This window comes from Algihabitans albus, assembly GCF_003572205.1.
Lineage (GTDB): Bacteria > Pseudomonadota > Alphaproteobacteria > Kiloniellales > DSM-21159 > Algihabitans > Algihabitans albus.
This window is the reverse complement of record NZ_QXNY01000002.1, coordinates 620,991-675,985: the sequence shown is the minus strand read 5'-3', so window position 1 is coordinate 675,985 and position 54,995 is coordinate 620,991. Positions and strand designations below refer to the sequence as shown.

Here is a 54,995-nt window from a genome sequence, read left to right as displayed (position 1 = left end):
GCCGTGCCAGATACCGCTCCAGGTTTGATTGGCCCAAGATAGAGCGAACTTTATATCCACTTTCGCCGAGACCATCGTTTCGACAGGGCGCTCGAGAAGGCGGCGGCCCGCAAACCAATAGTGCCAGTAGCAGAAGCCTTCCACGCCGAAGCGGCGCGCCAGCTCCGCCTGACCGTGGTGGGTCTCCGACAGTCTTAGGTCATAGAATCCCAGGTCCCCCGGCAGATACGGCTGTTTGTGCCCGGGAAACAGGGATTTGGCTTTTGCGACGTTGGTCCATTCCGTAAAGCCTTTCCCCCACCATTCGTCGTTCTCAGTAATTGGATGGAATTGGGGAAGGTGAAATGCAATTATTCGTGCACGATTATTCGTCATAAATCTATTCGCCCGGGTGAAATTCGGAACCGGAAGTAAACTCTATGCTGAAGATGAGAGCGGCACGGATAACAGCCCAGAATTTATTGTAGCGGCTGATAATGTTGCGGAAAACCCCTGAGGCGGTCGATCGGGCCGTCGGCGGCTCAGCGCCGTTGATGCCTTTCGGCCAGTCGGCGTAGACTTTCCATAACAGTCCCGTGACGGCGGCGATGGTTGCCTTGACGTCGTCCAGATAAGGGACCGCTATGGGAGGAGATCGCCATGTGCCGGATCTTTGCCGGACAGCCCCAGTCAAACTACGCACCCGAACGCCGGTCCGTCCGCCTTGGCGGCTACTGCACGAGCATTCAACTCGAGCAGGTCTTTTGGCGGATTCTCGAGGAGATCGCGGCGAGTGAAGGCGTGAGCCTCGCGAAGTTCATCAGCGTGCTGCATGACGAGGTGATCGAAACCCATGGCGAGGCGCGCAACTTTACCTCGATGCTGCGGTGCTGCTGCCTGATCTACCTCGATCGGACAGGGGCTGACGCGGGGCTGCGCTTCGCCGTCCCCAGTGGCTTGGCCGCGCTCTCGGCTGCCGAGTAGCGGCCTTCTGGGGATTTGCCCTGTGGTAAGCCGTTACCACCCGACTGCCCGGTCCTTCGCCTAGGCTTGCGATGATCGATTTTGCGTTTGGGGCGACCCCTCGTGCAGTCCGACAACAAGGGAAACCGGCTGGTCGCAAGGCTGCATCGACGGCTGGGGAGGACTGAGGTGGCGAAAGTCATTCACACCATGATCCGCGTTCTCGACGAAGACCGCTCGGTGAATTTCTACGGCAAGGCTTTCGGCCTCGAGATCGCCGACAGGTTTCCGTTCGAGAGTTTCACCCTGGTCTACCTGCGCAATCCGGAAGCTGATTTCGAGGTCGAGCTGACCGTCAATCACGCTCAGAGCAAACCCTACAGCCACGGCGACGGCTACGGTCATCTGGCCGTAGCGGTGGACGATCTGGAGGCCGAGTACGACCGCATCGCGACGTTGGGCCTCGAGCCCGGCGACATCAAGGAATTCCATCGGGAGGGAACTTTGATGGCTAAGTTCTTTTTCTTGCAAGACCCGGATGGATACAAGATCGAAGTTCTACAAAAACACGGCCGCTATAAATAGACGGCCAATAAAAATGCGAGATCTCGTCCGCAACACAGCGGCGGTCAAGCGAGGTCTCCAGGATGGGAGGATCCTAGAATGCGCGTGGTCGATAGACGAACGCAGTTCTCGCGGCGGGGGTTTCTGACCGCGGGCGGTGCGGCGACGGCTGGACTGGTCGCCTTGTCCGTGTCATCCGGCGTGATCGCGAGTCCGACGGGTGCCTGGGCCGTCTCGGTCACCCATCTGAAGCCCGAGACCATGCAAACGCTGATCCAGATGGCGCGCGATATCTATCCGCACGACCGTCTGGCCGATCTCTACTACGCCGCCGCGGTTTCGGGGTACGACGATCAGGCTGGTGAGGAGTCTTCGGTCAAGGCGATGATCGAAGAGGGTGTGGCCGACCTTGACGGCTTGGCCGAAGCCAGCCACGGCCGCCGCTACGCCGAGGTCGGCTGGGAGGCCGAGCGCGTCGCGCTCCTGCGGCGGATCGAACAGGATCCACTGTTTCAGACGCTCCGTTCGGGGCTGGTGGTCGGGCTCTACAACAATTCCGAGGTCTGGCCGAAGTTCGGGTACGAGGGCGCGTCCGCCGAGCAGGGCGGCTACCTCGACCGCGGCTTCGACGACATCGACTGGGTCTAGCGTTCGCGCTGCAGGAGGAAAGGCAGATGTCTGCGCCTTACGATTTGAACGACGACGGTGTCGTCGTGGTTGTCGGCTCCGGAGCCGGCGGAGGAACGCTCGCCACGGAACTGGCTTTGAAGGGGATCGACACCGTCGTGCTGGAGGCCGGCGGACGGCACGAGATCGAGGATTTCTCGAACGACGAATGGGGTATGTTCGGCCAAGTCTCCTGGCTCGACATGCGCACGACATCGGGCAACTGGCGGGTCGCGCGCGACTTCCCGAATCTTCCGGCCTGGATCGTCAAGGCGGTCGGCGGTTCGACGGTCCACTGGGCGGGCGCCTCGCTGCGTCTGCAGGAGCACGAGTTCAAGGATCGCAGCGTCTACGGCGAAATCCCCGGCGCCAATCTGCTCGACTGGCCGATCACCTTGGCGGATCTGGAACCCTACTACGACAGGGCCGAAGACCGCATGGGCGTGACCCGGACCCACGACATTCCGGGATTGCCCGGCAACAACAACTTCAAGGTCATGAAAGCCGGCGCGGACAAGCTCGGGTACAAACAGTGCAGTACCGGCCGGATGGCGATCAATTCGCAGCCGCGCCACGACCGTGCCGCCTGCCAGCAGATCGGCTTTTGCTTCCAGGGCTGCAAGTCGGGCGCCAAGTGGTCGACGCTTTACGCGGAGATCCCGAAGGGTGAGGCCACCGGCAAGCTGGAGGTCCGGGCCGGGGCACAGGTCCTGCGCATCGAGCACGACGCGCAGGGGAAGGCGACCGGCGTCGTCTACGCCGATGCGGAGGGCAACCGGCATCTCCAAGAGGCGCGGGCCGTCTGTATCGCGGGGAACTCCATCGAGTCTCCGCGGCTGTTGCTCAACTCTGCCTCGTCCCTTTTCCCTGACGGCCTCGCGAACTCCTCCGGACAGGTCGGCAAGAACTACATGCGGCATATGACCGGCAGCGTCTACGCGGTCTTCGACCGGCCGGTGAACATGTATCGCGGCACGACCATGGCCGGGATCATCCAGGACGAGTCCGGTCACGATCCTTCGCGCGGTTTCGCCGGTGGTTACGAGATGGAGACTCTGTCGCTGGGTCTGCCCTTCATGGCGGCTTTCCTGGATCCGGGGGCCTGGGGCCGGAGCTTTACATCGGCGTTGGATGGCTACGACCGCATGGCGGGCATGTGGCTGGTTGGCGAGGACATGCCGCAGGAGAGCAACGCCGTCACCCTTCATCCGACGGAGACGGATACCTACGGGCTGCCGGTGCCGAACGTCCACTTCGACGATCATCCGAACGACCTGGCGATGCGCGATCATGCCTACCGGCAGGGCAGCGCGGTCTACGAGGCCGTGGGGGCGGTTCGAACCTTCCCGACACCCCCCTATCCCTCCACCCACAATCTCGGAACCAATCGCATGAGCGAGCGGCCGCGGGACGGCGTGGTCGACAAATGGGGACAGACCCACGACGTCGCGAATCTCTTCGTGTCGGACGGCAGTCAGTTCACCACCGGTGGGGCCGAGAACCCGACCTTGACCATTGTGGCGTTGGCCTTGCGTCAGGCCGACCACATCGCTGGGCGGATGCAAAGAGGCGAACTGTGATCCACGGTCTCCGGCGTCCTATCGAAAAGGGCCTCCCTCCGGAGGCCCTTTTTCCGGTGAGGGTCTGCGGCGCTGCGGGACCGTCAGAAGAGAGCTTCGGCTATTTCCCGTTGTCCGGGAAAGCTCTGCTCGCTAGGATCGATTGATATAAGAAACCGAAAAGAAAAATTCCGGATCTAAAGGGAGGATCATAAATGAAACGTTTGCTTCTATGCAGTATAGTGACCCTGGCATTTGTCGCGACCGCACCGGCCTCGGCGCAATCTAATCTGGAAAGACTGGGGCAGTTCAGAACGACCGGTGTGACCGAGTTCGAAGTGGTCGAGCAAGGCGGGCAGAACGCTGAAGCGATCCGCCGGATCCTCGAGCGGATCAATCTTCCCTCGGGCTTCAAGATCGATCTCTATGCCGTCGTTCCCGACGCACGCCACATCGCCGTCGGCCCGCAGGGCGTGGTCACTTTCGTCGGCACGCGCAAGACGGACGTCTGGGCCGTGACCGACCGCAACAAGGACCGGGTCGCCGACGAGGTGAAGCGCTTCGCGCCTTCCTTGGACCTGATGATTCCCAACGGACCCTGTTTTTCGCGGGATGGCTTCCTCTTCATCGCCGAACAGAACCGCGTTCTGATGTATCCGGCCGCCGAGTTCTTCTACGAGAGCCCAGACGTGGTCGCGGTGCCGATCGTGCCGCAAGGCGAATTGATTCCGGTTGAGGAAGAGAGCTTCAATCACACCGCGCGGGTCTGCCGCATCGGCCCGGACGACAAGCTTTACATCTCGCTGGGCCAGCCCTTCAACGTCTCGCCGGCGGAGAAGATGGATCTCTACGACCGAACCGGCATCGGCGGGATCATCCGTATGGACCGCGACGGCACCAACCGAGAGGTCTTCAGCTACGGCGTGCGGAATTCCGTCGGTATGGACTTCAATCCCGCCAACGGAGAGCTCTGGTTCACCGACAACCAGGTCGACGGCATGGGCGACCTGATTCCGCCGGGAGAGTTGAACCGTCAGACCGAGATGGGACAGCACTTCGGCTTCCCCTGGTACGGCGGCGGCAGTACCCGCACAAACGAGTACAAGGGCAGCGAGCCGCCAGCGGATCTGGTCTTTCCGGTCGTTGAAATGGATGCTCATGCCGCCGACCTCGGTATGACCTTCTATACCGGCCGGCAATTTCCTCAGATGTACCGCGGAGGCGTCTTCGTGGCGCAGCACGGCTCATGGAACCGGACCGAGCCGATCGGCGCGCGGGTGATGTTCACCTCCGTGAATGACGACGGGACCGTTGGCGAAACCAAGGTCTTCGCCGATGGCTGGCTCGACGAGGAGACGGGAGAGTATCTCGGCCGCCCGGTCGACGTCGCCCAGCTGCAGGACGGTTCGATCCTCGTCTCCGACGATCTCGTCGGCGCCATCTACCGCATCTCCTACGAGCGGTAGCGCTCGCTTCGGCGTTTCACTTCGTATCCCGGCGCAGGCGCCAACTGCGCCGGGGTTTTCGTTCATGCTCTGTCTTGGATGAAGATGACCCGATGCCTGTCCCGTTTTCTTATGTCTCTCGACTTCTCGGCTTCGCCTTGTGTCTGATGGCCGCCGGCCTTGCGGCCACGCCGGGCCTGGCCGGCGATGCCGGCGCCGGGCGCGAGAAGGCCGCCACCTGCCGGACCTGTCACGGGATCGATGGCGTGGCCCGTCTGCCGAATGCTCCGCACATCGCCGGCGAGAGCGAGCTCTATCTCATTGCTCAGCTTCGAGCCTTCCGCTCCGGAGAGCGCAGAAGCGAGATCATGGCGGTGATCGCGCAGTCACTCAGCGATGACGACATTGCCGACCTGGCCGCTTGGTACTCCAGCATCGAGTTCAGCGTCACTCTGCCCGACTAGGTGGGATCGCTTTCTGATCTGAAGGATGGGATCAGCCGAAGAATCTCTTCGTCCCCCTTCACGGTCCCCGTGGGTTGCCAGCCGAGCTTGCGATAGAAGCCGGAGGCGCGCAGTGTCGGATCCCGATTGGCGAACAGCCAGACCTCCGCATGCCCTTCCGAGAACAGCCAGTCCGTGACTCTTGCCAGCAGCGTCCTGCCGAGGCCCCGGCCTTCGTAGTCGGGATGGATCGCGACAACCTGCACCTCGCCGTTCGAGGCGTCTCCCATCGAGAAGCCGGCCACTCTCGGACCGTCTTGCGCCAGCCAGCCGCGCACGTGGGAGCGCATGCCTTCCGCCAGGCCCTCAAGCGTAATGCCGTAGTCCTCCGCGAGTTCCTGCAAGGTGACCCGATTTTCCCTCGTCGCAAGCCTGACCTCGAAAACCGCCTCGAGATCGGATGGCGTCATTTCGCGGAGCTCTAGCAAGTTCCCGCTCCATCTCTCGTTTTCACAAGCTTGCCGCCGCCTTGGCCAAGACCTCCACGCCCAGCACCAAGTCGGCGCGCTCGGTGTCTTCCTCGAAACTATGGCTGATGCCGCGCTTGGAGGGTACGAAGAGCATGGCCATGGGCATCCGGTAGGAGGCATTCGCGGCGTCGTGCAGCGCGCCCGAAGGCATGCGGCGCCAGGCGCCGGGGGCCACCGCCTCGGCGGCCTCCGCCAACGTTTCGACCAGGGCCGGGTCGCAGTGGGTCGGTGCGATGGTGGCGTAGCCCGAGCGCTCCAGTTCCAGCCCGATGGACGAGGCGATCTCCGACGCGGTTTCGCGTACGATCTCCGTCATGCGGTCCAGCCGCGTGGTATCTGCGTCCCGCCACTGCACGGTGCAATCCACCTGTCCTGGGACGATGGAGGGCGCGTTCGGATGCACCGCGACGTGACCGACGGTCCAGACGGTGGCCGGCGTCACGATTTCGGCAAAGCGCGCGTTGAGGTCGTTCACGTAGCGCACGAGACCCTGGACCGGATCGCGGCGCAGGTGCATCGGCGTGGTCCCGGCGTGGTTCTGCTGGCCGGTGAAGCGCAGGCGTTCGCTGCGGATGCCGACGATGTTCTCGACCACGCCGATCCGCTCGCCGGCGGTATCCAGGACCGGTCCCTGCTCGATGTGAATCTCCAGGAAGGAGCGAAAGCGTTCCGGCGCCACATCCGCCGGGGCGGGTAGTCCCTCAGGCTGACGGCAGGCCTCGGCCAGGCTGATGCCTTCGTCGTCGGTCAGGCGCTGGGCTTGCGCCAGTGTCAGCTGCCCGGCCCAGACGCTGCTTCCGGTTAGGGTCGTGAAGCGTCCTTCCTCGTCCTGAAAGGAGACGACGGCGATTCGCGGTCCATCGGCTTCCAGGCTGGCCCGCGCCACCTCCAAACCCGCGATCACGCCGTAGGCGCCGTCGAGCCAGCCGCCCTCCGGTTGGCTGTCGGAATGCGAACCGATCAGGATGCAGGCGTCGTCGCCCGGCGGCAGACCGAAGAGATTGCCGACCGGATCGACGGCGACCTCGAGCCCCGCTTCGGCGATACGCTCGGCCAGCCAGCGCCGCGCGTCCAGTTCCGCCTCGGAGTAGGCGGGTCGTACCACGCCGGTTCCGCAGCGTCCGAAGGTCCGTAGTTTATCGAGGTCGGCGAGCAGGCGCTCGGAATCGATGCGAATTGTCGTCATGGATCTTTCCTTCTTCATGCAAGGGTCCGGTCATGCATCTTTTCTCCGCTTCCCGTCCAGCGCATCCGTCGCTCCAATTGTCGGGCGGCGGCCAGGACGGAGAGGACCAGCAGAAGATAGAGCGTGCCGACGATCGCCCAGATCTCGAACACGCGGAAGGTCTGGGCAATAACGACCTGGCCGGCAAAGGTCAGTTCCGCGACCGAAACGGCCGAGAGGAAGGCCGACTCCTTCGCGACCGTGGCCAGAAGGTTGACGCCCGCCGGCAAGGCGAAGGGCAGGAGCTGGGGCAGGATGACAAGCCGAAACTGCAGGACCGGCCGCAGCCCCAGGGCGCGGGCCGCGTCGCTCTGACCCGACGGCACGGAATGCAGCGCGCCGCGCAAAATCTCGGCCATGTAGGCGGCGGTGTAGATCGCCACCGATAGCGTCCCGACTGCCATGGGGTCCAGGCGCAGCCGCAGCACGCCGAACAGGGCGAAAAGCAGCATGGCCTGAATCAGAAACGGCGTGTTGCGGATCAATTCGACATAGCAGCGCGCCGGCCACCGCAGGAGCTGGGACTTCGCGACCAGCGGTACCACCAGAAGAGCGCCGCCAAGGGTTCCGAGCAGGAAGCCGAGACCGACGATCAGCAGCGTGCCGAGCAGGCCGGCCAGTATCTCGTCGCCATAGTCGGTTATCAGTTCGATCATCGGCCGGCGATCAGCTTCGCCAGGCGCTGTTCGAGCCACCGCGCGAAGAGGGAGATCGATCCGATCAGGAGGAAGTAGAGCAGGGCGGCCGCAAGCAGGGGTATCAGCGGGTCGAAGGTCTGCATCGTGACCTGCTGCGAGCGCCGCGTCAGGTCGACCACGGTGATGAGAGACAGGACGGGCGACGCCTTGATCAGGAAGCCTACCTCGCCGGCCAGGGCCGGCAGCGCGATTGGCAGAAGCTGCGGGACCAGAACGAGGCGCCAGGTCTTGACCCGGCCGAGGCCGAGCGCCCAGGCCGCTTCCGTTTGACCGGACGGCAGGCGTGCGATCGCGCCGCGCAGCACTTCCGAGAGAAAAGCGGCGCCGTTCATGCCGAGCGCGAGCACGCCGATCCAGAAGGCGGAGATCCGCCCAAGGCCTAGGAGCGCGGGAAGTCCGAAATACAGTAGGAAGATGAGGATGACGATCGGCAAGCCCCGCATGAAGGAGACGTAGCCGATTGCGGTCCAGGACAGCCAACGGAGACCCGACCGGCGAGCCATGAGAACCAAGACGGAGACGATGACGGCGAAAAGCGTGGCCAGGGCGCAGATGGCCATCGTGATGACGAGACCGTCCAGCAAAAGCGGGACGGTCTCGACGATCTCCACGGCCGCGTTCATCGACGTCGCGAGGTTGGCTGCCTACTGCAGCTGGATCGCGCCTTCGGGCAGATAGCCGGTCTCGGGGCTCTCCGAGGTGACGCCGACCCATTTCTTCTGCATCTCATGGAGCTGTCCGCTCTCCACCAAGCGGGTGATGGTCTGGTCGAGCGCGGCGAGCAGTCCAGTGTCTTCCGGACGGACCACCCAGGTCAAATAGACCGGATCGCCGTAGCTCATGGCAACGCGGAAGGTGTCCGGCGAGGCATTCATGAATTCCCCCGCCGTGGTCGTGCCGATCACGATGGCGTCGATCTGGCCGGACCGCAGAGCGAAGGCCGTGTCGGGAAAGGTCTGGTAGAGACGTAGGTCTTCGAACCCGCTGCCGCCCTCCGCCTTCAGCCGTTCGTCCATGTCGCGCGCGACGGCTTCGGTCGAACTGCCGAGCTGAGAGCCGACCAGCAAGCCTTCCAGATCGGCCAGCTCCTCGACTCTCTGATCGTCGGCCAGGGTCACGACCGCGTTCTCGATGGTCGCGAAGGGCCGCGAGAAGGCGTAGCTCTTCGCGCGTTCCGGGTTCGGTGCTACGGACGTCGCGACCAGGTCGTACTGGCCGGCGGCCAATCCGGCCAGAATTCCCTGGAAGGGCAGATCGAGCTGCTCGACTTCGACCCCGAGATCCTGCGCGAATTCCGCGAGAAGGTCGGAGCCGAACCCGACGATCTCGCCGTCTTCGACATACTCGAAGGGTTTGAATGCGGCTTCGGTGGCGACCGTCATCTTGCCGCTCGCCTTGATGCGGTCCAGGGTCTCGCCGGCGAGCGCCGGCGAGACCATGAGCGCTCCGCAGATCGCAAGTGTCAGAAGCTTTCGGTTCATTCTGTCCCCCTTGTCGTACCCTGCCGTCCGGTCGTCCATGACCCGGCGTTTTTTGATCCCAGTCTTGACGCTATTGCCTTGACGCTACTGCCGGGTTGGTTGCGGAAGAAGGAGCAAGGTTGTTAGCTTACTTGCTTAGACGTGCAAGTGAGTGAATTGGGTGGCGGCTTTTGCGCTTTCGAACTATGACCTGCGCCACCTGCGTATCTTCCTGGCGGTGGTCGAACATGGTGGCGTTTCGGCTGCGGCCTACCGCCTGGGCGCAAGCCTCTCGACGGTCAGCCGCGATCTCTCCGCCTTGGAAAAGCGCATCGGCATTCAGCTCTGCCGGCGCGGACGCTCCGGCTTCTCCTTGACGCCGCAGGGCGAGGACGTGCACAGGGCGGCGATCCGCCTGTTCTCGGAGCTTCAGTCTTTCGAACAGACGATCCAGAGTACCCGCCAGACGCTTGGCGGCGGCTTCAATCTCGGCGTCATCGACAACGTGGTCACCAATCCTGACGCGGGCGTCGTCGCTGCGCTTGCGCAGATGCACCGGGTTTTCCCGGACATGCTGATCAACGTGAGCGTTCACACCGATCCGATGATCGACGTCCAGGTGCGCGAACGCCGCATCGACGTCGGCGTGACCGGGCAGCCGGAGTGGCTTGCGCCGCTGGAGTACAAGCCGGCCTTCTTCGAACAGCATCGCCTCTACATGAGCCGCCAGTCGCCCTACCTGAAGGCGACACGTGCCGCCCTGGCATCGTCGCAGTCCGGCAAGGAGGCGTCCGTTCCCTACATCTCCCGCGACTATCGCACGGACGTCTTCCAGGAGTTCGAGCGGCGCTACGACTTGCAGGTGGCCGGACGCGGCAGCAACTTGGAATCCATCCTGGCGGCCGTTCTGGCGGGGGTCGGTTGCGCTCTTCTGCCGGTCCACTTCGTCAAGTCGGCGGAGACGGACGGCTTGGTCGAGATTCCGACACCGCACACGCCGCTACGGGTTCAGTTCTACTTCGTCTACCGGCGCGACGCGACCAATCGCCGGGCTATCGTCGCGCTGCTCGACCGCTTCGGCGGTTGAATGAGAGTCTAACGGCTTCTCTTTCCGGTTCCTGCAAACGCGCTTGCGTCCTTCAGTCTGTTGCCTCTCGGGCCACCGGCTAGACTGCGCCGAAACATCGATGCGGAGGAACCCGATGACAGAAGCGATGGCGCGGCCGCCGGTGGCGGCCCAGCAGGCGATCTATGTGGAGTCCGAGTGGGCGGCGTTGCGGGAGTGCGTCTACGGCTCGCCGGACGCTTGGGTTCTGCCGGTCTTTCTGAGCGACGTGAAACTGCGCGCCCAGGGACCCTTCGCGGAGTTTTGGACGAAGAACCAGGGCCGCGATGTCAAGGAGGCGGACCCGGAGCTTTTCGCGGAATTCAGCGGACAGGTACGCGGTGCGATCGATTTGCTGGAGCGCCTCGGTGTACGGGTTCATGTCGCCGGCGAGATCAGCCCGGCCAACCGCAAGTTTCCCCGTGGCGAGGAACACGGCGTCGCGACCCCCTGGATGCGCGACCCCTTCGTCACCATCGGGAACAACGTGATCGAGCTGGCACCGCGCAGTCTGTTCCATCGCCGTCAGCGCTTCGCGATCCGTGAGATCCTCGCGCAGACCATGGAGCGCGGCGCACGCTACTTCGCCCAGCCCGACGGCGGCGCCGACGACTCCAACGAAGGGCCTGGCTGGGGCTACCTGGAAGGCGGTGACGTCTTCGTGCTCGGCCGACAGATCCTGGTCGGCCACTCAGGCGGTTGCAGCAATCCGGAGGGTGCGCGTTGGCTGCAGCATGCGCTCGGACCCGACTACGAGGTGCGGACAGTCGATATCGACCCGATGTTCCCGCATCTGGACTGCGTGCTGATGACGCCCCGGGAGGGCGTGGCCGTGGCCAGCCTGGAGGCGCTTCCCAAGGGGCTGCCTGACTTCATGAAGGACTGGGATGTGGTCGAGGTGCCGAAGGCGATGGCCAAGGCGCATATGGCCTGCAACAACCTCGTTCTCGACGACCGAACCGTGGTCGTCCCCTCGGAGGATGCGCTCGATCCGATCGCGCAAGCGCTCGCGCAGCGACGCTTCGAGGTTATTCGAAGTCCCTATCGGGTTCCCTGCATGGCCGGCGGCTCGTTCCGCTGCGCCCACCAACCCCTTGTGCGGGTGTGAGGGGGTAGGGCCGGGCGTCTTCGGATCAGGTCTTGACCGTCGAGAAGCCGCGATAGGCGAAGTCCGCGTCTTTGCCGGCGTCGGCCTCGGCGAGTGCCAGGATCTGCGCGTGGTTCGGCGACTTGTGGCAGGCCGGGTCGGTGTTGGCGGCTTCGCCGGTGAGCGCCAGCGCCTGGCAGCGGCAGCCACCCCAGTCGATTTCGCGCCGTTCGCAGGACTGGCAAGGCTCAGGCATCCAGTCGGTGCCGCGGTAGGCATTGAAGGCGGCGCCCCCGTACCAGATGTCGGCCAAAGGTAGGTCCCGCACGTTGTCGAAGGCGAGGCCGGGCAGGGTTTCGGCCGCGTGGCAGGGCAGCACTTTGCCGCTGGGTGTGACGTTGAGGGATCGGCGCCCCCAGCCGCCCATGCAGGGTTTGGGCAGGCGGGCGTAGTAGTCCGGCACCACGGCGTCGATCACCAGGCGGCCCTTGTGTTCGGCGCGGGCGCGCTCGAGCGTTTCCATGGCCGCCTCGACCTGGGTGCGCCGCGGCATGAGGGCGGCCCGGTTCCGCAGGGCCCAGCCGTAATACTGGGCGTGGGCGATTTCCAGCCGGTGGGCGCCAAGCGTCAGCGCGAGCTCGAGCAGCTTGTCGAGCTCGTCGATGTTGTGGCGGTGGATCACGCAGTTGAGGGTCAGCGGAAGTCCGAGATCGCGGACGTGGCCGGCCAGTTCCAGCTTATGCGCAAAGGCGCCCTTCAAGCCGGCGATTTTGTCGTTGCCGGCCGCTTCGGGCGCTTGCACGGAGAGCTGGACGTGGTCCAGGCCGCAGTCGGCCAGCGTCTCCAGCCGCGCGCGCGCCAGGTTGATGCCGGCGGTGATCAGGTTGCTGTAGAGCCCGACCTCGGCGCAGTGGGTAACGATCTGCTCCAGGTCGCGCCGTGCGGTCGGCTCGCCGCCGGACAGATGCACCTGCAGCACGCCGAGGGCGGCGGCTTCGCTGAAGACCCGCTTCCAGGTCGCGGTATCCAGCTCTCCCGAGCGCCGCTCCAGTTCGACGGGATTGGAGCAATAGGGACAATGCAGCGGGCAGCGGTGGGTCAACTCCGCCAGCAGACCCAGCGGCGCGGGGATTTCGGGTTCGGAGACCTTGGACGCGGGCGCGTCTACTTCTGACTCCCTTGCGGAGATATCGGCTTCGATCTGGTTCATTTCAGTATCACCATGCCGCGGTTCGCGAGATCGGTCAGGAAGGTTTGAACGTCCGTCTCCACCGCTGCCGCCTCTGCTCCGAAGCTGCGTGCCAGGTCTTCGACGATGGCGGCAAGATCGTTTTCGCCGTCGCAGCGCCGCAGGATCTCCAACGAAATCGCGTCGAGCTTGAACAAGCGTTCGGGTCCCATCAGCAGCCACTGTTCGCGTGCTTCGTCGTAGCGAAGACGGACACCCCGGGGCAGGCTGGGAACGCTGGTTGCGGTCGGGCCGGTCTGCGCAGGGCCGGTCGGGGGCGTGGCGCTTGGGTTTCCCGTCATTCTTCCTCCGGCCGGAAGGCGCCGGGCGGTGCGATCCCGGGCTCGACATAGGCGTGATGCAGCGCGTCGAGTTGTGCCCAGAGCACATTGCACTTGAAGGTCAGCGCGCGCAGCGCGTCCTGCTGTTGGTCCGGACGGCGTGCGTTGTCCAGCACGTAGGCCAGGGCGAAGTCGGAATCGCGCGTCGCCTGCTCGGGCCGTTTGTCGAAGTAGGCGAGGATTTCGGGCGTGATGTAGTCGTAGTTCTCCAGCATGCCGCGTACCCGCGCCCCGATGGCGACCGGCGAGAAGAGCTCGGTCAAGGAGGAAGCGATGGCCTCCAGAACACTCTTCTCACGGACGAAATGCAGATAGGCCTCGACCGCGAACTTGGTGGCCGGCAGCACGCCCTCGGTCGAGGTGACGTAGTCGCGGTCCAGGCCCAGCCCGTCGGTTAACGCCAGCCAGCGGCGAAGTCCGCCGTCCGCGTCCGACATTCCGTCGTGGTCGATGATGCGCTGGCGCCACTCGCGCCGTAGCGCCGCCTCGTCCATGCGCGACACGATGGCCGCATCCTTCAGCGGAATCATTCTCTGGTAGTAGTAGCGGTTGAGGGCCCAGGCCTGAACCTGACCCTTGGTTAGCTTGCCGCCGTTGAGCCGGTGATGAAAGGGATGGAGGTGGTGATAGCGCTCATCGCCGATCCTGCGCAGGGCCGCTTCCAGTTGCTCCCTGCTCAAGAGGCTGCTCACAGCGCGATCTCCATGCCGTCGTAGGTGATATCCCAGCCCGCGGCTTCCGCCTCCCGCCGCTCCGGTGAGTCCCGCACCAGTACCGGATTGGTGTTGTTGATATGGATGAAGGCGCGGCGTTTCAGATCGACGTCGCGGAAGGCGGCGATGCTCCCATCGGATCCCGACATCGAAATGTGGCCCATGCGGTGACCGGTTTTCTGGCCGACGCCGGCGCGCCGCATTTCGTCGTCCTGCCAGAGCGTGCCATCGAAGAGCAGCAGGTCCGCGCCCGCGATACGTGCCTTCAGGGGCGCCGGCACATGGGCACAGCCCGGAATGTAGAAGAGCTTCGGGCCGTCCGGGACAGAGATCTTCACGCCGACCGTCGTCTCGCTTTCGGCGCCGATCTCCGGTTCGCCCTTTTCCATGTAGAGCGGAACCTTGCCGGGGACCGGAAAGATCTCGGCGACCACCTCGCCGACCAGGGGGATGGTTTCGCCCAAGGCGACAGGCTGACGCGGCACCAGATCGCGGTCGAGAGCGTCGAAGATCCGATTGTCGTTCAACACCTCTAGTATCCCCGGTGTCGCCAGGAGCCGGAACGCCTGTCGTTCGCGCAGCGTCAGAAGCCCGGCGACATGATCGATATCGCCGTTGGTCAAAAGGATGCTGGCGAGCGGCGTATGCCGCGGTGGCTGTTTCGGCTGTAGGGCCGGTGTACTGATGATCTGCTGCCGAATGTCCGGCGAGCAGTTCAGCAAGGCCCAGTTCTCACCGTCCGAAGACACGGCGATCGAGGACTGACTGCGCTCCTCGACACGCGTATCGCCATCCCAAAACAACGCGCTGACGGCACCCCTGCAATTCCACTGCGGGTAACCGCCGCCGGCCGCCGATCCGAGAACGATAACGCGAAGGCGACTCATGCCGGGAGCCGCCCGAGGCTATCGTGACACCCGACTTAGAACTCGGCCGGGAAGTAGCCGTTGATCTCCATGCCGATGCAGATCTCTTCGATGCGGGGTGCATTCCACGTCATATCTATCCTCCCGAAGTGTTTTACTGGTTGGCCCATGAAAGGCTTATACGCCTAACAATACTATCTGGGTGGGCCGAAGCCAAGCGCAACGCTATCGCGATCTTCGGCTCCTACTGTTCCGCCACGACGCGTGTGTCATGCGCACGTTGAATGACGTACTGCTGGATCGCGGCGGAGTCCGGGGCGCTCAGCAAGTGGCTGAAGCCGGGCATGCCGCGACCGGCCAGCGCGCCGTCCAGCACCACTTGGTCCCAGACGGCGTGACTGGCCTCGGGGATCTTGCGCAGGTCGGGCAGTACGCCGCCCGACATGGCGGCGTCGCCGTGGCACATGAAGCAGCGCGCCAGGTAGAGCTGCCGGCCCTCGGCGATCTGCGCTTCGCTGCCGGTCACCGGCGGCGGCTCGGGCCAATCCTCGGCGGCAATCTCGGGCTCCGGCAGTTGCGCGGTGCCGCCGATCCTGAAGGTCAGCACGCGACTGACCGGCCGTTGTTCGCCCGGCGCGATCAGGCCGAAGACGGTGCCCCAGCCGACCGTGACGGTGACGTACTGCTCGCCATCGACCTCGTAGGTCACGGGGCCCGAAACGACCCCCGTCTGCGCCTGCATCGACCAGAGTTCTTCGCCGGTCGCCGCATGGTAGGCCGCGAAGCTGCCGCCGGGCGTGCCCTGGAACACCAGGTCCCCGGCCGTCGCCAGCACGCCGCCGTTCCAGGGGCCCGGATGCTCGATCCGGAAGACTTCTTCGTTCGCGACGGGGTCCCAGGCCAGCAGCCGGCCCTTGAGCAGCGGGATCACCTCGCTGGCCGCCTGGGGGTCTTCGGGGATCGAGCCGTGGGCGAAGTTCACCCCCAGGTTCCATTCGCCGAGTTTGAACTCGAATCCCGGATCGCGGCCGTAGACGAAGGGCATCTCCTGTGCCGGCAGGTAGACTAGGCCTGTGCGCGGGCTGTAGGCCATGGGGTGCCAGTTGTGCCCGCCGAAGGGCGAGGGGACGATGAACTGCGGCTGGTCCGGATCTGGATAGCGGGCCTGCTCGGTCTCCACCGGGCGGCCTGTCTCCGGGTCGATGTGGGTCGCCCAGTTCACCGGTACGAAGTTGTTGGCCGAGATGAACGCGCCGGTCTCTCGGTCGATCACGTAGAAGAAGCCGTTCTTCGGCGCCTGCACCAGCGTCTTGCGCTCTTCGCCGTCGATCTCCAGGTCGAGCAGCATGATGTGCTGCGTCGCGGTGTAGTCCCAGGTATCGCCTGGCGTGGTCTGGTAGTGCCAGACGTACTCGCCGGTATCGGGCCGCAGGGCGACGATGGAGGACAGGAAGTAGTTGTCGCCGCCCTCGGGGCTGCGGATGTCGCGATTCCAAGGCGAGCCGTTGCCGACGCCGATGTAGAGCAGGTTCAGTTCGGCGTCGTAGGCCATGGAATCCCAGACGGTGCCGCCGCCGCCGTAGCTCCACCACTCTCCCGTCCAGGTTTCGGCGGCCATCTCCATGGTCGCATTCTCGAAACCGTCGGCCGGGTTGCCCGGCACGGTGTGGAAGCGCCAGGCCATCTCACCCGTCACGGCGTCGTAGGCGGAGACATAGCCCCGCACGCCCAGCTCGGCCCCGCCGTTGCCGATGATCACCTTGCCGTCGATGACCCGCGGCGCGCCCGTGATTGTGTAAGGCTTGCGACGGTCGATGGTGTTGACGTCCCAGACCACGGCCCCGCTCTCGGCGTCGAGCGCGATCAGCCGTCCGTCGATGGTGCCGACGTAAACCTTCTCGTCCCAGGCGGCGACGCCGCGGTTGACCACGTCGCAGCAGGCGCGTTTGCCCCACTCCTTGGGAACCTCGGGGTCGAAGCGCCAGAGTTCATTGCCGGTCTTGGCGTCGAGAGCGTAGACGATGGACCAGGCCGAGGTGGTGTACATACGCCCGTCGATCACCAGCGGCGTGGCCTCGATCCCCCGGCGTTCCGGTTTGTCGACATACCAGGCCAGGCCGAGCTCTCCGACGGTCTCGACGTTGATCTGATCGAGTGGGCTGAAGCGCTGCTCCGAATAGGTCCTGCCGTGGGTCAACCAGTTTCCCGGCTCCTGGTCGGCCGCCAGGATCCGCGCACCGTCGACCGGAGTCACCTCGGCGGCCTCGCTGCTCGGCGCGCCGAGAAAGAGCGCCGAAATCACGCCGACCGCCAGCAGGTTACGCCTCTGTCCGAATGGCACCGCCGGCTGTCCCGCGACGGCAAAGGTTGCTCTCGCCATGACTCTCCTCCCAGGTCTGGATCGGCCGTCCGCGACCGGCGGCTTGCTGCCGCTCCTGCTCCGTTTTTCCGGAGCTAAGAGGAGTAGATTTACATCTGCGGTCGAAAAGCGCCAGCCGGCTGTCGCCTTTCCGTCTTCTTCAGCCGCCGGGTGGTCCGCCGCGCTTCTGCCAGCGCGCCGGATCGTAGCTCCAGAAGGCGGCCGCCAGCGTCGCGAGGCCGGTAACGAGCACCACGGCCAAGGCCAGGCCGTCGATTTGCAGATGCAGCGCGAAGCGCAGCAGCTCGACCGCAAAGGTGAAGGGGTTGAGGGCGCAGAGCAGGGCGATGACGTTGCTGGAGGCGCGCATGGTTTCGATGGGATAGAGCGCCGAGGAGAGGAAGAAGGCGGGGAAGATGACGAAGTTCATGATCCCCGCGAAGTTCTCCAGTTGACGAACCAGGGACGAGAGCAGCAGCCCGAGCGCGCCCAGCAACACACCGGTCGCGATGAGAGCCGGGATCAGGGCCAGATAGCCCGACAGCGGAAAGCGGATGCCGAAGAGGGCGGCGATCAGCAGGAAGGCATAGACCTGCACCATGGAGACCGCGACGCCCGCCAGGATCTTGCCGGTCAGCAGGAAGGGACGGGGCAACGGCGTGGTCAGCAGCACGCGCATGGAGCCCATCTCGCGGTCGTAGACCATCGAGAGGGAGGACTGCATGCCGTTGAAGAGCTGCACCATGCCGATCAGGCCGGGCACGATGTAGAGCTCGTAGGGCACGATCTCGCCATAGGGGGCCAGAACCGGCAGGTCGATGGCGGCGCGGAATCCGGCGCCGAAGATCAGGAGCCAGAGCAGCGGGCGCACCAAGGCCGCGAAGAAACGGCCGCGTTGTTGCACGAAGCGCAGCAGCTCGCGCAGCAGCAGGGCGCGCAGGGCGCGCAGGGCGTGCGCCACCGTCATGCCATCTCCCCCCGTCACGCGGCTTTTTCGCCGTCGGTCAGCCTGTCGAAGGCGGCCTCCAGTTCGGTCTGTCCGGTGTTCGCCAGAATTTCCTCCAAGATGCCGGTCGCGCGGACCTCACCCTCATGCAGCACCACCAGCCGGTCGCCCGGCCAGACCTCGTCCACCAGGTGGGTGGCCCAGAGGACCGCCGTGCCCTCTTCGCGGGCGCGCGCATGCAGGTCGGCGACCAGGGCTCTGCGGGTCGGGATGTCCAGGCCCACGGTCGGTTCGTCGAGGACCAGGATCGGTGGGGCATCCAGGCAGGCGCGGGCGATCTCCACCCGCCGCCGATGCCCGCCGTTGAGCAGCCGGACCGCATCGTCGCGGCGTTCCCAGAGCGCGAAGCGCTCGAGTTCCCGGCGCAGTCCGTCTTTCGCCTGCGCGCCGGACAGCCCGCGCAATCCGGCGAAGTAGGCTAGGTTCTGCGCGACCGAGAGATCCAGGTCGAGGGTCGGTTGCTGGAAGACGATCCCGAGCTTGCCCAGCACCTGCGCACCGTCCCGGTCCCGGCTGCGCCCGAAGATCCGCAACTGCCCGGCCTGAGGCGCCAGCAGCCCGGTGATCAGCCCGAACAGCGTGGTCTTGCCGGCGCCGTTGGGGCCGAGCAGCACCGTAACCTCGCCCTTTGGAACCTCGAAACTGACATCGGTCAGAACATGTCGCGACCCGTAGGAAAACCCCAAGCCCTCCATTGAGAGCGGTGCTCTCGCATCTTCGTCACGATCCATGATCGCAGCTTTCCAGTGTGGTCGAGCCGCCGTCAACCGGATCCTGTCGGTATCTCGCCCTCCAACGCCTGCCGAGAGCGAGGCGGTTGCGGACTCTCATGCCGCCTCGATCTGCTTCAGGCGGCGCCCGAGATGTTCGGTCGCGAGCTCGATGAAGGCCCGCACCGCCGGTCGCATCAGGCGCCGAGAGGTGAAGACGGCGTGAACCGGAGTGCGGACCGCGAGCCATGGTGCAACAAGGCGCTCGAGACGTCCTTGTTTCAGATCGCTTTCCACGCTCATGCGGGGCAGTACGACGGTCAGGTCGCTTGCCAAGGCGGCATTGCGCAGGATGTCCGGATTGAGACAGACCAACTGGGGGAGGACCGACAGCCTGTGCTGCTTTCCCTCCGGCGTGACAAGCGTCAGTTCGGGTCGGCGCGTGTCGTCGCTTCTCAGCAGTCCGAAGGCTGCGCCCTCGAGGCTTTTGAGCGTCGGCGTCTCGCCGGTTTGGCCGTCGGCGGAGATGCTGCGTGCAGCCCGGTAGAGAGCGGCTTCCACATGGCCGATCACGCGGGCGACCAAGTCGCCATGGCCGGGATGACCGACGCGGATGGCGACGTCGAAGTTCTCCTCGATCAGATCGACCTGCCGGTTCTCCAAGTCGAGCGTGAGGTCGCAACGGGGATTCGCCCGCAGGAACTCCGCGACGATGGGGCCCAGTAGCGTTTGGCCGAGGATGACCGGCGCCGACACGCGAACCCGCCCGACCGGCGTGTCCCGCAAGGCGTCGAGCGAAACCGCGATGGCGTCGGCCTCCGCGATCATGCGTTCCGCATGGGCGACCGTGACGGTCCCCGCCGCGGTCACGCTCACGCTGCGCGTTGTGCGCTCGAACAACCGCAGGCCGGCCTGCTCCTCGATGCGCGCCACGCGTCGGCTCAGCGTTGCGGGTGGCAGGTTCAGGCTTCGCGCCGCTTCGGCAAAGCTCAGACGATTCCTGAGTTCGACCAGAATGCGGGCATCCAGCAGGTCGCCGATGATCATTCCATTTTCGTCAAGAGTTCAAACCGTTTCTACCTACTAATCCATTGAACGATCCAACACAACTTGCCGAAACGTCTGCTGCTCCGCAACAGGGGCAGCCGCCGGGCAGGACCTGCGTCCGGCCCGATCCGTACGGCTTCCACAAAGACTGGGCATTCACCAAGACTGGAGTAGGCTATGGCGTTACCGCAATCCGACCTCACCCCGGACAACTGCGTGTTCCTGATGATCGACCATCAGGCGGGGCTGATGCAGTTTCTTCCGTCGATCGAGCCCCTACAGCTCAAAAACAACATCCTCGGTCACGCCAAGACCGCGAAGGCCTTTGGAATCCCGGTCATCATGGGGACGAGCTGGCCGCAGGGCCCGAACGGACCGACCATGCCGGAGCTTAAGGCGATTTTTCCCGGGGTCGAGGTGATCGACCGGCCTTTCGTCAATTTCTGGAAGGACGACGCTTCCCGCGCCGCGGTGGAGGCGACGGGCCGCAAGAAGCTCGTGATCTCCGGTCTCGCCACCGAGGTCTGCGCTGCCTTCCCGGCGATCTCGGCCCTGCGCGAGGGCTACGAGGTCTACGTGGTGATCGACGCTTGCGCCGACTTCAACCCTTTGATCACCGAGGTAACGACCCAGCGTCTCGCGGCGGCCGGCGCGATCGTGACCACCTGGGTCGCGGTGCTGGCCGAACTTGCCTCCAACACACAGGAGAACGGGCCGCACATAGGGCGGCTGCTCAGCGAACATGTCGGCCAATACTATGCGGCCATGAACAACTTCCTCGGTGTCGCGGCGAATGCCGACGAGGTTCGCAACGGCGTGGGTCTCACGGGTCATCCTCCGATTCCCATGACTGGGCTCTGATTCAACCCGTTGCGCGGTCCGCCGCTTCTCTCGGAGGCGGCGGATTGCGTCCTGGGCGAAGGTCGGCGAGACCCGGGCGATCTCTAGACCGCGCCCACCGGCGGTCTTCGCCGGCGCAGGCCCGACAGGGCGTTGCCGACCAGTGCCCCCAGCACGATGCCGCCGCCGGCGAGGGTCAGGGTGGTTGGGACTTCCGAGAAGACCCACCAGACCCACAGCGGCCCGAGAATGACTTCCGACATCGAGAGCAGGGCGCTCTCCGCCGCGCCCAGGTATCGGGCACCGACGATGTAGGCCACCAGTCCACAGCCCATCTGAACCACGCCGAGGCCGATGCAGAGCAGAAGGTCGTGGGTCGAAAGAGTCAGGCCTTGGCCCGTTGCCAGAGCCGCCGGCCCCGACCATAGCAAGGCGAAGAGGCCCGCATAGACGGTGGTCGGAAGCATATCGACGCCGGGCTTCCGGCGCAGCGTCACGGTGAAGAGGGCGAAGGCCAGGGCCGCGCCGAGGGCCAGTAGATCGCCGAGCGGATCGCCCTGGGCCAGCCCGTCTCCCACCATCACCGCAACGCCCAGCATGGCGGCGACCATGGCCGCCCAGGTCGCCTTGCGCACGGACTCGCGCAGCAGGACCCAACCGAGAAAGGCGGCCAGCAGTGGCGCAGCCGAGAGCAGGAAGAGGGTGTTGGCAACGGTGGTGCGCGTCATCGAGGTGACGAAGCAGACGAAGGCGAAGGAGAGGAAGAAGCCGGCCAGGACCGATGTCCAGCCCGCCGCCGCGAAGATCGACGGCAGACGCCGCCCGTCGCGGATCACCAGCACCAGGGCGAGGAAGATGACGAGGGTCAGCGAGCGGTAGAAGACGACCTGCCAGTCGCCGGCGGCCTCCATGGCCCGCAGGAACAGACCGGCCAGCGACCAGAAGACCCCGGCAAGCAGAACCAGCAGGCGGCCCTGCAGCGCCTTGTCGTGCCCCGGCGGATCGGCGGCGAGCGAGGTCACAACCCTACAGATCCTTACAGAGCCGAAGGGCGTCGAGGAGAGCGGCATGGACGTTGCGGCTGGCGACCGCGTCGCCGACTCGCAGTAGCAGGAAGCCCGCTTCGGGATTGCGCAGGGGCAGGGCGGGACGGCCCTCGCGCGACGCGCGCAGATCCGTTTCGCCCTGGTTGCGGGAGAGAGGCTTGAGCGCGAAGTAGAGCTCGTCGAGCGGTTTGACCCCATGCTCGACCACCACCTGGTCGAGCGTCATCTCCGTCGTCTTACGCGCGTACTCGTCCCACAGCTCTGCCGAGAGCCGGTTTCCGGCTGACCGGATCGCGCGGAGCCGGCGATTGAGCTGGATCGTGACATCATGCTCGCCGAAGGCCTTGAAGTAGGCCGGGTAGTTGGTGCCGCCGACTTCCGGCGCAACGCTTCGCTCCGGCGTGACGTAGTGCACTTTGGACCCGGCGCGGGCCGCGAACTCGGCGGCGGAGATGCCGGCATGGCTGCCGCCGTCGTCGAATACCAGCACCTCCTGTCCCGGTGGTACCTGGCCGCTCAAGAGGTCCCAGGTGGTCACGGCGCGTTCTTCGCCCGCGCGCAGGAAACCGGTATCGGGCAGGCCGCCGGTCGCGATCACGACGATCTCCGGAGCCTCGGCCAGAATCGTTTCGGCTTCCTGATAGCTTCCGGTGCGCAGCTCGGCACCGGCCAGCTCCGCCTCCGAGGCGAGCCAGTCGACGATTCCAAGCAGATCCCGGCGGCGCGGCAGTTGCGCGGCGATGCGCAGTTGGCCGCCCAGTTTTTCCGCCGCCTCGAACAGAGTCACCTGGTGGCCGCGCAGCGCGAGAACGCGGGCCGCTTCCAGGCCGCCTGGACCGCCGCCGACCACGAGCGCGCGCTGGCCTGGACGCCGGGCTGGCGTCACGACATGAGGCAGTTCACCCTCGCGGCCTGTGGCCGGGTTGTGAAGACAAAGCGCGTCGGCGCCTTCGTAGATGCGGTCGATGCAGTAGCCGACACCGACGCAGGGCCGGATGCGCTCCTCCTCGCCGGCCCGGATCTTCGCCACGATGTGCGGGTCTGCTAGGTGGGCGCGGGTCATGCCGACGAGATCGAGAGCGCCGGTCTCCACCGAATGGCGGGCGGTTGCGACGTCGTTGATCCGTGCGGCGTGCAGGATCGGCAGACCGATGTCCCGTTTCAGCGCCGCCACGGTGCCGAGATGCGGCGCCGAGGGCGTTCCCATGCCGGGGATCACGTGGCTGAGGCCTTCATCGGTGTCGATGTGTCCCTTGATCACGCTGATGAAGTCGATCAGCCCGCTGGCGGCGAGGCGCCGGGCGATCTCGAAGCCTTCAGCGGCCTCCAGACCTCCTTCCGCGTCTTCGTCCACCGCCATGCGGATGCCGACGATGAAATCGGGTCCGACCGCCGCGCGGATAGCTTCCAGCACCTGCAAGCAAACCGCAGACGCTTGTCCAGGGTACCGTTCCAGTCGTCCTCGCGGCGATTGGTCAGCGGCGACCAGAAGGCGTCGAACAGGTGGCCGTAGGCTTCGATCTCGATACCGTCCAAGCCGCCCTCGCGGCAGGCCGTCGCGCCCAGGGCGTAGTCTGCGATGACTCGCGCGATGTCCCAATCTTCCATCGCCTTAGGAAAGCTGCGGTGTGCCGGTTCGCGGATCGCCGAAGGCGCCACCAGCGGCAACCAGTCGCCCGCGTAGTTGGAACTACGCCGTCCCAGGTGCGTGATCTGGCAAAGCACTGCCGTATCGTAGGCGTGACAGGCCTCGGTCAGGTGGCGGAACAGCGGTACGATCTTCGGATCGTGAAGCTTCAGGTTGCCGAAGGCCGGCGGCGAATCGGCGGCGACGACGGCCGATCCTCCGATCATGGTCATGGCGATGCCGCCCTTGGCCTTCTCGACATGATAGAGCCTGTAGCGCTCGGTCGGCAGACCGTCTTCGGCGTAGTTCGGCTCGTGACTGGTGGAGACGAGTCGATTGCGCAGCGTCAGGTGACGCAGTTGGAACGGCTGGAGGAGGGGGTCGAGCTTTCTGTCGCTGCGCATGGGACGGCATTTCACACGCTGCGCAAGCGCGCGTCCATGCCCTCGGCAGTCCGGCAGGCGCAGGGCCGCCCTTCCGAGCGTGCAGCCCTCCTGCCGTTCCGCCCGATGTACAAGCTGCCGGGCTGAGGGAAGGGATGATCCAACGTGTGGGAGAGACTGACCGCAACTCTGACGAGTCTGAACGCCCTGGAGCTGACGGTTCTGTTGGGTGCGACGCTGGTGGCCGGTTTGGTGCGCGGTTTCAGCGGGTTCGGCTCCGCGATGATCCTGGTGCCGTCCTACAGCCTGGTCTTCGGTCCCGCGGTGGCGATTCCGATCATGTCTCTGGTCGATGTAGCAGGCACACTGGGTTTGCTGCCCAGGGCGGTGCGCAGCTGCAATTGGCGGGAGGTAGCCCCTCTGACGTTGGGGGCTTCGCTGCTGCTGCCGCTCGGGGTCTACCTGCTGATCGTGGTCGATCAGGAGCTGCTACGCTGGATCATCTCGCTAACGATCCTGCTGCTGGTCCTCGTGATGGCCAGTGGATGGCGCTACACAGTCGCGCCGACGGCGTGGTTTTCCGTCGGGGTCGGCGGGGCGGCGGGTCTGATGGGTGGCTCGATCGGGATCGCCGGCCCACCCGTGATTCTTTTTTGGTTGGGCGGACAGGCGAAGGCCGTCACGGTGCGTGCCAACATCATCGTCTTTCTGGCCTTGGTAACGATCGTCGCTTGGATCAGCTTTTTTGTCGGTGGGCTTTTCACGAGCCAGGTTCTGACGATGTCCGTGCTGCTGGCTCCGATCTACGCCGTCGCAATCTGGGCCGGCGCACGCGGCTTCCGCTTTGCCGACGAGCGTTGGTTCCGGCGCCTGGCGTTCGGCATTGTCGCGGTGATCGCGCTTCTGAGTTTACTCGGTTGAGGCTGGCCGAAGTCTTTCCTGCCGAGGCCTTGGTGCCGCGGTTGAACTTAGGCTAGAAGACAGGCGCCATGACCGAGGTGCGTTTTTACCATCTGACCCGTCGACCGCTCCTGCAAGCCTTACCACGACTGCTGGAACTAACGGTCGGGCGTGGCAAACGGGCGCTGGTCCGCAGCGGCGATTCTGAAAAGGTGGAACCGCTGGCGGAGCACCTCTGGAGCTACGACGAGAAGGGCTTTCTGCCGCACGGCACCTCGGTCGACGGTCAGGCGGAAAAGCAGCCGATCTGGATCACCGCGACCGAAGAGAACCCCAATGCCTCCGACTACCTCTTTCTGATCCACGGTGCCGACTGGTCGGATATCGCGGCCTTCGAGCGCTGCATGTTGCTGTTCGACGGCCATGATGGCGCCGCCGTTCAAGCCGCGCGCGGGCAGTGGAAGGTCTTTCGAGAGGGCGGCCATAGCCTGAGCTACTGGCAGCAGGACGATGACGGCCGTTGGATCGACAAGGCCTCCCAGACTTAGCTCATCGAGCCCTGCGAGACCTTTGAATATCGCGGCTTTAGGCGACCAAGGGAATCATGCGGACCTTGGCGTTGGGGTGGTCGTGAACCAGGCGGTACACCTCGGCATCTTCCACCGTTAGCTTGTGAAAATCGCCGTCGTCGACCGAATAGACGAACTTCGGCTTCGGACCGTAGACGCGCACTTCCTCGGCCTGGTGAAGTGGAGTAACGCCCAGGCGTTCGAAGTGGTCCTTGTCGCTGAAAGCGCCGTGTCCGAAGACGTAAACTGAGTAGGTCATGGGTTTACCCTCCTTGGGCATTTTTTGGACGGCGTCTCAGCAACCGTACGAGTGAGATTATTAATTTTTAACTTTTCCTCGGATATCGGTACTGATCGAAACCCGGTCTGTTGTTGACGCGTCGAATGGGTGCGCGCCCTTCCCTCGAGTTGATATATGCGCACTCTGTGCGCTTTGGACAAGCCGATCATGTGTAATTTCGTGTAAACTACCGTAACGGATGGAGCGCACCTGTTGCGCTTTCTGCTTCGCTTGGCTGCCTTGTGTCGCCACGCGACGCAGCCTAAGCTTCGGCTGTGGCGACGATCTGGCACCGGCGGCCCGCAGGCGAAACCGACGCAATGAAAGTTCCGCGCAAGAAGGACGATGCCGGTTTGGAGATGACCGCCGAGGCGTTCAGGCGTTGGCGCAAGACGCTTGGCATGACGCAGAAGGATGCCGCCGAAGCGCTCGGGCTGAAGCGTCGTGTCGTTCAGTACTACGAGAAAGGCGAGCGGAAGGGGAAGGCCGTCGAGATTCCTCTGACCGTTCGGCTTGCCTGCTACGCCCTCAGCACCGAGGTTCTGGATTATGCCGGACCGGACGAGGAGGGCTTTGCGGTGACCCGCGTCGTCCGGCCAAAGACCAAACGTAAGACCGCCAAACAGAATGCCGCTGCCAAACCCGGAGACGACGCCAAGCCGGCCACCCGGGAGCCGGCTAATTAGGGAGCGCGACCCTAGCCGTAGCCGGGCAGGTCCTCGAGCCGGTGTCGGGAGCGGGCGAAGAGGCCGGACCCGCGGCCGCAGACCTTGCCGGTCTCGTCCAGCACGACACCCTCGGCGATCAGTTGCGTGCGGGTTTCGCTGACCAGCTTGGCCTCGCCGGCCATGCGGCTTCCGACGATCGGACGGGTGAAGTAAAGGGTGAAACTCGCCGTCAGCAGGAAGGCGTCGGCAACGGCGGACTGGGCGGCGAAGAAGCAGCTGTCGTCCAGGACCTTGAAATAGTGGGTGCCATGCACGGCGTGAGCGGCGTGATGGAAGCTTTCCTGGATTGGGATCTCCAGCCGTGCGGCGCCGCTCGAGATGGCCATCTCCCCGGAATAGTAGCCGTTGAAGGGGGCTGCGGCGTACATCCGCTCGAGTTTACGATGATGCTCGTCCGTCATCCGGTGGCGTTCAACTCCCTTTCTCGTGCCGTCTTCGCGGATGGCGCGCCGGCGGTGTTCCTGTATCTGGCGGTCCTTCGGGTCTTTCGGTAGGCGCCGGATGACGGAGGCTTCTCTGTCGTGCGTCCGCGCTATCCCGCCGCTTCCAGGTCGCCTTGAGCTTCCAGCCAGCGTTCCTCGGTCTCGGCGATGGCCGCCTTTACCTCCGCATGCTTGGTCTGGAGCCTCGTAAGCCGGTCGGCCGGACCGTCGTAGAGGGAGGGATCGGCCAACTCCTGTTCCAGAAGGTCGAGAGCCGCCTGCAGTTTCTCCAGCCGGGCCTCCGCTTGGCGGGCCGTCTTCTTGAGATCGGCGACCGCGGTCCGTTGGGCGGCAGCTTGACGGCGGCGGTCGCGGGCGTCCGGTTGGCCGCTCGCCCCGGACTGGCTGCGCGCTTCCGCCTTCGCCTGTCGGCGTTCGGCACGGCGCTGGTCGAGCAGCAGCTGGCGGTAGTCCGCCATGTCGCCCTCGAAGGGCCGGACCGTACCCTCCTGGACCAGCCAGAGCCGGTCGGCAACCAGCTCCACCAGGTGAGGGTCGTGGCTGACCAGAATCACGCCGCCTTCGAAGTCGCCCAGCGCTTGCACCAGGGCCTCTCGGGCGTCGACGTCCAGGTGGTTGGTCGGCTCGTCGAGAATCAGCAGGTGAGGTTGTTCGCGGCTGACCAGTGCGAAGAGCAGCCGTGCCTTTTCACCGCCCGACAGCTTGGCGGCCTGGGTATCCGCCTTGTCGGCCGAGAAGCCGAAACGGCCCAGATGACTGCGCAGCTTTTCTTCGGTCGCCATCGGCATCAGCTGCCTCAGGTTGGTGAGTGCGGTTCCGGTCAGGTCCAGTGCCTCCGCCTGGTCCTGGGCGAAGTAGCCGACCCGCAGCTTCGGCGAACGGGCGAGGCGTCCGGCCAAGGGTTTCAGCCGGCCGGCGAGCAGGCGGGCGAGGGTGGACTTACCGTTGCCATTGGCGCCCAGCAGGGCCACCCGGTCCTCCATGTCGATGCGGAGATTGAGGCCCTGCAGCACGGGCGTTTCACAGTAGCCGACGGAGGCGCCCTCAAACGACAGGATCGGCGGGCTGAGCGGTTCCGGTCGGGGGAAGTCGAGCCTGACTGTCTGGTTCTCGACGACGGAGACGATCGGCTGGAGCTTCTCCAGCATCTTCAGCCGCGACTGGGCCTGCCGCGCCTTCGTGGCTTTGGCGCGGAAGCGGTCGACGAAGGCCTGGATGTGACGGCGCTGCGCCTGGATCTTGGTATTGGTCGCGGCCTCGCGTTCCAGGCGCTCGCGCCGGGTTCGCTCGAAGCGGTCGTAGTTGCCCTGATAGAGGCTGAGACGTTCGGCCTCCACATGCAGGATGCGATCCACCGTTCGATTGAGCAGGCCGCGGTCGTGGCTCACCAACAGCAGCGTGCCGGGATAGGACTTCAGATAGGTTTCAAGCCAGATCGCCGCCTCCAGATCGAGATGGTTGGTCGGCTCGTCCAGCAGCAGCAGATCGGGTTCCGCGAACAAGAGGGCGGCCAGAGCCACGCGCATGCGCCAGCCGCCTGAGAATTCCGCGCAAGGCCGTCGCTGCGCCGCCTCGTCAAAACCGAGCCCGGCCAGGACGCGCGCCGCGCGCGCTGGCGCCGCCTCGGCGCGAATGACGGCCAGCCGCTCATGGACTTCGGCGAGGCGCGCCGGATCGCTGACCGTCTCGGCTTCGGTCAGCAGCGCCGTGCGCTCGCTGTCCGCCGCCAACACCGTGTCGATCAGAGAGCGCGCTCCGCCCGGCGCTTCCTGTGCCACGGTCCCGACCCGCACCCGGCCCATCAGGCGGACTTCGCCGCCATCGGGATGCAGGTCGCCGGCGATCAGCTTCAGAAGCGTGGTCTTGCCGGCGCCGTTGCGTCCGACCATGCCGACGCGCCAGCCGCGCTCGAGAGCGACGGTGGCGCGCTCGAAGATCGTTCGGCCGCCGTGGCGGAAGGTCATGTCGTTGACGTGCAGCATGGCGGCCGAGGAGATAGCATGAGGTTCGCCGAACGGGCTATCCGCTTAACTCCGATCATCTGGCCTCTGGGCATGAGAGCTTCGCTATCGCGTCGCCTCGACCGGCAGCGGTTGCCCCGGCCGGCTAAGGCCGCTATAGGTCCGCCCGACTTTCGGCGGCGCCGGCTTCACCTGAGGCGGCGCCGCTTCCGCAAACGCTACGAACGGAGATCCGATCAACCATGGCGATCGAGCGTACCTTTTCGATCATCAAGCCCGACGCGACCAAGCGCAACATCACCGGCAAGGTCCTCGACCGCTTGGAATCCGCCGGCCTGCGCGTCGTCGCTCAGAAGCGGCTGCAGCTCACCAAGGCCGAGGCCGAGGGCTTCTACGCCGTACATCGCGACAAGCCCTTCTTCGGAGACCTGGTGGCCTTCATGACCTCCGGGCCTGTCGTGGTGCAGGTGCTCGAGGGCGAGAATGCCGTCGCTAAGAACCGTGAGGTCATGGGCGCGACCAACCCGGCCAACGCGGAGCCTGGCACGATCCGGGCGGATTTCGCGGAATCCATCGAGGCGAACTCGGTCCATGGTTCGGATGGCGCCGACACGGCGGCTGAAGAGATCGCCTACTTCTTCGCCCAGACTGAAATTACGGGTTAGCCCTCGGGGGTGTCGGGCGGTGGTTCAAGCGCCGCTTAGACCCGCTGATCCAGATCCAACTAAAAACGGCGGGCCGCCTCTTGGGCGCCCGCCGTTTGCTTTCGCTGTGTTCGTGACGCCTTTTGGCCCGGGCGCCTTTCGGTCCAGCCGACCCGGCTTAGCCGACGAGGGCGAAGCCGACCACCAAAGCGACGATGACGACGATGAGGGCGGTGCCCCGCACACTGTTCTTGACGAAGCCATTGTAGATCTTCTGGTGCTCGGTCAGCAGCTCTTGCTCGAGTGTCTCGTCGTTCGCCATGGGATCCTCTTTTGCTTCGGTCACGTCCTGCACCGCGTAACGGTTGTGGGGCTCCCAGGCTGCCTGCCTGCAGCCCCCTCCGTCGACTGTCTACGCGAACTGATCCCTTCGCTCAAGCGCCTGAAGCTTCCGGTGTCGGGTTGATCAGGAGGCGTCCAGGGCCGCACGCACTTTCCACCCGTGCCGTCTCGCCACTCACCTCGATCCGACCGGTCGCGTAGAGCGCGAGGCAGGTCGGGTAGAGCCTGTGCTCCGCCTCCAGCACCCTGGCCGCCAGGCTCTCCGGGTCGTCGTCGGGCAGAACCGGGACGGCGGCCTGACCGAGGATCGGACCCTGGTCCACCGTCTCCCGGACCAGGTGCACGCTGCAGCCGTGGAGTTTGACGCCGGCTGCGAGCGCGCGACCGTGGGTATCGAGACCGGGAAAGGCCGGCAGCAATGAGGGATGGATGTTGAGCAGCCGGTCGTGCCAGTGCGTCACGAACCAGGGCGTCACGACCCGCATGAAACCGGCCTGGCAGACCAGCTCCACCTGAGCTGCCTCCAGGGCTTCGGTCATGGCTTTTTCGAAAGCTTCGCGGTCGGGAAAGGTGCGATGGTCGACGACGGCGGTTGCGACGCCAACGGCCGACGCGCGCTCCAGGCCTTGAACCTTGGCCGTGTTCGAGAGCACCAGGACGATCTCGAAGGGACAGTCCGGCTGCGCGGCGGCATCGAGCAGGGCCTGCAGGTTGCTGCCGCGCCCGGAAATCAGAACTCCGACCCGCTTGCGTGTCACGCCGGCGCGCCCTCGAGCAGCACCGCTTCGCCCCGTCTCGGCACGATTTCCCCCAGGCGGTAGACGGTTTCGCCCGCCGTCTCCAGCAGGCTCGTCAATTCGTCGGCCCGCTGCGGAGCGACGACCAGCACGAACCCGATGCCGCAGTTGAAGGTTCGGAGCAGGTCCGCCTGGGCCAATCCGCCCGCCTCGACCAGCCAGCTAAAGAGCGGTGATTCCGGCCAACGACCGCGGTCCAGGCGATAGGCCAGATCGTCCGGGACGACCCGTGGCAGGTTCTCGATCAGTCCGCCGCCCGTGATATGGGCCATGGCATGCACGTCGCCCGACCGGATCGCGGTCAGCGCCGACTTCACGTAGATCCGGGTCGGAGTCAGCAGCGCCTGGCCGAGGGTTGCGTCCGGCGTTGCGGCCGCGAAGGGGGCGGGTTCGGCGTAGTCGAGCCCGGCTGTCTCGACCACCTTGCGGACAAGGGAGAAGCCGTTGGCATGCAGGCCACTGGAGGCCAGTCCCAGCACGGCGTCGCCCGCTTGCACCCGGGTTCCGTCCAGCAGCGCGTTCCGTTCCACGGCGCCGACGGCGAAGCCGGCCAGGTCGTAGTCGCCCTCGGCATAGAGACTTGGCATTTCCGCAGTTTCGCCGCCGATCAACGCACAGCCGGCCTGCCGGCAGCCATCGGCGATACCGGCAACGACGTCGCGGCCGATCTCCGGCTGCAGCCGTCCGACGGCGTAGTAGTCCAGGAAGAACAGCGGTTCGGCGCCCTGGACCACCAGATCGTTGACGCACATGGCGACCAAGTCGATACCGACTCCGCTGTGAAGACCGGCGGCCAGCGCGACTTTCAGCTTCGTGCCGACGCCGTCGGTCGCGGAGACCAGAAGCGGATCGTCGTAGCCGCAGGCCTTCAGGTCGAAGACGGCGCCGAAGCCGCCCAGACCGCCGAGAACGCCGGGCCGTGCCGTCGACTTGGCAAGCGGCTTGATCGCCTCGACCAGGGTGTTGCCGGCGTCGATGTCCACGCCTGCGTCCTTGTAGGTCAGTCCGGCCATGATCTGCGGGTTCCGAAGCTCCAGAAAGGGGATGCACTGCCACCGGCAGCGTTTGTCATCCCGCGGCGCCTCCAGTATGACTGGAGGGGTAGCTACCGTCCGACGCGGGCGGCGCGAGCATAGCGAATCCAAGGGGCGTTTCAATGCGGATCACCGGGCCCGTGACGGCTCTCTTCCTGCTGCTCGGAGTGGCTCTGGCGCCCTCTGTCGCGCTGGCGCAGAGCAATTCGCAAGTCTTCACTGTGCGAGGTGTCGAGGTCGACGTGACGGCCGACGGCATCACGGCCGCGCGTCGGCAGGCTCTTGCGCAGGGGCAGGTCCGGGCGATGCGCGACCTGTTGGAGCGTTTGATCCTGCCGGAGGACTATGGCTCGATCCCGCCGCTCTCGGCTGCCGAAGTGCAGGACTACGTGCTCGATTTCGGCGTCGCCGACGAGCGCACCTCGGCCGTACGCTACATCGCGAGCATGACCGTGCGCTTCCGTCCCGGTGCCGTGCGACGGCTGCTGAGGGCGAACGGCCTGCGCTTCGCCGAAGTGCAGTCGAGACCCGTTCTGGTGGTTCCGGTTTGGAGCGAGGGCAGCGGCGACCGGCTGTGGCAAGGGTTCAACCCCTGGCTCAGTGCCTGGATCCTGGAGTCCGATGTGGTCGAATTGGTGCCGGTTCTAACACCCCTCGGCGATCTGGAAGACCTCCGGGATATCGACGCGGTACAGGCGCTTGCCGGCGACTCGACGCGGCTGAGGACGATCGGCGAGCGCTACGGCGCGGACAGCGTCCTGGTCAGCCATGCGGTGCAGGAGGGCGATCCGGACGTCGGACTCGGAGGGGTTCGGGTAGAAAGCCGCCGCTATCGCCAAGGCAATCTCGATGAGACCTTTGTCGAGTCCTACAGCCAACAGCAAGGCGAAGACTTGCCGGCGCTTCTGGAGCGTGCGGCCGCCGCGATCGACCGTGGTCTGCAGGAGCAGTGGAAGCGCGCCAACGTCATGAGTTTCGATGAGCTGCAACGCATTCTGGTCGAGGTGCCGGTCGCCGAACTGAGCGACTGGTTGCTGGTCCGTCGTCGGCTCGAGGGTCTTGCCAGTGTGGCGGCGAACGACTTGGTCAGTCTGACGCGCCAGCGAGCGTTGGTCGAGCTGGCCTTCTACGGTTCGATCGATCAATTGCTCGGGCAGCTCGAGCAGCGAGACTTGCTGCTGACTCGGCAGCGCGGGGGCTTCGGCGGAGAGTCCCGGAGCGTTGTGATTTCCGGCCAAGGGGCCAGCGGACCGCTGCCGGGCACTCATGCCGTCGCGGCGAAGCCGCAACCGGACTGGCGCCTGACCACCCGCGGCTCGCCCGCCGCCGGGCCGGGTGTCGAGGTCACTCCGATATCTCCTCCGGCCTCGAGCGAGACGGCGCCGCAGACTCCGCCGCAGACTCCGCCGCAGACCCTGCCGCAACCCGGAGGTCCCGCGGCCGCACCGGCCAGGACACCACCGCCCGCACCCACGGTCGTGCAATAGGCCAGCAGCTCGCTTCTCCGCGCCTGTGAAGCATGGCTATATAGTGCCGATGCCGGCTTGGATTCCGAATGTCATCACGATCGGGCGGCTGATCTCGGTTCCGATCTTCGTGGCCCTGCTGCTCAACGGGGACAGGACGGCCGCCGTCTGGGTCTTCGTCGCGGCCGGCGTATCCGATGCCGTTGACGGTTTTCTGGCCAAGCGCTTCGATGCCGCCAGCAAGCTGGGGGCTTTCCTCGATCCCGTTGCCGACAAGGCGCTGCTGCTCGCCGCCTTTATGACCCTGGGTCTGCTTGGGGAGGCCCCTCTCTGGCTTGTGGCGGCCGTGGTTTTGCGGGACATCGTCATCGTCGGCGGGGCGTTGCTCTATCATAGCGTGACGCAGGCCTTGACCATGGAGCCGCTTGCTGTGAGCAAGCTCAATACCCTGGTGCAGATTGCACTGGCGGCGGCGATTTTGGCGCGGCTCGGTCTGGACTGGAACTCCGGGCCGGTCGAGACGATGCTGATCTACGCTGCGGCGGCGACCACGACCGTGTCCGGCGGGGCTTACATATGGATTTGGGGCCGTCGCTATGCGGCCTTCGAGCGGCAAGAGGGGAAGTAATGCAGCGAAAGGCGTGTGCGCGATGAGCCCCGAGCGGCAGTTTCGCTTCTGGACCGTCGGCCTGGTGGTCTTTATCGCCTTGCTCTGGCTCTTGAGCGAGATCCTGCTGCCCTTCGTTGCGGGTATGGCGATCGCCTACTTCTTCGATCCCGTCTGCGACCGTTTGGAGCGCTTGGGGCTCAGCCGCGTCATGGCGACAGTGGGCGTCACCGGTCTGTTCGTCGTGGTTCTCCTGCTGGTCCTGGGACTGCTGATCCCCGCCGCGATCAGCCAGGCCGTGGATGTCAGCCGCGCGGTACCGGCCGTCATCGACCTGTTGCGAGAGCGCTTGGCCGATCTGCTGACGACCGTTCAGGCCGAACAGCCGGAAGTCCTGGACCGCGTGCGCGAGTTCGTATCCTCGCGCCTGGGCGATGCGGTGACCTGGTTGACCACTCTGGCCGGCAACCTCTTGACCGGCGGATTGGCGGTGCTCAGCCTTCTGTCTCTGCTCTTCATCACGCCGGTGGTGACCTTCTTCCTGCTGCGCGACTGGGATACGATGATCGCCAAGATCGATGGTTGGCTGCCGCGTCAGCACGCGCCGACCATTCGCAGACTGGCGCGGGAAACCGATGACATCCTGGCCGGCTACGTTCGCGGAATGGCGACGGTCTGCTTGGTGCTCGGCACCTTTTACGCCATCGGACTCAGCCTGATCGGATTGAACGGCGGGCTCTTCGTCGGCCTGCTGGCCGGCGCACTCTCCTTCATTCCCTATCTGGGCGCGATGGGCGGGCTTCTGCTCTCCGTCGGTTTGGCTTTCGCGCAGTTCGATAATTACTGGCTGGTGGCCGGAACGGCGGCCATCTTCATGGTCGGCCAGGCGGTGGAGGGCAACTTCCTGACGCCCAAGCTGGTCGGTGAGAAGGTCGGCCTCCATCCGGTGATCGTCATCTTCGCGCTCTTGGCTGGCGGCGCGCTCTTTGGGTTCACGGGCGTATTGATCGCGCTGCCGGTTGCGGCAGTCGCCGGCGTGCTGGTGCGTTTCGTGTTGGAGCAGTATCTGCACAGTCCGCTCTACGGCCGCGTGCAGCCGGCCGAGGACGACGTGGAGGACCGGCAGGCGTGAGCCAGCTCCCGCTCGAGCTGCCCCAGCGTCCAGCCTTGGGGCGCGGCGATTTCCTCGTCGCGCCGGCCAACGAAGCTGCGGTGGCCTGGATCGATCGCTGGCCCGACTGGCCAAGCGTTGCGCTGGTGTTGGTCGGACCGCCGGGCAGCGGAAAGAGTCATCTGGCCGAAGTCTGGCACTCCGCCAGCGGTGCCTCGCCGGTCACGCCCGCCGACTTGAAATGCCAGTCGCCCGACCGTTTGGTGGAGCGCGCGCAGGTTCTGTTGCTCGAGGACGCGGAAGGCAACCTCGGCGGGGAGGGGGAGGAGGCGCTTCTGCATCTCTACAACCTGCTGGCCGAGCGGGGCGGGCAGCTTCTCCTGACCGGTCTTCGGGCACCCAAGCGCTGGAACATCTCTTTGCCGGATCTGGCCTCGCGCCTCGCGACGGCGACGGTGGCGGAGTTGGGGGCGCCGGACGACGCCCTGCTGCAGGCCGTGCTGGTCAAGCTCTTCGCCGACCGTCAACTGCTGGTCACAGCCGAGTTGGTCGAGTTTCTACAGCGCCGCATCCCACGCAGTTTCGCCGCCGCCCGCGCCATCGTGGCCGCGATCGACCGGCGTGCCCTGGCCGAGCAGCGCGGCATCACGATCACGGTCGCTCGGGCCGCCTTGGCCGAGGAAGTCGAGGCTCTGGAAGCGTTGGAAGATCAAACCTAGCAAGGAAAAAATCGTCATGGATTTGGGAATCGCCGGACGTCGGGCGCTTGTCTGCGCCGCCAGCAAGGGCTTGGGCAAGGCTTGCGCCCTGCAGCTCGGACAGGAGGGAGTGGAGCTGACACTGGTCGCCCGGACGCCGGGACCGCTCGAGGCGACGGCCGAAGAGATCCGCAAGGCCTGCGGTGTCGCCGTAACGACGGTGGCCGTCGACATCACCACGCCGGAAGGCCGTGAGGCCGCGCTGCGGGCCTGTCCCGAACCCGATATCCTGATCAACAACGCTGGCGGGCCGCCGCCGGGCGACTTTCGGGATTGGGGGCGCGACGCTTGGATCGCCGCGCTGGATGCGAACATGTTGACGCCGATCGAGCTGATCAAGGCCACCGTCGACGGGATGATCGACCGCCGCTTCGGCCGGGTCGTCAACATCACCTCGGCGGCGGTGAAGGCGCCGATCGATGTTCTGGGACTCTCTAACGGCGCGCGTGCCGGACTGACCGGTTTCGTGGCCGGGCTGGCGCGCAAGACGGTCGCGCACAACGTGACGATCAACAATCTGCTGCCCGGGCCCTTCGAGACCGACCGCTTGCTGTCCACGATCTCCGCCGTCGCGCAGAAGAGCGGCAAGTCGGTCGAGGCGGTCACCGAGGAAAGACGGAAGGGGAATCCGGCGCAGCGCTTCGGCGATCCGGCCGAATTCGGTCAGGCCTGTGCCTACCTCTGTAGCGCGCAGGCAGGCTTCGTGACCGGGCAAAATCTGCTTCTCGATGGTGGAGCCTACCCTGGCACGCTCTAGCCGTTAAACTCCGCGGACGAATTTCGGCGAACGTAAACGTTTACAAGACTTTTCGGTCGTTGGCACACGACTGTCGGGTGAGTTAGCTTTCGGCCGTCGCGCGCTGGAAACCAAGCGAATTGTTACAATTTTGTGAAGCACATCAGGCGATGTCGCGACATGAATCCGCCGCAGCTCCGGAGACCGAATGGGCCACGAAATCGAACTGAAGCTGCTCCTGGCACCGTCGCAGCTCAAGAAGCTGACTCGTCTGCCGTTGTTGCGCGCGTTCGCCGTGGGACGAAGCCAGAGTAGACAGCTCGATAGCACTTACTTCGATACGTCCGATTTTCTGCTGCGGGACCGCGGCATGGCGCTGCGGGTGCGGCGAATCGGCGACCGACGGTTCCAGACGTTGAAGATGGCACCCGAGGCCGCCGCCGTGCTGGCGGAGGAAGCCGGCGAGCGTTTGAACGGCGTGCAGCATTTTCTGGAGTTCGAAAGCGAGATTTCCGGAGATCTGCCGGAGCTCTCGGCGATCGATGCGCCGGGCCTCCGGGATTGGTTCGCGGAGGCGAAGCTCGGCGATCGCCTCGAGCCTGTCTTCACGACGGCCATCGCCCGCCGGACACGTTTGCTTCGCATGGCGGATACGGAAATCGAACTGGCCCTGGACCTCGGCGAGATTCGGGCTCAGGGCCGCAGCGCGGCGATTTGCGAAGCCGAACTCGAGCTCAAGTGGGGCCAGCCGACTCGCCTGTTCGAGCTGGCCATGATGCTGGCCGAGGCGCTTCCGCTGAGGCTCGGCGGGCCGACCAAGGCCGCGCGCGGCTACGATCTCTTTGCGGGGCGGGAGCCGCTGCCGGCCAAGGGGCAGAAACCGTCGGTGACGTCGGCGATGTCCGCCGCGGAGGCCTTCGCAAAGGTCATGCGCTGCGCGATCGATCAGATGCGCGCCAACGAGGAAGCGGTCTTCGCGGAGGCCGATCCCGAAGGCGTACATCAGCTTCGGGTCGGTGTTCGCCGCGCCAGAGCGGCACTGTCCGTGTTCAAGCCGGCGATGCATGAGACCGCGCACGCGCGTCTCGGGGAGGAACTGCGTTGGTTGCAGCGCGAACTGGGACCGGCCCGCGATTTCGATGTGTTCCTGGAGGATACGGTCCAGCCTTTGTTGCGCCGCTTGCCCAGCGAACCCAGTCTCCGGACTCTCGAGCAGGCGGTGAGGCGCGCCAGGGATGAGGCTTACAAGCGGGCGCACGCGTCGCTCGAAGACCCACGCTACGCCCGACTGCTCTTGCGCCTTGAGCTCTTTCTGGCCGAAGGCACCTGGAAGCGGCCTAGAGACGGCGGTCGGCCGAGCTTTGCCGACGCGCCGATCGGCGATCTGGCTGCGGCCTTGCTGGACAAGCGCCAGCGTCAGCTCCGAAAGCTGCATCGCAAGGCCAAGGGCGGTGACGAAGCGGCCTTGCATGGGGTTCGGATCGCGGCCAAGAAGCTGCGCTACGCGGCGGAGTTCTTCCGCGATCTCTATGGCCGAAAGACGACCCGTCCCTATACCGACGCTCTGGCCGAGCTGCAGGATACGCTGGGCGCGGTCAATGACGCCGTGGTCGGTCATCGTCTGCTCGACGAGCTGGAGCCGCGCCTCGCGAAGTCCGGCGAGGACGCAAGTCTGCCAGTCGGTATCGTTATGGGGTGGCAAGCCGCCCGGATCGAAGATGACCTGAAGCGCTTCGAAGCCGTTTGGAGCGCTCTGCGGGCGCACAAGCCCTTCTGGCGACAAAAGAACTAGCTCGGGAAGTTGCCTCCCGTGAAGGTGTCTGCCAGGATCCTTACTCCAGGTCGCGTGGGCGCAGGAACGCCGTCAGACGCGCGCTGCCCGCCTGCAGATCGGGCCAGTTGCTCTGGTCCAACGCGAAAACCGCGAGACCCGCCGTCGGAAATTTTTCGGCCAGGCGGTCGCGGTCGCCGGCGGCGCTGCCCGGTCCCGCGAGACATAGCGAAAGCGTTTCCAGGCCGGGATTGTGAGCGATCACCATCAGCCGGTCGATGGTATCGGGCGTGCGATGAACTTGTCGAAGGATCTGGGCTGGACTGGCAAGATAAAGGCTGCGCAGGATCCTGAGGTCGGAACTGCCTCCCAGTTTCGCCGCCGTGAGCCGCCAGGTTTCCTGAGTTCTGACCGCGGCCGAGCAGATCACCAGCTCGGGCAAGAGGTCGCGGGCAGCAATTTCGGCGCCGATCCTTGGCGCTGCCTTGCGGCCGCGGGGCGACAGGGGGCGGTCGAAGTCGTCGAGACGAGTGTCGTCCCAAGCCGACTTGGCGTGACGGTAGAGGAGCAGGGTCTTCATGGCGTCTGGTTTTAGCCTGTTCCGCCGCGTCACGCGCGCTGTTCATTGCAGGGTCGGCTTGCTACACAGTTTTGTCTTGTCCGGCTGGTAGGGTTTCATTCGAAACTGAGGCGCACGGGCAGAAGGTCGGGAGACAGGCAGGAGCCGATGCAGAAGACTGCTGAAATCGAGACCCCCGCCGACGTGAAGCGAAAGCGCGGTTCCGCGCTTGCAGGCCAGTCCAAAGAGGCGAAGGCCAGCCCGTCACTGTTCGAGGCGTCGGAGCGCTTCATCAACCGCGAAATCTCCTGGCTGGAATTCAACGAACGGGTGATGGAGGAGGCTTACAACGCCCGCCACCCACTTCTGGAGCGCGTGCGTTTCCTGTCCATTTCCGGGTCCAACCTCGATGAATTCTACATGGTGCGCGTCGCCGGCCTGAAAGGTCAGGTACGTGCCGGCGTCCTAAAGCAAAGTCAGGAGGGGCTGACTCCGGCCCAGCAGCTTGCCGCGATCAACCAGCGAGCCGGGCGGTTGATGGAGGATCAGCAGCATTGCTGGCGCAGCCTTGTGACCGAGTTGCGGGCCGAGGGAATTTGCGTTCTGACCGCGACGGAGCTGAGCGCCTCCGAGACGGAATGGCTGGAGGCCTACTTTCTGGCCAATGTCTTCCCGGTTTTGACGCCGATCGCCATCGATCCGACACATCCCTTCCCCTTCATGCCGAACCTCGGCTTCGCGATGGTGGCCGAGCTCTATCTGCCAGACGAGAAGGAGGTGCTGAACGGGCTCGTGCCTCTGCCCTCGCAGGTCGAGCGCTTCATCCGTCTGCCTGACGACGGCCGGCAGCAGCGCTATATCTCGATCGAGCAGGTCACGCGGCTTTTCATCGAACGGCTGTTTCCGAACATGGAGGTCCACGAGGTCGGCATTCTCCGGGTCGTACGGGATAGCGACATGGAGATCGAGGAGGAGGCGGAGGACCTGGTCCGGGTCTTCGAATCCGCTCTCAAGCGCCGGCGTCGCGGCAGCGTCATCCGCATGACGGTGAACACCGACATGCCGGCGCACATGCGCGACTTCCTGCAGCGCGAAATCGATGTCGAGCCGGATGACATCTTTCCGCTCGAGGGTTTGCTGGGCATCGTCGATACGAAGCAGCTGATCGGCAAGGACCGGCCGGATCTGCTGTTCGAACCCTACACGCCGCGCTTTCCCGAACGGATCCTCGATCTCGACGGCGACTGCTTCAAGGCGATTGCCGCCAAGGACATCGTGGTTCATCACCCCTACGAAAGCTTCGATGTGGTGGTGCAGTTCCTGCGCCAGGCGACCCAGGACCCGAACGTGGTCGCGATCAAGCAGACCCTCTACCGGACCAGCGAGGACAGCCCCATCCTCAAGGCCTTGTCGGAGGCGGCGGAGGCCGGAAAGTCCGTGACGGCCCTGGTCGAGTTGAAGGCGCGCTTCGACGAGGAGCGCAACATTCGCTGGGCGCGCAACCTGGAGCGGGCCGGCGTTCACGTGGTCTATGGCTTCATCAAGCTGAAGACCCACGCCAAGGTTTCCATGGTGGTGCGCCGCGAGGGCGAGGGTCTGCGCACTTATGTGCACTACGGCACCGGCAACTATCATCCGATCACGGCCAAGATCTACACCGACCTCAGCTACTTCACGACGGATCCCGCGCTTTGCCGGGACGCCGCGAAGCTGTTCAACTACATGACCGGTTACGCCCGGCCAGGCGAGATGGAGCGGATTTCCATCTCGCCGCTGACGCTGCGCTCGACTCTGCTGAGTCTGATCGATGACGAGATCGAGCACGCCAACGCGGGCCGGCCTGCCAGCGTTTGGGGCAAGGTCAATTCGCTCGTGGATGGCGAGGTGATCGACAAGCTCTATGAGGCCAGCCAGGCGGGGGTGAAAATCCACCTCGTCGTGCGGGGAATCTGCTGCCTACGTCCCGGAGTTGACGGCCTCAGCGAGAACATCATCGTGCACTCGATTGTCGGCCGCTTTCTCGAACACAGCCGCATCGTCTGTTTCGGCGCCGGTCACGGACTCCCGAGCCCCAAGGCTAAGGTCTTCATCTCCTCGGCTGACTGGATGCCCCGGAACCTGGACCGGCGAGTCGAAACCCTGGTGCCGATCGTCAATGAGACCGTTCATGCCCAGATCCTCGATCAGGTGATGACGGCCAACATCAAGGACGAGGCACAGTCCTGGATCATGCAGCCCGACGGAGAGTTCGAGCGGGTCGAAGCGGGCGACGACGCCTTCAGCGCTCAGTCCTTCTTTATGACGAATCCCAGCCTTTCCGGGCGTGGTTCGGCATTGCGCAAAGAAAAGTTGGCCCGTAAGGGCAACTAGAAGGTCGGGACGTCGGGACGAGTGGCGCGAAAAGCCGGTAGAGACGTGGTAGATCGCCAGGCAGATCGGCCGGCGGAGCGCCAGACCGGAACGACCCGACAGCCGGACGAGCCGGCCGGGCGCAGGGCGGATTTGCGCAGCCGGCGGCAGCGTGGCGGGGGCACCAAGTCGATGACCAAGGCCCAACCGCGCATCGGCATCGTCGACATCGGCTCGAACTCCATACGCCTGGTGGTTTTCAATGCCGACGAAAGGGCTCCGGTCGCCCTGTTCAACGAGAAGATTCTCTGCGGCCTCGGCCGTGGCCTGGAAGAAACCGGGCGCCTGAACGAGGAGGGGGTCGACCTGGCCTTGGCCAGCCTCGGCCGGTTTGCCGGTTTGGCGCGCGCCATGGAGGTCCAGCAACTGGATCTCCTGGCCACGGCCGCTGTGCGCGATGCCAGCAACGGTCCTGACTTCGTCACTCAGGTCGAAGAGCGCTGCGGCAGACCCGTTCGCGTGCTGGACGGCCAGGAGGAAGCCCGGCTTTCCGCCCAAGGTGTGGTCTCTGCGATCCCCGATGCCGATGGCCTGACCGGCGATCTCGGCGGCGGGTCGCTGGAACTTACGCAGCTCGACGGAGGCACCCAGGGACAGCTCGTGACCTTGCCCTTGGGTCCCCTGCGTCTGATGCGCGGTGAAGAGGGCGACCGGGCTCAGGCGGCTGCCACCGTTGCGCGCCACCTGGAGGCCCAGCCTTGGATCGCGGACGCCGAGGGGCGCAGCTTCTATCCCGTCGGCGGTGCCTGGCGGGCGCTGGCACGCATTCATGTGGAACAGCACGATTACCCGCTGCACATGATCCAGGGCTACCGCATGTCGCGCAAGGAGGCCGAGGAACTGGCCGGCTTGGTGGCGCGGATGGGGAAGCGCTCCTTGGCGCGGCTGCCCGGGGTGCCGCGGCGGCGCTTGGAGACCTTGCCCTATGCCGGGCTGCTGCTGGAGCAGTTGCTGCGACGCGCCAAACCCGCCGAAGTGGTCTTTTCCGCCAACGGACTGCGCGAGGGCTGGGTCTACGAGCGGCAGAGCGAGGCGCTCCGTGGACAGGATCCCTTGTTGGCTGCGGCGCGCGCCTGGGCGTCGCGCGAAGGACGTTTCGGAGACTTGGGCGAACCGATCGCCAACTGGACGTCCGCGATTTTTCCGAACGAGCCTCGGGATCAGCGCCGTCTGCGCGAAACGGCCTGCCACCTGAGCGATATCGCTTGGCGCGAGCACCCCGACTATCGTGCCGAACAGGCTCTCTACCGCGTTCTGCGCGCACCGCAGCTCTACGTTCGGCATAACGAGCGCGTCTACCTCAGCTATGCGCTCTCGATGCGCTACGGCGGGCTGAGCCAGAACGCCGAGACAACCAAGCTGATCGCGCTACTCGATGCGCCGATGAAGGCGCGGGCCGAAGCCTTGGGCCAGGCGCTGCGCTTGGCCTATGCCGTCTCCGCGGGAACCGCCGCCATGCTCGAGCGTAGTCAGCTCGAGTTCCTGGAGGGTCAGCTGACGCTTTATCTGCCCGACCAGGCGGAGGTGCCGTCGGGACAGGTGCTGGAACGTCGTCTGACGGCGCTCGGAAATGCGCTCGGCGCCACCCGGACCCGGGTGGTGGGTTAGAGAAGATTCCGCCCGGCCAAGTAGAGGCCGAGCCCCAGCAAGGCGAGCAGAAAGACCCGGCGAAAAACCGCTTCGGACAAGCGATGACGCAGGCGCCGGCCCAACTCCATTCCCAGCAGGGCCGGCAGGAGGGCCGCTGCCGACAGGGCGCCCAGGTCGGCCCGCAGCAGATTCTGTCCACCCAGCGCGACGGCAAGGCCCAGGGTCGAAAGACTGAACAGCAGCCCCATGGCCTGAATCAGCTGATCGCGCTCCAGGCCGCTGGCCTGCAGGTAGAGGACGCCCGGCACGGTGAAGGACCCGGTCATCCCGGACAGCAGTCCGTTGGTCGTGCCGAAGACAATCCCGGCGAAGGGCTCCAGTTTCGCGGAGAGAGTGATCTGGAGCCGCCCGAGTCCGACGGCGGCGTAGGCGACTAGCAAGAGGCCGAGCAGCCCGCTCAAGACCGCTGGGTCGATCCGGGTCAGCGCCATGGCGCCGAACCAGATGGTCGCCGTCGCGCAGAGCAGGAAGGGCCAGATCCGCCGCAGCACCCCTCGCAGATGCCCGCCGGTGAGACCTTGCAGGAGGTTGGTTGCCAGCGACGGCACCAGCATCAGGGCGATGGCCGGCTGCAGCCCGAGGGTCGCCGTCAGCAGTGCGAGGGAGATGCTGGGCAGACCCAGTCCGATCACGCCCTTGACGAAGCCGGCGAGTAGGAAAGTGGCGCCCACAAGAGCGAGAAGACCTGCCTCCATGCCGCTTAACGCGCCTCCGCCGGGCTGCTCGGTTGCATGTCGCGCCGCTTTGCATCGATGCTGCGTTCGGTCACGAGATGAGCGGTCGAAAGCGAGGCGCGATGGACGGTAAGTACGGGCAGCCCTTGCAGGAGCCGATGACGCGTCTGCGCCTCTGTTTTCTGGCCGGTCTCGGCCTGCTTGGGATTTTCGTGGGCGTCTGGGCTCTGTCGGCTGCCCGGTCGGAGCTCGAGGTGACTCGCACGCACCTGGGGACGACGCCGGTCACGGTTTACCAGGCGCCGGGCGGCGAGCCGGCACCGGCTGTCTTGATCGCTCACGGCTTCGCCGGTTCGCAGCAGCTCATGGCGCCGTTCGCCGTGTCGCTCGCCAATGCCGGATATGTGGCCGTGACCTACGACCTGCTCGGACATGGCCGTAACGGCTCGCCCCTGACCGGGGACGTCACCTCCGAAACCGGCGCCATGCGCAATCTCCTGACCGAGATGAGGGCGGTGGCTGACTACGCGCTCGATCTGCCCGGCGTCGACGGCAGGCTGGCCCTGTTGGGGCACTCCATGGCGTCGGATGTCGTGGTCCGCTACGCTGCGGACCATCAGCAAGAGGTCTCTGCGACCATTGCGGTTTCGCTCTTTTCCAGGGCCGTGACGGCGGAGGTGCCGAAGAACCTTCTGGTCATCGTCGGCGCTTGGGAGCCTGGGCTCAAACAAGAAGGCCTGCGGGTCCTGCGGCTGGGGAACCGCGACGCCGCGAAGGAGGGGGAAACGGTCGGCGACCCCGCCGTCGGCACGGCACGGCGTTTGGTTTTCGCGGACGCTGTCGAACATATCGGTGTGCTCTACAGCCGCGAGAGCTTGGTGGAGTCGGTGGCATGGCTGAACGGCGTTTTCGGACGCAGCGCGGTCGGTTCGCTGGACACGCGCGGGCCTTGGTTGGCGCTTCTCTTTGCCGGCATCGTTTTGCTCGCCTATCCCCTGTCCCATCTTCTGCCGCGCGCCGCGCCCGAGAGGCTGGGTGCCAACCTGGGCTGGAAACCGCTGGCGCTGCTGATGCTCGGCCCGGCGATCCTGACACCGCTGGTGCTGCGCGTGCTGCCGACGGACTTCCTGCCGCTCCTGGTCGCAGATTACCTGGCGGCACACTTCGCGCTCTACGGTCTCCTCACGGCTGCGGGTTTGGCGGTCTCTGGCCGGCTGCGCCGGAGTCCTGCCGCCCGGCCGGACTCCCCTTGGGCGATGACGGCCTTTGCCGCCGGGCTGGTCGCACTCTACGGCCTCGGCGCGATCGGACTGGCGCTCGACGGCTTCGTGCTCTCCTTCGCGCCCACGGAAGCGCGCTTGCCGCTGATCGCCGTCATGATTGCCGGCACGTTGCCCTACTTCATGGCCGATGAGTGGCTGACGCGCGGCGAGGGGGCCCGGCCGGGAGCTTATCCTCTCAGCAAGCTCTGCTTCGCCCTCTCGCTTGCGGCTGCCGTCGCTCTGGATCTGCGGGGGTTGTTCTTCCTGATCATCATCATCCCGCTGATCCTGATTTTCTTCGTCGTCTATGGCCTCTTCAGCCGCTGGGCCTACCGGGCCACCGCACAGCCTCTCGTGGCGGGGCTGGCCAACGCGCTCGCCTTTGCCTGGGCCATTGCCGTGACCTTCCCGATTCTGGGCGGTTAGCTGCGGTGGGTTCCTAAGATCTTAAGGCTCATTGTTTTCTTTTTTATCAATTAATTGCAGGCCACCGTTCCCATCTCCTGTCAACAAAAGCCGGCCGGTCAGAAGCGCAGAGGCGGCCTTGCCGAAGATCTCTCCACGCCACCCTTGCAGCAGGTTCCGTTCCGTTTCCGGATCGCCTGCGGCCAGCGCCTCGAGATCCGCGGCGTTGGCGAGCAGGCGCTGAGCGACGCCGTGCTGCTCACATTTCTGCTTCAGCAGCACCTTGAGAAGGTCGACCACAGGCCCGGCCTCCACCTGCTGCTCGCGCGGCGGCGCTTTCGGCAGGTCGGCCTCGTCCATCGCCAGGCCCTCGGCGACGGCTTCCAGAATCGCTTGTCCGACCTTGCCGCGGGCGTAGTCGGTCGAAACGCCGCGGGCCCTGGCGAGATCCTCGGCCGTCTGCGGGGCCAGCCCGGCCACGTCGTAGATCTGCTCGTCGCGCAGGATGCGGTTGCGCGGTACATTCCGGCGCTGCGCCTCGCGCTCTCGCCAAGCGGCCAGGTTGCGCAGGTGAGCGAGATAGCGCCGGTCGCGTGAGCGGCTTTTCAGCCGCCGCCAGGCCTCGGACGGCTCCAGGCGATAGGTGGCGGGGTTGAGCAGGACCGCCATCTCTTCCTCCAGCCAGCTTTCGCGGTCGGAGTTGGCGAGCTTCTTGCGCAGCTTCTGATAGATCACGCGCAGGTGCGTGACGTCGGCCAGTGCGTAGTCGAGCTGTTTGCGGCCGAGCGGGCGATGGGCCCAGTCCGCGAAGCGCACTGACTTGTCGATCCGTGCGCCGGCCAGCCGGCTCGCCAGCTTCTCGTAGCCGACCTGATCGCCGAAGCCGCAGACCATGGCCGCGACCTGGGTGTCGAACACCGGGTGGGGCAGGCGGCTGCTATCGTGGAAGAAGATCTCGAGGTCTTGCCGGGCGGCGTGAAAGACCTTCAACAGATCGGTCTTGTCGAACAGCGACCAGACCGGCTCCAGGTCCATGCCTTCGGCCAGGGGGTCGATCGCGGCGGCTTCCTCCGGCCCGGCAATCTGAATCAGACAGAGGCGTGGCCAGTAGGTGGTGTCCCGAATGAACTCCGTATCGACGGTGATGAACTCTGCCTCGGCCTGGCGGGCGCAGAAGGCGGCGGCTTCCTGAGGGTCGGTGATCAAGGTCATGGCTCCGCCCTATAGCAGCTTCCGACCCAGGGCTCGACCCCAAGTCACGCGCGTTCCCTTTCTTGGCGACCTTGACAAAGCTTCACGCTCCGGGCCCTTTTGCCGGCGCCTGTTCGGCGCGCCTATCGAGGGCGCACTGCGACGGGCCTCGATCCCTCATGCCTCTAGCGAGTTTGTTGCATGCATCCCTATCGCACGCACACCTGCGGCGAACTGCGCGCCGCGCACACCGGCCAGACCGTCCGCCTGTCGGGCTGGGTCCACCGCAAGCGCGACCACGGTCAGTTGCTGTTCGTCGATCTGCGCGATCACTTCGGCATCACCCAGTGCGTGCTCGATATCTCGAGCCCGCTTTTCGCCGCGGTGGAGCGGGCGCGCAACGAGTCGGTGGTCACCGTGACCGGCGAAGTGGTCGGGCGCACCGCCGAAACGGTCAATCCGGGTCTGCCGACCGGTGAAGTCGAGTTGCGGGTTCAGGCCTTCGAGCTGGAGGCGCGCTCCGAGCAACTGCCGCTGCAGGTGAACAGCGACGAAGACGCCGGCGAGGAGACGCGGCTGCGCTACCGCTTCCTCGATCTGCGCCGGGAGAAGATGCAGAAGAAGCTGTTGCTGCGCAGCCAGGTGATTTCCTCGATCCGCCAGCGGATGATCGCGCAAGGCTTTCACGAGTTCCAGACGCCGATCTTGACCGCCGACAGTCCCGAGGGCGCACGCGCTTACTTGGTGCCCAGCCGCGTGCACCCCGGCAAGTTTTACGCGCTGCCGCAGGCGCCGCAGATGTTCAAGCAGCTCCTGATGATCGCGGGTTTCGACAAGTACTTCCAGATCGCCCCCTGCTTCCGTGACGAAGACGGGCGCGCCGACCGCTCTCCAGGCGAGTTCTATCAGCTCGACTTCGAGATGAGCTTTGCCACGCAAGATGATGTTTTTGCTGCGATAGAACCCGTCCTGCATGGTGTCTTCGAGGAATTCGGCGGCGATCGCAAGGTGACCGCGCTGCCCTTCCCGCGGATCGCCTTCGACGAGGCGATGCTCAAGTACGGCAGCGATAAGCCGGACCTCCGCAACCCCATCGTCATCGCCGATGTGGCCGAGGCGTTCCGTGGCGGCGGCTTCGGCATCTTCGCGAAGCTGATCGGCCAGGGCGCGACGGTCCGGGCGATTCCGGCGCCGGGCGCGGCGGCGCGGCCGCGCAGCTTCTTCGACAAGCTGAACTCCTGGGCGCAGGGCGAGGGTAAACCCGGCCTCGGCTACATCGTCTTCGAAAACGGCGAGGCCAAAGGCCCGATCGCCCGCAACCTCGAGCCCGAGCGCTGCCAGCAGATTAAGGAGGCCGCGGGCCTTGCCGACGGCGACGCCGTCTTCTTCGCCTGCGACAAGCCGCTTGCGGCGTCGACCTTCGCAGGCGCGGTGCGCACGAAGCTGGGCCAGGAACTCGATTTGCTGACGCCGGGCGTGTTCGAGTTCTGCTGGATCGTCGACTATCCGCTGTTCGAGTTGGATGAGGAGACGGGCACGGTCGAGTTCTCTCATAACCCCTTTTCCATGCCGCAGGGCGGCCTGGAGGCCTTGGAGACCCAGGACCCCCTGACGATCAAGGCCTATCAGTACGACATCGTCTGCAACGGCGTGGAGCTCTCCTCCGGCGCGATCCGGAATCATCGTCCGGACATCATGGCCAAGGCTTTCGAGATCGCCGGCTACGATATCGCGGAGGTGGAGACGCGCTTCGCGGGCTTGTTCCAGGCCCTGCAGTACGGCGCGCCGCCGCACGGCGGGTCCGCGCCCGGGATCGACCGCATCGTCATGTTGCTGGCCGATGAGCCGAACATCCGCGAAATCATCGCTTTCCCGATGAACCAGAAGGCCGAGGATCTGCTGATGGAGGCGCCGGCCGAAGTGTCTCCGGAGAGGCTGAGGGAGTTGCATCTGCGTCTGGCCCTGCCGCCGAAAAAAGCAGAGGACTCAGCAAAGGCGGAGTTACCATAAAGGAAATATTAAGTCTCTTTAGGCATAGAATCTCGACATCTTGACCAACCCGACTCCGGCATGATTAGTTCCGCAAGGCTGGAAATTGGTTAACAGAGTGTTTTTTTGGGGGCGAAGATGTCGCGGCTGGTTTTTGTGCTTGGATTGGTGGTCCCCTTGACCGCCTGCGGAACGCCGACGCCGCTCTCGATCGCGTCCCTGGTGCTCGACGTCGGCAGCTATGCCGTAACCGGCAAGACCACGACCGATCATGCCTTCTCGGCGGTCGCCGGTGAGGACTGCGCGGTGATTCGCGTTTTGGAAGGCGATCCCTGCACCTCGCTGGACGATTACCAACTCGCTCTCGCGGTGCTCGAACCTCTTGCCGAGGAGGGCGTCGAAGTCCGGTCGGCCGCTTCGGCGGATCTGTTGCGGCGTCAAACGGCAACGGTCGGCATCGAAGACGTCGGCCCCGTCGCCTCCTTCGCGCAGGAAATCTTCCTGAGCGACGACCTTGCTCCGGGGGCGCAGGCGCTCTCGGCCGCCTCGGCCGATATCGTTCAAGTCGGGCACGCGGGTTTCATCAGCGACGATCTTTGGCCGGATCGCGGCGCTTAACCCTACGAGACGGCGCACGCCGGCGCGGCCGCCGTCCCCGAGCGACGGATAGCGGCTCGGCCGCCTCTGCCGTTCTTCCGTCCAACTAACTGAATTATATAAAAAATTAGTTCGGCTGCTCCCAATCGCTGCGCGCCGGGGCATGGACAGGACGCGTTGTCGAGCCTAGACTCCAACCGCTCGACCGACCCGACAAAGCAAGCATAAGACGTAGCGGAGCAGGGGAAGGGCGGGCCTTTGGGCATAACTGCGGGACAGCGGATCAGCATGCGCACGCCGGCCGATGACGGCTTCTTCATGCCTGCCGAATGGCACCCCCACAGTCGCTGCTGGATGGCCTGGCCGGTCCGCGAGCAGGTCTGGGGCGACGGGTTGGACGAGGCCAGGGACTCTTACGTCGAAGTCGCCAAGGCGATCGCTCGCTTCGAGCAAGTGACGATGATCGCGCCCTCGGAGCAACTCGCGGAGGTCTCCGTCGAGGTGGGGCAGGGAATCGGCTGTCTGCCGCTGACGATCAGCGACTCCTGGACGCGCGACACAGGCCCGACCTTCCTGGTGAACGGTGACGGTGCCCTGGCGGGAGTCGATTGGAGATTCAACGCCTGGGGCGGACTCTACCCGGACCATCAGGCCGATGCCGCTCTGGCTGAGAATCTGCTGAACTATCTTGACGTTGCGCGCTTTGAGGCGCCTTTGGTGACGGAAGGAGGCGCGCTTCACAGCGACGGCGCGGGCACGTTGCTGGCCGTCGAAGCGACCCTGGTCAACGAGAACCGCAATCCGGGACGCAGCCGCGACGAGATCGAGGCGCTGCTGAAGGCCTACACCGGCGCCAAGACCGTTATCTGGCTGCCCGAGGGGTTGGTCGACGACGACACCGACGGGCATGTCGACAACATTGCCTGCTTCGCGGCCCCGGGCCGGGTGGTAACCCTGGCCCCCGGCGACGAGGGCGATGAGAACCATGCGCGCCTGCTCCGCAATCTCGAAGTTCTGCGCGGCGCGACGGATGCCGAGGGGCGGCGGCTCGAGATCGCCGAGTTGCCCTTGCCGAAGCCGCGGAAGAACGCCGACGGCTCCCGGCTGACTCTCAGCTACGTGAATTTCTATCTGCCGAACGGCGGTGTCGTCTTGCCGGCCTTCGACGATCCGGCCGATGACAGGGCCTTGGAGATTCTCGAGGACTGCTTCCCCGACCGCGAACTGGTGCAGATCCCGGTCTTGCCGATCCTGCGGGGCGGCGGCGGCATACACTGCATCACGCAGCAGCAACCGGACGCCCTGGCCAAGGGCACGGATGGAAATTCCTCGGCCTCTTGAGCCGATCCCGGCGGCGACGGATTCGGAAGGTCCGTTTGCACTTAGTCGTCGACGATTTCCCAGATTTTCGCGTGATCGTCGGCACGTTCGGGACGGATGACCCGGAAGCGCTCCAGCAGTTGACCCCGCTCGTCGAAGTCCCGTTCGACGGCGAGCAAGGTGCCGGTCTTGTGGGTACAGAGCTCGGAGGCGTCGTCCACTTCGGCGCGGGCGACCGGTAGGGCCTCGGCCAGACCGGGTGCGCCGTAGCTCTCTACGAAATGCCGCGCGAGCCGTTCAACGACAGCAAAGTAGCCGGCCTCACCGGTTTCGGCCACTTCGACCAGGGAACTCTGTCCGAAGCTCTCGGTGCCGAGCCAGCCGTTGGCCAGCGCCAGCTTGTCCTTGGCGTCGAGGTTCGCCGGGTCGCTGTTGGCAAAGGCGAAGGCCCCGGACACAGCCCATTCCCCAGGCTCGGCAGCCCGCTTGAAGACGTAGAGATCGGAGGTGTCGAGCCGCAGGGTTCGCGGCAGTCTGTGCAAGGTCATGGCCGCCAGACTACGCGGACTCGGCAGCCCGGCAAAGTCATGCGGAGGCGAGGGAAGGGATCGCTTTGCGCTATGCGCTCAAGCGTTCGCGGCTGCCCGGTTGATGTCGAGCTTCTTGGCGCGGTAGAGGGCGCGGTCGGCAGTGAAGATCAGTTGGTTCGACTGGCTGCGCGGTCCGTAAGCATCCCAACCGACGCTCGCGGAAACCGGAATCTGGATGCGTCCGTAGGGAACGCGCAGGGCATTGATGGATCTGTCGATCTTGCCCGCCAGTTTTTGGCCGGGCACCGCTTTGGTTCGCGGCAGCAGGACGGCGAACTCGTCGCCGCCGAGCCGGGCCACGATGTCGGATTTGCGCACCGCCGCCCGCAGCAGATCTGCCGCTCCCTTCAAGACGGAGTCGCCGGCAAGGTGGCCGTAGGTGTCGTTGATTGTCTTGAAGCGGTCCAGATCGACGAGAACCAGCAGGCCGGGTTCGCCGTGGCGCTGACAGGCCGTCAGGACCCGTTCCAGCGCGTCCACGAAGCCGCGGCGATTGAACAGGCCCGTCAATTCGTCCGTGATCGAGAGACTCTCGAGCTGCCGGATCCGCTCCGCTTGCTCGGCCATCGTTTGTTCGGCTTCGGTCGCGGCGTCCAGCAGCTGCACGATCAGGGCCTGATCGTCGGCCCCGAGCCGTCCCTCGCCGACTTCGGCCAGGCGGCGCAGGCGATGGGTTGCGACCGCGAGGTCGGGCACGAAGGCGGGCGTCGAAGCGGGGAGGCCGAAGTCCGGATCCGCGGAGATCGAATTCAAAAGTTGTACTGGCGGCATGATCATCCCGCAAACATGGTTACTGTGAAAGATGCAACGGATCTTGTAAAGCAAGCGTCGTGCCAGTTGACTTTGCTTCGGAATAGCTTGGATTTTCGTCGTTTGCTGGGGAGAATCGGCAGCTTCTGCCGTTCAATCCTCGCGCAGGTCGGCAAGGTTTGCCGCCTCGACCCAGGGGAGGCAGGACTTTTGAACAGCGCCAAACCGGTTAGGCGGCGAAGGATCGCGGATGGCTGAGGATGGTAAGCTTCGGGTTGGTGTGGCGCAGATCGATTGCCGGCTCGCGGATCTGGACCACAACGCCGCCACGCATCTGCGAATGATCGAGCGCGCGCGGCGCGAGCGGATCGAGCTGCTGCTCTTTCCCGAGCTGTCGCTGACCGGCTATGCGGTCGGACCGCAGACGGCGGAGATCTCGATCCGGCGCGATGCCGCCCTGCTTTCGGACCTGGCGGGGGCAAGCGCCGACATGGTGACGGTTCTGGGTTTCATCGAGGAGGGCGTGGCCGCGCAGTTTCACAACTCCGCGGTGGCTCTGCGGAACGGCGAGGTCACCTTCATTCACCGCAAGCTCAACTTGGCGACCTACGGCAATCTCGAGGAAGGCAAACACTTCGCCGAAGGACGCTATTTCGAGACCTTCCCGCTCGACCGATGCTGGAGAGCCGGCGTTCTGATCTGCGCCGACAGTTGGAATCCGGCCTTGACCCATCTCGCCATGGTGCATGGCACGACCTTGCTGATGGTGCCGATCGCCTCGGCCGAGAACGCCGTCGACGGAACTTTCTCCAACCCGAGGGGATGGGACCTGGCGATGCAGTTCTATGCCATGATCTATGGCGTCCCGATCCTGATGGCCAATCACGCCAGGGGGCAGTCCGGACCGGACTTCTGGGGCGGCAGCCGGATCGTCGACCCTTTTGGACAGACGCTGGCGGCGGCGCAGGAGGGCGAGGATCTGCTGATCGCCGACCTGGATTACGAGGCGGTCAAGCGCGCGCGCTATCGTCTTCCGACTCTGCGCGACAGCAATCTGGATCTCGTCCTGCGCGAACTGAACCGCTTGAGCTGGCAGATCGGCATTCCGGAAGAGAGCCGTACGGTTTAAGGTTCGGGCTGTCGGCTTGCATGAAAAATCTGTGCCTCCAGGCTCTTACGGGTTGTGATTTGTTAGCATGCAAAGTAAGGCTTGCCGCCTTGTCGAGGGGAGGGGAGGCTAGGAATGCCGCGCGAACAGCGCACGATATTTTTCAGCGAGTTCGAGGTGATCGACGCGCTGCGGCGCTTCGTCGAAGCGAGCAAATGGGATCTCGGCGACAACATCATCGAGCGTGTTCAGGCCTTCGATGAACAGCCGGTGCGGGCGGTCGCTCTCTGCGGGACAGGCGAGGCGGCCCGGAAGGTCAATCTGACCGAGATCGATCTCGCGCGCGCCTTCATGCTCTACTGCGTCGAACGAGAGATTCCCATTCCCAAACGCGGCCAGAAAGACGTGCGAATCGCCGAGGGAGCCCTCGCACTCACCATTACCGTCAACGATTAGGCGGCTGCGGACGCGTGAGCGCTCGACCATGCCGCGATTCGGCGGGCTCCGGTCGATCTCAGGCAAGTCGCGGTCGCGGCCGGACCTTAGATCAAGAGGGGCCTTGGATCGCCCTGCGTTCGAACGGTCGCGTCGGGGCGTGAAAATCGATTGGTTCCCTGGCTTTTCGGCATCTCGCCCAGGGTCGGTCCACTGCCGGGTCACGCGAACGCCGGCCGTGCGTGAAACAGATTTGGGGGAGCGGAAAGCGTCATGGCCAAGAGCGATATCGAGATTGCGCGCGAGGCGACCTTGCTGCCGATCGGGGAGGTCGGCGCCAAGCTCGACCTTCCGGCGGACAGCCTTCTTGCCTACGGTCCGCACAAGGCGAAGGTCTCGCTCGACTTCCTGAAGACCTTGGAAGACCGTCCGGACGGCAAGCTGATCCTGGTCACGGCGATCAATCCGACCCCGGCCGGCGAGGGCAAGACCACGACCACGGTCGGGCTTGGGGACGGCCTCAACCGCATCGGCAAGAAGACCGCGATTTGTCTGCGCGAGCCGTCGCTCGGACCTTGCTTCGGCATGAAGGGGGGCGCGGCCGGCGGCGGCTACGCGCAGGTCGTGCCGATGGAGGACATCAACCTCCATTTCACCGGCGACTTTCACGCTATCGGCATCGCGCACAACCTGCTCTCGGCCCTGATCGACAATCATATCTATTGGGGCAACGCGCTCGGCATCGATCAGCGCCGCGTCGCCTGGCGCCGGGTGGTCGACATGAACGACCGGGCGCTGCGTCAGATCACCTCGTCGCTGGGCGGCGTGGCCAACGGTTTCCCGCGCGAGGACGGCTTCGACATCGTCGTCGCGTCCGAGGTGATGGCGATCTTCTGCCTGGCCACCGACCTGGCGGACCTGACCGAGCGTCTGGGCAAGGTGGTCGTCGCCTACACCCGCGACAAGCGGCCCGTTCTGGCGCGTGACCTGGAGGCGCCCGGCGCGATGGCGGTGCTGCTGCGCGACGCCCTGGCGCCCAATCTGGTCCAGACCCTGGAAAACAATCCGGCCTTCATTCACGGCGGTCCCTTCGCCAACATCGCCCATGGCTGCAACTCCGTGATCGCGACGAAGAGCGCGCTCAAGCTGGCCGACTACGTGGTGACCGAGGCCGGCTTCGGGGCCGACCTGGGGGCGGAGAAGTTCTTCGACATCAAGTGCCGCAAGGCCGGTCTCAAGCCCGAGGCGGCGGTGATCGTCGCGACCGTGCGCGCGCTGAAGTCTCACGGCGGGGTCGGCAAGGACGCGCTGAACGCGCCGAACGTGGAGGCGGTCAAGGCCGGTGCCGTCAATCTCCAGCGCCACATCGCCAACGTGAAGAAGTTCGGTGTGCCCGTAATCGTCTCGATCAATCACTTCGTGACCGACAGCGATGAGGAGATCGCCGTGGTGGCCGCCGCCGCCGAGGAGATGGGAGTCGAGGCCCTTGTCGCCACCCATTGGGCGAAGGGATCGACGGGCACGGAGGAGTTGGCGCACAAGGTGGTGGCTCTGGCCGATAGCGGCAGCGCGGACTTCGCGCCGCTCTACCCCGACGACATGCCGCTCTGGGACAAGGTTCATACCATCGCGACCGAGCTGTACGGGGCCGCCGAGATCCAGGCCGATCAGAAGGTCCGCACGCAGTTCGACGACCTTCAGGCGGCCGGCTACGGTCATCTGCCGGTCTGCATGGCCAAGACTCAGTACAGCTTCTCGACCGACCCCGCCCTGAAGGGCGCGCCCAGCGGCCATGCGGTGACCGTGCGCGAGCTGCGTCTCTCCGCGGGCGCCGAGTTCGTGGTGGCGGTCTGCGGCGACATCATGACCATGCCCGGCCTGCCGCGCCGCCCCGCGGCCGTCGATATCCACCTGGATGCCGACGGCCGCGTGCAGGGGCTCTTCTAACGCCCCGATTGCACCCGGCTGCCGCTAGTCCGGACCACGCGATCCGCTTCGGGCCGGCGCGTCTGCGCGCCT

56 protein-coding genes and 1 pseudogene (1 of these 57 only partly in view) are annotated in these 54,995 nt (G+C 65.2%); 28 read left to right on the top strand and 29 right to left on the bottom strand.

Annotated elements, in window-relative coordinates; genetic code table 11:
* Positions 1-375, bottom strand: the start of a protein-coding gene (locus DBZ32_RS04800) for a glycosyltransferase WbsX family protein (RefSeq protein WP_119165941.1). The gene continues 693 nt to the left of window position 1, outside the view; only the first 375 of its 1,068 coding nucleotides appear in the window; it begins with the start codon at positions 373-375; its stop codon lies off the left edge, out of view.
* A 264-nt stretch (positions 376-639) separates the two neighbouring features.
* On the opposite strand from DBZ32_RS04800, the gene DBZ32_RS04795 reads away from it, so the two are divergent.
* The 6 genes from DBZ32_RS04795 to DBZ32_RS04770 all read left to right on the top strand — a co-directional run bounded on the left by DBZ32_RS04795 (position 640) and on the right by DBZ32_RS04770 (position 5,640).
* Positions 640-963 (top strand): ribbon-helix-helix domain-containing protein, encoded by a 324-nt coding sequence (locus tag DBZ32_RS04795; protein WP_119165940.1) that lies wholly within the window; start codon positions 640-642, stop codon positions 961-963.
* Between the two features lie 168 nt (positions 964-1,131).
* A complete protein-coding gene (locus DBZ32_RS04790; protein WP_119165939.1) occupies positions 1,132-1,527 on the top strand; it encodes a VOC family protein in 396 nt (131 codons plus the stop codon).
* Positions 1,528-1,605: 78 nt separating this feature from the next.
* Positions 1,606-2,154 carry a Twin-arginine translocation pathway signal gene (locus DBZ32_RS04785; protein WP_119165938.1) on the top strand — a complete coding sequence of 183 codons (549 nt, stop codon included), beginning with the start codon at positions 1,606-1,608 and terminating at the stop codon, positions 2,152-2,154.
* A 26-nt stretch (positions 2,155-2,180) separates the two neighbouring features.
* A complete protein-coding gene (locus DBZ32_RS04780) occupies positions 2,181-3,752 on the top strand; it encodes a GMC family oxidoreductase (RefSeq protein WP_119165937.1) in 1,572 nt (523 codons plus the stop codon).
* A 194-nt stretch (positions 3,753-3,946) separates the two neighbouring features.
* Complete coding sequence (locus DBZ32_RS04775; RefSeq protein WP_119165936.1) at positions 3,947-5,197, top strand: PQQ-dependent sugar dehydrogenase; 1,251 nt, start codon at positions 3,947-3,949, stop codon at positions 5,195-5,197.
* 92 nt (positions 5,198-5,289) lie between these two features.
* Positions 5,290-5,640, top strand: coding sequence for a c-type cytochrome (locus DBZ32_RS04770; RefSeq protein ID WP_119165935.1), 351 nt, complete (start codon positions 5,290-5,292; stop codon positions 5,638-5,640).
* Here DBZ32_RS04770 and DBZ32_RS04765 read toward each other — a convergent pair.
* From DBZ32_RS04765 to DBZ32_RS04745, 5 genes are read right to left on the bottom strand one after another with little or no spacing between them, the layout of a single operon-like run.
* Positions 5,637-6,089 carry a GNAT family N-acetyltransferase gene (locus DBZ32_RS04765; protein WP_119165934.1) on the bottom strand — a complete coding sequence of 151 codons (453 nt, stop codon included), beginning with the start codon at positions 6,087-6,089 and terminating at the stop codon, positions 5,637-5,639. The two genes, DBZ32_RS04770 and DBZ32_RS04765, sit on opposite strands and share 4 nt — an antisense overlap.
* 40 nt (positions 6,090-6,129) lie before the next feature.
* On the bottom strand, positions 6,130-7,335 hold the full coding sequence (locus tag DBZ32_RS04760; RefSeq protein WP_119166357.1) for a hydantoinase/carbamoylase family amidase: 1,206 nt from the start codon (positions 7,333-7,335) through the stop codon (positions 6,130-6,132).
* 14 nt (positions 7,336-7,349) lie between these two features.
* Entirely contained in the window at positions 7,350-8,030 is a 681-nt protein-coding gene (locus DBZ32_RS04755; RefSeq protein ID WP_119165933.1) for an amino acid ABC transporter permease, read from the bottom strand.
* Positions 8,027-8,695: an amino acid ABC transporter permease gene (locus DBZ32_RS04750; protein ID WP_119165932.1), complete on the bottom strand. Its 669-nt coding sequence runs from the start codon at positions 8,693-8,695 to the stop codon at positions 8,027-8,029. Before DBZ32_RS04750 ends, DBZ32_RS04755 begins: the two co-directional genes overlap by 4 nt.
* 21 nt (positions 8,696-8,716) lie before the next feature.
* Positions 8,717-9,553, bottom strand: a complete 837-nt coding sequence (locus tag DBZ32_RS04745; protein WP_162906565.1) for a transporter substrate-binding domain-containing protein — start codon at positions 9,551-9,553, stop codon at positions 8,717-8,719.
* 160 nt (positions 9,554-9,713) lie between these two features.
* Here DBZ32_RS04745 and DBZ32_RS04740 point away from each other — a divergent pair, with 160 nt between their 5' ends.
* A complete protein-coding gene (locus DBZ32_RS04740; protein ID WP_162906564.1) occupies positions 9,714-10,619 on the top strand; it encodes a LysR family transcriptional regulator in 906 nt (301 codons plus the stop codon).
* A gap of 115 nt (positions 10,620-10,734) precedes the next feature.
* A complete protein-coding gene (locus DBZ32_RS04735; protein ID WP_162906563.1) occupies positions 10,735-11,745 on the top strand; it encodes a hypothetical protein in 1,011 nt (336 codons plus the stop codon).
* A 25-nt stretch (positions 11,746-11,770) separates the two neighbouring features.
* On the opposite strand, the gene pqqE is transcribed toward DBZ32_RS04735, so the two are convergent.
* From pqqE to DBZ32_RS04690, 9 genes are all read right to left on the bottom strand, one after another.
* Complete coding sequence (pqqE, locus tag DBZ32_RS04730) at positions 11,771-12,934, bottom strand: pyrroloquinoline quinone biosynthesis protein PqqE (protein ID WP_119165928.1); 1,164 nt, start codon at positions 12,932-12,934, stop codon at positions 11,771-11,773.
* Positions 12,931-13,254 carry a pyrroloquinoline quinone biosynthesis peptide chaperone PqqD gene (gene pqqD / locus DBZ32_RS04725; protein WP_119165927.1) on the bottom strand — a complete coding sequence of 108 codons (324 nt, stop codon included), beginning with the start codon at positions 13,252-13,254 and terminating at the stop codon, positions 12,931-12,933. Before pqqD ends, pqqE begins: the two co-directional genes overlap by 4 nt.
* Positions 13,251-13,985 carry a pyrroloquinoline-quinone synthase PqqC gene (gene pqqC / locus DBZ32_RS04720; RefSeq protein WP_119165926.1) on the bottom strand — a complete coding sequence of 245 codons (735 nt, stop codon included), beginning with the start codon at positions 13,983-13,985 and terminating at the stop codon, positions 13,251-13,253. The genes pqqD and pqqC overlap by 4 nt, the downstream gene beginning before the upstream one ends.
* Positions 13,982-14,893 (bottom strand): pyrroloquinoline quinone biosynthesis protein PqqB, encoded by a 912-nt coding sequence (gene pqqB / locus DBZ32_RS04715; protein ID WP_119165925.1) that lies wholly within the window; start codon positions 14,891-14,893, stop codon positions 13,982-13,984. Before pqqB ends, pqqC begins: the two co-directional genes overlap by 4 nt.
* A 35-nt stretch (positions 14,894-14,928) precedes the next feature.
* Positions 14,929-15,042 (bottom strand): pyrroloquinoline quinone precursor peptide PqqA, encoded by a 114-nt coding sequence (gene pqqA, locus DBZ32_RS04710; protein ID WP_208539100.1) that lies wholly within the window; start codon positions 15,040-15,042, stop codon positions 14,929-14,931.
* 74 nt (positions 15,043-15,116) lie between these two features.
* A complete protein-coding gene (locus tag DBZ32_RS04705) occupies positions 15,117-17,252 on the bottom strand; it encodes a PQQ-dependent dehydrogenase, methanol/ethanol family (RefSeq protein WP_119165924.1) in 2,136 nt (711 codons plus the stop codon).
* Between the two features lie 139 nt (positions 17,253-17,391).
* A complete protein-coding gene (locus tag DBZ32_RS04700; protein WP_119165923.1) occupies positions 17,392-18,198 on the bottom strand; it encodes an ABC transporter permease in 807 nt (268 codons plus the stop codon).
* Positions 18,199-18,212: 14 nt separating this feature from the next.
* The gene (locus tag DBZ32_RS04695) at positions 18,213-18,968 is read right to left on the bottom strand and encodes an ATP-binding cassette domain-containing protein (protein WP_119165922.1); all 756 of its coding nucleotides are present in this window, start codon (positions 18,966-18,968) and stop codon (positions 18,213-18,215) included.
* Between the two features lie 96 nt (positions 18,969-19,064).
* Positions 19,065-19,994: a LysR substrate-binding domain-containing protein gene (locus DBZ32_RS04690; RefSeq protein ID WP_119165921.1), complete on the bottom strand. Its 930-nt coding sequence runs from the start codon at positions 19,992-19,994 to the stop codon at positions 19,065-19,067.
* Between the two features lie 177 nt (positions 19,995-20,171).
* On the opposite strand from DBZ32_RS04690, the gene DBZ32_RS04685 reads away from it, so the two are divergent.
* Positions 20,172-20,855, top strand: coding sequence for a hydrolase (locus DBZ32_RS04685; RefSeq protein ID WP_119165920.1), 684 nt, complete (start codon positions 20,172-20,174; stop codon positions 20,853-20,855).
* Positions 20,856-20,938: 83 nt separating this feature from the next.
* On the opposite strand, the gene DBZ32_RS04680 is transcribed toward DBZ32_RS04685, so the two are convergent.
* The 3 genes and pseudogenes from DBZ32_RS04680 to DBZ32_RS22395 all read right to left on the bottom strand — a co-directional run.
* Positions 20,939-21,856 carry a DMT family transporter gene (locus DBZ32_RS04680; protein ID WP_162906562.1) on the bottom strand — a complete coding sequence of 306 codons (918 nt, stop codon included), beginning with the start codon at positions 21,854-21,856 and terminating at the stop codon, positions 20,939-20,941.
* Between the two features lie 4 nt (positions 21,857-21,860).
* A complete protein-coding gene (locus DBZ32_RS22400; RefSeq protein ID WP_235830084.1) occupies positions 21,861-22,943 on the bottom strand; it encodes an FAD-dependent oxidoreductase in 1,083 nt (360 codons plus the stop codon).
* A 3-nt stretch (positions 22,944-22,946) separates the two neighbouring features.
* A pseudogene (locus DBZ32_RS22395) lies at positions 22,947-23,911 on the bottom strand (oxidoreductase); the annotation flags it as partial.
* A gap of 144 nt (positions 23,912-24,055) precedes the next feature.
* Between DBZ32_RS22395 and DBZ32_RS04670 the strand changes: the two are divergent.
* Positions 24,056-24,811, top strand: a complete 756-nt coding sequence (locus DBZ32_RS04670; RefSeq protein WP_119165918.1) for a sulfite exporter TauE/SafE family protein — start codon at positions 24,056-24,058, stop codon at positions 24,809-24,811.
* Positions 24,812-24,879: 68 nt separating this feature from the next.
* Entirely contained in the window at positions 24,880-25,338 is a 459-nt protein-coding gene (locus tag DBZ32_RS04665) for a DNA polymerase III subunit chi (RefSeq protein ID WP_119165917.1), read from the top strand.
* Positions 25,339-25,375: 37 nt separating this feature from the next.
* Here DBZ32_RS04665 and DBZ32_RS04660 read toward each other — a convergent pair whose 3' ends face one another.
* Entirely contained in the window at positions 25,376-25,618 is a 243-nt protein-coding gene (locus tag DBZ32_RS04660) for a hypothetical protein (protein WP_119165916.1), read from the bottom strand.
* 341 nt (positions 25,619-25,959) lie between these two features.
* Here DBZ32_RS04660 and DBZ32_RS04655 point away from each other — a divergent pair, with 341 nt between their 5' ends.
* The gene (locus tag DBZ32_RS04655) at positions 25,960-26,325 is read left to right on the top strand and encodes a helix-turn-helix domain-containing protein (RefSeq protein WP_235830047.1); all 366 of its coding nucleotides are present in this window, start codon (positions 25,960-25,962) and stop codon (positions 26,323-26,325) included.
* An 11-nt stretch (positions 26,326-26,336) separates the two neighbouring features.
* Here the strand turns inward: DBZ32_RS04655 and DBZ32_RS04650 are convergent, their stop codons facing one another.
* Complete coding sequence (locus DBZ32_RS04650) at positions 26,337-26,768, bottom strand: PaaI family thioesterase (RefSeq protein WP_119165915.1); 432 nt, start codon at positions 26,766-26,768, stop codon at positions 26,337-26,339.
* Between the two features lie 131 nt (positions 26,769-26,899).
* Entirely contained in the window at positions 26,900-28,792 is a 1,893-nt protein-coding gene (locus DBZ32_RS04645; protein WP_119165914.1) for an ABC-F family ATP-binding cassette domain-containing protein, read from the bottom strand.
* A 221-nt stretch (positions 28,793-29,013) separates the two neighbouring features.
* Here DBZ32_RS04645 and ndk point away from each other — a divergent pair, with 221 nt between their 5' ends.
* Positions 29,014-29,436, top strand: a complete 423-nt coding sequence (gene ndk, locus DBZ32_RS04640) for a nucleoside-diphosphate kinase (RefSeq protein WP_119165913.1) — start codon at positions 29,014-29,016, stop codon at positions 29,434-29,436.
* A 157-nt stretch (positions 29,437-29,593) separates the two neighbouring features.
* Here the strand turns inward: ndk and DBZ32_RS04635 are convergent, their stop codons facing one another.
* The 3 genes from DBZ32_RS04635 to purM form a co-directional block, all read right to left on the bottom strand.
* The gene (locus tag DBZ32_RS04635; RefSeq protein WP_162906561.1) at positions 29,594-29,737 is read right to left on the bottom strand and encodes an aa3-type cytochrome c oxidase subunit IV; all 144 of its coding nucleotides are present in this window, start codon (positions 29,735-29,737) and stop codon (positions 29,594-29,596) included.
* Between the two features lie 112 nt (positions 29,738-29,849).
* Positions 29,850-30,515, bottom strand: a complete 666-nt coding sequence (purN, locus tag DBZ32_RS04630) for a phosphoribosylglycinamide formyltransferase (RefSeq protein ID WP_119165911.1) — start codon at positions 30,513-30,515, stop codon at positions 29,850-29,852.
* Positions 30,512-31,567: a phosphoribosylformylglycinamidine cyclo-ligase gene (gene purM, locus DBZ32_RS04625; RefSeq protein WP_119165910.1), complete on the bottom strand. Its 1,056-nt coding sequence runs from the start codon at positions 31,565-31,567 to the stop codon at positions 30,512-30,514. The genes purN and purM overlap by 4 nt, the downstream gene beginning before the upstream one ends.
* A gap of 143 nt (positions 31,568-31,710) precedes the next feature.
* Here purM and DBZ32_RS04620 point away from each other — a divergent pair, with 143 nt between their 5' ends.
* The 6 genes from DBZ32_RS04620 (at position 31,711) to DBZ32_RS04595 (ending at position 38,058) form a co-directional block, all read left to right on the top strand.
* Positions 31,711-33,075, top strand: a complete 1,365-nt coding sequence (locus DBZ32_RS04620; protein ID WP_119165909.1) for a DUF2066 domain-containing protein — start codon at positions 31,711-31,713, stop codon at positions 33,073-33,075.
* Positions 33,076-33,124: 49 nt separating this feature from the next.
* Entirely contained in the window at positions 33,125-33,682 is a 558-nt protein-coding gene (locus DBZ32_RS04615; protein ID WP_119165908.1) for a CDP-alcohol phosphatidyltransferase family protein, read from the top strand.
* 22 nt (positions 33,683-33,704) lie between these two features.
* The gene (locus DBZ32_RS04610) at positions 33,705-34,793 is read left to right on the top strand and encodes an AI-2E family transporter (protein WP_119165907.1); all 1,089 of its coding nucleotides are present in this window, start codon (positions 33,705-33,707) and stop codon (positions 34,791-34,793) included.
* Complete coding sequence (locus DBZ32_RS04605) at positions 34,790-35,491, top strand: P-loop NTPase family protein (RefSeq protein WP_119165906.1); 702 nt, start codon at positions 34,790-34,792, stop codon at positions 35,489-35,491. The genes DBZ32_RS04610 and DBZ32_RS04605 overlap by 4 nt, the downstream gene beginning before the upstream one ends.
* Positions 35,492-35,507: 16 nt before the next feature.
* A complete protein-coding gene (locus tag DBZ32_RS04600; protein WP_119165905.1) occupies positions 35,508-36,287 on the top strand; it encodes an SDR family oxidoreductase in 780 nt (259 codons plus the stop codon).
* Positions 36,288-36,474: 187 nt separating this feature from the next.
* A complete protein-coding gene (locus DBZ32_RS04595) occupies positions 36,475-38,058 on the top strand; it encodes a CYTH and CHAD domain-containing protein (protein WP_119165904.1) in 1,584 nt (527 codons plus the stop codon).
* Between the two features lie 40 nt (positions 38,059-38,098).
* On the opposite strand, the gene DBZ32_RS04590 is transcribed toward DBZ32_RS04595, so the two are convergent.
* The gene (locus tag DBZ32_RS04590) at positions 38,099-38,617 is read right to left on the bottom strand and encodes a SixA phosphatase family protein (RefSeq protein ID WP_119165903.1); all 519 of its coding nucleotides are present in this window, start codon (positions 38,615-38,617) and stop codon (positions 38,099-38,101) included.
* Positions 38,618-38,764: 147 nt separating this feature from the next.
* On the opposite strand from DBZ32_RS04590, the gene DBZ32_RS04585 reads away from it, so the two are divergent.
* Both DBZ32_RS04585 and ppx read left to right on the top strand, forming a co-directional pair.
* On the top strand, positions 38,765-40,966 hold the full coding sequence (locus DBZ32_RS04585; RefSeq protein ID WP_119165902.1) for an RNA degradosome polyphosphate kinase: 2,202 nt from the start codon (positions 38,765-38,767) through the stop codon (positions 40,964-40,966).
* A 45-nt stretch (positions 40,967-41,011) separates the two neighbouring features.
* A complete protein-coding gene (gene ppx, locus DBZ32_RS04580) occupies positions 41,012-42,613 on the top strand; it encodes an exopolyphosphatase (protein WP_235830046.1) in 1,602 nt (533 codons plus the stop codon).
* On the opposite strand, the gene DBZ32_RS04575 is transcribed toward ppx, so the two are convergent.
* Positions 42,610-43,350: a sulfite exporter TauE/SafE family protein gene (locus DBZ32_RS04575; protein WP_119165901.1), complete on the bottom strand. Its 741-nt coding sequence runs from the start codon at positions 43,348-43,350 to the stop codon at positions 42,610-42,612. The genes ppx and DBZ32_RS04575 overlap by 4 nt on opposite strands.
* A gap of 101 nt (positions 43,351-43,451) precedes the next feature.
* Here DBZ32_RS04575 and DBZ32_RS04570 point away from each other — a divergent pair, with 101 nt between their 5' ends.
* Positions 43,452-45,017 (top strand): alpha/beta hydrolase, encoded by a 1,566-nt coding sequence (locus DBZ32_RS04570; RefSeq protein ID WP_208539099.1) that lies wholly within the window; start codon positions 43,452-43,454, stop codon positions 45,015-45,017.
* Positions 45,018-45,038: 21 nt separating this feature from the next.
* Here the strand turns inward: DBZ32_RS04570 and rnd are convergent, their stop codons facing one another.
* Positions 45,039-46,208 carry a ribonuclease D gene (rnd, locus tag DBZ32_RS04565; RefSeq protein WP_119165900.1) on the bottom strand — a complete coding sequence of 390 codons (1,170 nt, stop codon included), beginning with the start codon at positions 46,206-46,208 and terminating at the stop codon, positions 45,039-45,041.
* Between the two features lie 180 nt (positions 46,209-46,388).
* Here rnd and aspS point away from each other — a divergent pair, with 180 nt between their 5' ends.
* From aspS to DBZ32_RS04550, 3 genes are all read left to right on the top strand, one after another.
* Entirely contained in the window at positions 46,389-48,197 is a 1,809-nt protein-coding gene (aspS, locus tag DBZ32_RS04560) for an aspartate--tRNA ligase (protein ID WP_119165899.1), read from the top strand.
* A 117-nt stretch (positions 48,198-48,314) separates the two neighbouring features.
* A complete protein-coding gene (locus DBZ32_RS04555) occupies positions 48,315-48,794 on the top strand; it encodes a hypothetical protein (RefSeq protein WP_119165898.1) in 480 nt (159 codons plus the stop codon).
* Positions 48,795-49,061: 267 nt separating this feature from the next.
* Positions 49,062-50,114, top strand: a complete 1,053-nt coding sequence (locus DBZ32_RS04550; protein WP_119165897.1) for an agmatine deiminase family protein — start codon at positions 49,062-49,064, stop codon at positions 50,112-50,114.
* Positions 50,115-50,155: 41 nt separating this feature from the next.
* Here DBZ32_RS04550 and DBZ32_RS04545 read toward each other — a convergent pair whose 3' ends face one another.
* Complete coding sequence (locus DBZ32_RS04545) at positions 50,156-50,641, bottom strand: DUF6505 family protein (protein ID WP_119165896.1); 486 nt, start codon at positions 50,639-50,641, stop codon at positions 50,156-50,158.
* Between the two features lie 78 nt (positions 50,642-50,719).
* Positions 50,720-51,454 (bottom strand): GGDEF domain-containing protein, encoded by a 735-nt coding sequence (locus tag DBZ32_RS04540; RefSeq protein WP_235830045.1) that lies wholly within the window; start codon positions 51,452-51,454, stop codon positions 50,720-50,722.
* 229 nt (positions 51,455-51,683) lie between these two features.
* On the opposite strand from DBZ32_RS04540, the gene DBZ32_RS04535 reads away from it, so the two are divergent.
* The 3 genes from DBZ32_RS04535 (at position 51,684) to DBZ32_RS04525 (ending at position 54,923) form a co-directional block, all read left to right on the top strand.
* Positions 51,684-52,562: a nitrilase-related carbon-nitrogen hydrolase gene (locus DBZ32_RS04535; protein WP_119165895.1), complete on the top strand. Its 879-nt coding sequence runs from the start codon at positions 51,684-51,686 to the stop codon at positions 52,560-52,562.
* Between the two features lie 114 nt (positions 52,563-52,676).
* Positions 52,677-52,997 carry a hypothetical protein gene (locus DBZ32_RS04530; RefSeq protein WP_119165894.1) on the top strand — a complete coding sequence of 107 codons (321 nt, stop codon included), beginning with the start codon at positions 52,677-52,679 and terminating at the stop codon, positions 52,995-52,997.
* Between the two features lie 252 nt (positions 52,998-53,249).
* Positions 53,250-54,923, top strand: coding sequence for a formate--tetrahydrofolate ligase (locus DBZ32_RS04525; RefSeq protein ID WP_119165893.1), 1,674 nt, complete (start codon positions 53,250-53,252; stop codon positions 54,921-54,923).
* Positions 54,924-54,995: the final 72 nt, after the last annotated feature.

Bases quoted from the DNA above. Each gene is read 5' to 3' on its own strand.
- DBZ32_RS04795 (WP_119165940.1), top strand. From the start codon at position 640: ATGTGCCGGATCTTTGCCGGACAGCCCCAGTCAAACTACGCACCCGAA.
- DBZ32_RS04785 (WP_119165938.1), top strand. From the start codon at position 1,606: ATGCGCGTGGTCGATAGACGAACGCAGTTCTCGCGGCGGGGGTTTCTG.
- DBZ32_RS04780 (WP_119165937.1), top strand. From the start codon at position 2,181: ATGTCTGCGCCTTACGATTTGAACGACGACGGTGTCGTCGTGGTTGTC.
- DBZ32_RS04775 (WP_119165936.1), top strand. From the start codon at position 3,947: ATGAAACGTTTGCTTCTATGCAGTATAGTGACCCTGGCATTTGTCGCG.
- DBZ32_RS04770 (WP_119165935.1), top strand. From the start codon at position 5,290: ATGCCTGTCCCGTTTTCTTATGTCTCTCGACTTCTCGGCTTCGCCTTG.
- DBZ32_RS04765 (WP_119165934.1), bottom strand. From the start codon at position 6,089: ATGACGCCATCCGATCTCGAGGCGGTTTTCGAGGTCAGGCTTGCGACG.
- DBZ32_RS04760 (WP_119166357.1), bottom strand. From the start codon at position 7,335: ATGACGACAATTCGCATCGATTCCGAGCGCCTGCTCGCCGACCTCGAT.
- DBZ32_RS04755 (WP_119165933.1), bottom strand. From the start codon at position 8,030: ATGATCGAACTGATAACCGACTATGGCGACGAGATACTGGCCGGCCTG.
- DBZ32_RS04750 (WP_119165932.1), bottom strand. From the start codon at position 8,695: ATGAACGCGGCCGTGGAGATCGTCGAGACCGTCCCGCTTTTGCTGGAC.
- DBZ32_RS04745 (WP_162906565.1), bottom strand. From the start codon at position 9,553: ATGAACCGAAAGCTTCTGACACTTGCGATCTGCGGAGCGCTCATGGTC.
- DBZ32_RS04735 (WP_162906563.1), top strand. From the start codon at position 10,735: ATGACAGAAGCGATGGCGCGGCCGCCGGTGGCGGCCCAGCAGGCGATC.
- pqqE (WP_119165928.1), bottom strand. From the start codon at position 12,934: ATGAACCAGATCGAAGCCGATATCTCCGCAAGGGAGTCAGAAGTAGAC.
- pqqD (WP_119165927.1), bottom strand. From the start codon at position 13,254: ATGACGGGAAACCCAAGCGCCACGCCCCCGACCGGCCCTGCGCAGACC.
- pqqB (WP_119165925.1), bottom strand. From the start codon at position 14,893: ATGAGTCGCCTTCGCGTTATCGTTCTCGGATCGGCGGCCGGCGGCGGT.
- pqqA (WP_208539100.1), bottom strand. From the start codon at position 15,042: ATGGGCCAACCAGTAAAACACTTCGGGAGGATAGATATGACGTGGAAT.
- DBZ32_RS04705 (WP_119165924.1), bottom strand. From the start codon at position 17,252: ATGGCGAGAGCAACCTTTGCCGTCGCGGGACAGCCGGCGGTGCCATTC.
- DBZ32_RS04700 (WP_119165923.1), bottom strand. From the start codon at position 18,198: ATGACGGTGGCGCACGCCCTGCGCGCCCTGCGCGCCCTGCTGCTGCGC.
- DBZ32_RS04695 (WP_119165922.1), bottom strand. From the start codon at position 18,968: ATGGATCGTGACGAAGATGCGAGAGCACCGCTCTCAATGGAGGGCTTG.
- DBZ32_RS04690 (WP_119165921.1), bottom strand. From the start codon at position 19,994: ATGATCATCGGCGACCTGCTGGATGCCCGCATTCTGGTCGAACTCAGG.
- DBZ32_RS04685 (WP_119165920.1), top strand. From the start codon at position 20,172: ATGGCGTTACCGCAATCCGACCTCACCCCGGACAACTGCGTGTTCCTG.
- DBZ32_RS22400 (WP_235830084.1), bottom strand. From the start codon at position 22,943: ATGACCCGCGCCCACCTAGCAGACCCGCACATCGTGGCGAAGATCCGG.
- DBZ32_RS04665 (WP_119165917.1), top strand. From the start codon at position 24,880: ATGACCGAGGTGCGTTTTTACCATCTGACCCGTCGACCGCTCCTGCAA.
- DBZ32_RS04660 (WP_119165916.1), bottom strand. From the start codon at position 25,618: ATGACCTACTCAGTTTACGTCTTCGGACACGGCGCTTTCAGCGACAAG.
- DBZ32_RS04655 (WP_235830047.1), top strand. From the start codon at position 25,960: ATGAAAGTTCCGCGCAAGAAGGACGATGCCGGTTTGGAGATGACCGCC.
- DBZ32_RS04650 (WP_119165915.1), bottom strand. From the start codon at position 26,768: ATGACGGACGAGCATCATCGTAAACTCGAGCGGATGTACGCCGCAGCC.
- DBZ32_RS04645 (WP_119165914.1), bottom strand. From the start codon at position 28,792: ATGCTGCACGTCAACGACATGACCTTCCGCCACGGCGGCCGAACGATC.
- ndk (WP_119165913.1), top strand. From the start codon at position 29,014: ATGGCGATCGAGCGTACCTTTTCGATCATCAAGCCCGACGCGACCAAG.
- DBZ32_RS04635 (WP_162906561.1), bottom strand. From the start codon at position 29,737: ATGGCGAACGACGAGACACTCGAGCAAGAGCTGCTGACCGAGCACCAG.
- purM (WP_119165910.1), bottom strand. From the start codon at position 31,567: ATGGCCGGACTGACCTACAAGGACGCAGGCGTGGACATCGACGCCGGC.
- DBZ32_RS04620 (WP_119165909.1), top strand. From the start codon at position 31,711: ATGCGGATCACCGGGCCCGTGACGGCTCTCTTCCTGCTGCTCGGAGTG.
- DBZ32_RS04615 (WP_119165908.1), top strand. From the start codon at position 33,125: ATGCCGGCTTGGATTCCGAATGTCATCACGATCGGGCGGCTGATCTCG.
- DBZ32_RS04610 (WP_119165907.1), top strand. From the start codon at position 33,705: ATGAGCCCCGAGCGGCAGTTTCGCTTCTGGACCGTCGGCCTGGTGGTC.
- DBZ32_RS04600 (WP_119165905.1), top strand. From the start codon at position 35,508: ATGGATTTGGGAATCGCCGGACGTCGGGCGCTTGTCTGCGCCGCCAGC.
- DBZ32_RS04595 (WP_119165904.1), top strand. From the start codon at position 36,475: ATGGGCCACGAAATCGAACTGAAGCTGCTCCTGGCACCGTCGCAGCTC.
- DBZ32_RS04590 (WP_119165903.1), bottom strand. From the start codon at position 38,617: ATGAAGACCCTGCTCCTCTACCGTCACGCCAAGTCGGCTTGGGACGAC.
- DBZ32_RS04585 (WP_119165902.1), top strand. From the start codon at position 38,765: ATGCAGAAGACTGCTGAAATCGAGACCCCCGCCGACGTGAAGCGAAAG.
- DBZ32_RS04575 (WP_119165901.1), bottom strand. From the start codon at position 43,350: ATGGAGGCAGGTCTTCTCGCTCTTGTGGGCGCCACTTTCCTACTCGCC.
- DBZ32_RS04570 (WP_208539099.1), top strand. From the start codon at position 43,452: ATGGACGGTAAGTACGGGCAGCCCTTGCAGGAGCCGATGACGCGTCTG.
- rnd (WP_119165900.1), bottom strand. From the start codon at position 46,208: ATGACCTTGATCACCGACCCTCAGGAAGCCGCCGCCTTCTGCGCCCGC.
- aspS (WP_119165899.1), top strand. From the start codon at position 46,389: ATGCATCCCTATCGCACGCACACCTGCGGCGAACTGCGCGCCGCGCAC.
- DBZ32_RS04555 (WP_119165898.1), top strand. From the start codon at position 48,315: ATGTCGCGGCTGGTTTTTGTGCTTGGATTGGTGGTCCCCTTGACCGCC.
- DBZ32_RS04550 (WP_119165897.1), top strand. From the start codon at position 49,062: ATGCGCACGCCGGCCGATGACGGCTTCTTCATGCCTGCCGAATGGCAC.
- DBZ32_RS04545 (WP_119165896.1), bottom strand. From the start codon at position 50,641: ATGACCTTGCACAGACTGCCGCGAACCCTGCGGCTCGACACCTCCGAT.
- DBZ32_RS04540 (WP_235830045.1), bottom strand. From the start codon at position 51,454: ATGCCGCCAGTACAACTTTTGAATTCGATCTCCGCGGATCCGGACTTC.
- DBZ32_RS04535 (WP_119165895.1), top strand. From the start codon at position 51,684: ATGGCTGAGGATGGTAAGCTTCGGGTTGGTGTGGCGCAGATCGATTGC.
- DBZ32_RS04530 (WP_119165894.1), top strand. From the start codon at position 52,677: ATGCCGCGCGAACAGCGCACGATATTTTTCAGCGAGTTCGAGGTGATC.
- DBZ32_RS04525 (WP_119165893.1), top strand. From the start codon at position 53,250: ATGGCCAAGAGCGATATCGAGATTGCGCGCGAGGCGACCTTGCTGCCG.